Genomic DNA, 57671 nt, shown 5'->3' with positions numbered 1-57671 from the left:
AACTCCGGTAGCGGCCAGCGCAAGCACCAGGACGGGCCAGTGCCACAAATAGAGGGCGTAGGAGTTGTCCCCCAGGGAAACCAGCGGCTTCCAGCTCAGGAGGCGGTCCACACCAAACCGGCTCCCGCTCTGCCCGGCCACAATGATCGCCGCGGCAGCGAGCGTGGGCCACAGCGCCACGAATCCGGGGAACGCCCGGTCCACGGTCAGCAGCAGACCACAGGAGACCATGGCCGCCAGGCCGGCCCAGCCGAGCACCACACGCAGGAGTTTCCCGGGCTTCAGGTGCGGCAGGGCAAGGGCCAGCAGCGAGCCCAGCGCGAACTCCCAGAGCCGCGTCCGGGTGTCGAAGTATGCGTAGGCCTGGTTTGTGGCCGTCTGGTCAATCGAGAACACGAGCGAGGCAATGAGGATGCCGGCGAACGCGGCGGCCACCACGGCCCGATAGCTGGCGTTGAACCGATGCCGGAGGAGCCGCCACACAACAGCGGAAGCGGCGAAGACGAGAGGCCACAGGATAAAGACCTGTCCTTGGATGGACAGGGACCAGAAGTGCTGCAGGGGGCTCGCCGCGGCGTGGTCCTGGGCGTAGTAGTCCACGGCGGTGTCCGCAAGCAGCCAGTTCTGCCGGTACAGCAGCGCCGCCCAGGCCTGGTCCAGGATGACGGGCCAGCGGCCTTGCGGGAGGACCAGCCAGGTGCCTGCCAGGACCCCGAGGATCACCACGACCGCGGCCGGCAGCAGCCGCTTGAAGAGGTGCAGCCAGTGCCGGAGGAGATTGAGGGACGCGCCGGCCTCCACCTTCCGGACGAAGGACAGCGTCAGCAGGAAGGCCGAGATCAGGAGGAAGATATCCACCCCGCCGGACACGCGGCCAAGCCACACATGGTAGGTCACCACCATCAGGACGGCGAGCGCGCGGAGGCCTTGGACTTCGGGACGGAAGGTCGGTTTCCGGGCAGGCTTCCGCTCGCCGGTCTTTGCGTCCAGCGCAGTGCGCGGAGCAGCCTCGGCTGGTGCACTGGACACAGAGGGCCTCTCCAAGCGGGTAAGCAAAGCATCAAGCCTACGGAGCCGCACGGCCGATGGCCAATCAACGGCCGCCTTCGAGCCCCGTCGGAGCGCGCCACAAACTATGCTGGCCAAAGGCCAGCGAAGGGAGACCACGTGATTGTCCAGCTGCGGATCTGTGTGCCCAGTGAACTGTCGGCAGTGACGCTGGACGCTTGCAAGGAGCACACGGGAACCGCCGAGGTAGCGCTCTTTCCAGGAGCATCCGTGTCGCCGCCGGGCGATGTCATCGACGTCCAGGTTGCCCGGGAAGCGGTGGAGGAACTACTTGAGAAACTCCACGTCCTGAAGGCGCAGGAGGTGGGATCCATTGCCATCTCCATGCCGGAACTCGTCCTGTCCCGGCTCGCGGACAAAGCGGAGGCGTCTGCCCCCGGAGACGGCGCAGACGCCTTGATCTGGGACGAGGTCACCCGCCAGACGGGCGAGGACTCCCGGCTCACGTGGAGCTACCTTGCCTTCCTGATACTGGCCACACAGCTCGCCGCCATCGGCATCGTGACGAATTCCACCATTGCCATCGTGGGGGCGATGGCCGTGGGGCCGGAATTCGGCCCCCTGGCGGCGCTGGCAGTGGCCTTGGCCCGGCGCCAGTGGGCACTCGGCCGGCGTGCCGCCCTGGCGCTTGGTGTGGGATTCCCGCTGGCCATGCTGCTGGCGGCCTTGACCACGTGGGTCTCCGCGGCACTGGGCCTCTTCGCGGACAACACCCTGGACACAGGGTCTGCGGTGGAGTTCATTTACCACCCGGGACCTTATTCCCTGATCGTGGCCGTTCTGGCCGGCACGGCGGGCATGCTGTCCCTCATCAGCCGGCGGTCGGCGGCACTCATCGGTGTCTTCATCTCCGTGACCACAGTTCCTGCTGCCGGGTTTGTGGCCGTGGCACTCGTGCTGGGCGAGTTTGAGAAAGCAACGGGGTCGGCCCTGCAGCTGGCGCTCAACCTGATGGGCATCGTGGCGGCGGCAGTTCTGGTGCTGGTCTTCTACCACTTGGTTTCCCGGCGCTTGCCCGAAGCCGCCGCCCGGCGCCTCAGATGGCAGCTGACGCGGACTCGCGGGTGACCGGAACCGGGATCCTGCCGGCCAGGTACCGGGCGTCACGGCTGGCACCCGGAAGGGTTGCCGAAAAGGCCGCGTACATAAACTCCTGGCCCAGGAAGAACAGCCCGGGCGAGTCAAGCGCAACGCCACGCTCCTGCCGGGGCAAAGCGCCGTCGTCGAGCAGTGCCGGATCTATCCAGCCGAAATCATCTTTGAATCCCGTGCACCAGATGACGTTGGCGACCTCAAGCCGGGTCCCGTCCGCCAGGACGGGCAGCCCGTTCTCCACTCCGGCGACCCGCGGCACGCGCCTGACGCCCGCGGCCGCCAAATCCTTGGTCTTCGTCCGGACCAGGGGTTCTGCGTGTGCCTTGAATTTTGGTGCCGCTATGCGCCCGAGGGGATTGCCTAGAGTGAGGACGTTCAACTCAATGAACCGCACCAACGGCAGGAAGTAGCGTGCCGCAGTCCGGCCATGCTTCACCGGGATTTCGCCACCGGGCTTGCCCGCCACGAACGTCGGATGCGTACGGCACACTTCGATGCCGATCTCCGCCCCGGAGTTCCCCAGCCCAACCACCAGGACCGGCCCTTCCTGCAGCTGCTGGGGGTTCCGGTAGTCGCTGGAATGCAGTTGGACGATGGATGGCGCCAATTCGGCCGCAAAGCCTGGCACCTTGGGCGCCTGGCTGCATCCTGTCGCCACGACGGCATTGTGCGCTTCCCAGCGGCGGCCGTTGGCGGCGGCAATATAGCGGTCGCCTTCCCGCCACAGGCGTTCGATGCGGACTCCGTTGATGACTGGCAGGTCAAACTGCGCGGCGTAGCCTTCAAGGTATCCGGCCACTTCATCCTTGGTAGGAAAGGTCAGCGGATCCGCCGGGAACGGCGCGCCCGGGAGTCCGTCGTACTTGGCCGGAGTAAAGACCCGGAGCGAATCCCACCGCTGGCGCCAGGCGTCTCCGGATCGCGGGTTGGCATCAAGGATCAGGATTTTCCGTTGTTGTTCTTTCAGGTAGTAGCCCATGGCAAGGCCTGCCTGGCCGCCGCCGATGATCATCGTGTCCAGCATGCCGGTCACGTCATTGTTGTTCATCACTGCGCTCCTTTTTCACTGAGGTGGATTCCTACGGCTGAACCTTCACGTCGGCCCGCAGCCGGGCCGCCTTCCACTTCGCGTCCTGTCTCCCTGTAGCGCAGCCACCACGCCAACATCAGCGCGGACGCGAGGACGTACGCAAGGTGGAGGACCCAGATGGGTCCGGCAGGGAGGTTGAAGACGTAGACGGAGTGAACGGCGTTGGCAACGTTGGTCAGCAACAGGTTCCCGAGGCTGTACGAAGCCAGCTCCTTCGTCCGGGCCGCCTTGACCAGCATCGGCAGCATTCCGGCGGCGAACAGCACCGTCGAAAGTGTGCCGGCGAGGACTGGAAGGTTCATGCTTTGAGGCTATGGCCGCGCAGCTGGTGGCCGCGTCGGCCGAATCATGCAACTTCAGCCACGGCGCGGCTGGGTATTTCAATGTAGTCAGAGCGGTCCTATGTGGTCCGTCAGCCTGCGAGCCCGTGTTCATAGGCATAGCTGGTGGCGGCTGACCGTGACGACAGGCCCAGTTTCAGGAAGATGTTGCTGACGTGCCGGGCTACGGTCTTTTCGCTCAGGTAGAGCTCGCCGGCGATGGCCCGATTGCCCTTTCCGGTTGCCACCATATGCAGGACTTCAAGCTCGCGGCGGGTGAGGAGACCCACCGTGCCAGGCGTCGCTCTGCTGTCCAACATGCCTTTGTGCAGGAGCGACGCCGCCCAGGTTGCCGCCGGCGCCGCGCCCAGGTCCAGGAGCGCAGCGTGGGCTGCCTCCAGGTACATCAGTGCGGAGGCCTCGTCGCCAAGTGCGCGGCAGGCACTGCCGGACAGCGCCTGGCAGCGCGCCGCCTCGTACGGAACACCGAGTTCCTGCCACAGCCTCCACGCCTCCCGGAGCGGTTTCAGGGCAGCGGAGGGGTCGCCGTCGGCCAGCCGGACCGCGCCGTCCGCCTGGCCGGCAACGGCCCGGATCATGGGCATAGAGAATTCACTGGCCAGGGCTTCCAGCTCCTGAGAACCTTGCCGCGCGGCTTCCAGGTCGGAGGCAGCCAACTCGATCTCCACCAGTGCCGGCAGCATGTTCCGGCGGGTTGCGACGTCTGCCGCGGCAGCTGCCCTACGGATCATCGCTTGTGCCTGTTGCGCATTTCCACGGGCAAGCCAGAGCAGCGCGAGGCCAGGCTGTGGCTCATAGCCTGATCGGGCGGCCTGCCGGTAGGAAGCTTCGGCGTCGTCCAGTTTTCCACTCAGCCGTTCCACCTCTCCCTGCTGGTAGTAGCCTCCATAAAGCGCTTGGGGATCACCCTTTACGGAAAGTCCCTGGGCGGCCGCAGCGGCCATCAGTGCCTCGGCCCAGGCCCCGTGAAGCCTGAAGAGTTCGGCGCGGTGCGACTGGCACTGGCCGCTGAACGACACCATGTCAGGGCGTGCACTGCACCAGCGGTCCAGGGCAGCCGTCCATTCCAGGGCCCTCTCCAGGTCGAAGACCAGGTGGCAGTTGCCGATTACTGCGCAGTAGATAATCCCTGAGGGGATCGGGGAGAGTTCACCTGCCGTGACGGCCACCATGACCTCGTCGAACATCTTGAGTCCCTTGTCAGGGTGACCAAGCATCAGGGTGGCCTGGCCTCTGCCGAGGAGGCCCAGCGCGGACACGTCTTTGTCGTGGAACCGCTGGCCGAATTCGGCAACGCGGGAGAAAGCCTGCAGGGCGCCCGCTGGATTACCGCCGTAAAGCTTGCCCAGGCCCTCCGGGAGAAGCAGGAGGCCCTGCACGGCGCTCGGCTCGGCCAGTTCATCCATGAGCCGCTGGCCGCGGGCAAACCACCCTCCGGCCCTAGCCTGCTCCCCCAGGAACATCAGTTGCATGCCCATCCAGCCCGCGCACCGTGCGGCACCCTCGACGTCGCCCATCACCAGGTACTCCTCGTGGGCACGGGTGAGGGACTCCAGCCCTGTGGCGCTTTCACCGATCAGGATCTCGGCCGTAGCCAGCCGTTCGAGGTCGGCAGCCGGCAACCCGGCGCGCTTATCGGCTTCACGGAAGGTCTGGTAGGCCTCGGTCCAGCGATGTTCCTGGAAGGCTGACCTGCCCTGGTCAATGCCTGTTTCAGCTGACATCTGGTCCCTTCCGGATACCAACCGCCCAACCTGTTGGCCCGCCGCACGCTGGGCGCGGCGGCACTTAAGCGCCACGGTACGCCCGGTGGAGAAGCGGCACAAGCTAGAGACGCAGCAGCGCGCGCAGCGTCTGAATGGTGTCGGCCTCCGCGGCTGTCTTGTCGTCGCGGTAGCGCTTGACGCGTGCGAACCTCAGCGCGATTCCGCCCGGATAGCGCGGGGAACGCTGCACGCCGTCGATCGCGATCTCGACCACCGTGACGGGCTCGACCCAGACGGTGCCCGCCGTGCTCCGCACCTCCAGCTCCTGGAACCTCTCGGTCTGCCAGCGCAGCAGGGCGTCGGTGAGGCCCTTGAATGTCTTGCCCACCATCACGTAGCCGCCGGGTTCGCCGAACTCGCCGGTCGGGTCGAGGGCTCCGAGGTGCAGGTTCGACAGGAGCCCGGTGCGCCGTCCTGACCCCCACTCGCAGGCAAGCACCACCAGGTCGTAAGTGAGTACCGGCTTCACCTTGATCCAGTTGGAGCCACGCCTGCCGGCCGCGTAGGCCGATCCCACCGCCTTCACAACCACGCCCTCATGGCCCGCGGCGAGCGCATCGCGCGACACTCTCTCAGCAACGGCCGCATCTGCCGTGATCTCCCCCGGGATCCGGTGTTCGGGCGCGATGCGCTCCAGCACGCCGAGGCGCGTCAACAAAGGTTCGTCGAGCAGGTCGCGCCCGTCGATGTGCAGCACGTCGAAGAACCACGGATGCAGCACCGTGGCACGCGCCGCATCCGCCCCGAACCGCGACATGGTCTCCTGGAACGGTCGCGGGCCGCCGTCCTCGTCGAGGGCGAGGGTCTCGCCGTCGAGGATCACATCGCGCACCGGCAGTCCGCGCACCACCTCCACCACCTCCGGCAGCCGGTGGGTCACCTCGGCCAGGGTGCGCGTGTAGATGCGAATATCGTCGCCGACGCGATGCACCTGGATGCGCGCGCCGTCGAGCTTGTATTCCACGGACGCCTCCCCCGTGACCTCCAGCGCCGCGGTAGCGCTGGCCGCAGTTGCGGCGAGCATAGGCTGCACGGGGCGGCCGACGACCAGGCCGACGGCGTCAAGCTCGGCTGCGGTGCCCGTGATCGCCAGCAGTGCGGTTTCGCCGAGATCGCCGGAAAGCATCGCCGCGCGGCGTACGGCGTCGACGGGCAGATCGGCGGCGCGGGCAACGGCATCCGTCAGCACCCCCTCGAGCGCACCGGTACGCAATTCACCAAGCAGCACGCCGGCGATGAAGGCTTGCTCGCGCTCGGTGGCTGCCGCCGTGAGCAGCCGGAGGGTCGCGGCGCGCTCCGCGGCCGATCCAGCGCCCGCGGTTCCCAGCAGCCGGTCCAGCGCGGCGTCGAGGTCGGCGACAGTAAGGCTCGGCTCGGCGGCCGGCTCCCCCATGGCCGCCGTCATGCCGCGCCAGCCGATCCCTACCCTGCCCTGCCGCGGCCGGGCGATGAGCAGGCCGACGGCCGCCGCGATATCCGCGGGCTCGAGCCGGCGCAGCAGATCGGCCAGTGCGTCGACCTTCGCGAGCCGTGAGCGGGTTGACGCGACGGTATCCGTGGTTTTCACGAGCTCGTCGAGCAGCATGGCATCAGTCTGCCACGCCCGCCGACGCTGGACAGTGAAGAACGCTGGACAGCACCGGGACGCCGTTCCAGAATGGACGCGTGGGCATCATCGTCGCGAACCTGTTCATCACTCTCGACGGCGTCTACCAGGCGCCCGGCGGTAGCAAGGAGGACACCGAGGGCAGTTTCGCCTTCGGTGGCTGGCAGATGCCGGTGTCCGACGACGAAGCCGACGCGGCCATTGGCGCCGAGATCGCCCTCATCGACGCCCTGCTCCTCGGCCGGAAAACCTACGACATCTTCGCGGCCTACTGGCCGCACCAGTCTGACGACATCGGCGGGACACTCAACCGGGTGCCCAAATTCGTCGTCTCCGGCACCCTGACCGATCCAAGCTGGGCGGGCACCACGGTGCTCCCTGATGCCACGGCCGCGGGACGGCTCCGCGAGGAGTACAACCAGGTGCACATGTTCGGCAGCGGCGTCCTCATCCGTTCACTGCTGGCGGCAGACGTGATCGACCGCCTCCATCTCTGGCTCTATCCGATCACTCTCGGGCAGGGCAAGCGCCTCTTCGACGCCGGGACTATCCCCGCCTCGTTCCGTCTCGCCGAGCCGGCGCGCAGCTTCCCGAAGGGGGCGGTGTCGCTGGTCTACGAGCGTGCGGGCGACGTTGAAACACAGGACATGCCGGGCGCATAGGGCGGGAAAGCTCACCGCGAATGATTTGTGGCACAAAAAACCGGCCCAGCGGAAGCTGGACCGGTTCTTTGTTTGGAGACTTTGCGCGGAGGCTCTAAGCCCTCACCGTCAGGGGACAGCGGGGATTAGTGGCTGTGGCCTGCGTGCTCGTCTTCGTTTGCGGGCTTCTCCACTACGAGGGTCTCGGTGGTGAGAACCAGCGCAGCAATGGATGCCGCGTTGCGCAGGGCTGCACGGGTGACCTTGACCGGGTCGATGACACCGGCGGCGATCAGGTCCTCGTACTCGCCCGTCTTGGCGTTGAAGCCGTTGTTGGTTTCGAGCTCTGCAACCTTGGCGGTGACAACGTAGCCGTCGAAACCGGCGTTCTGGGCGATCCAGCGAAGCGGCTGGACCAGCGCGCGGCGGACGATGCCCACAGCAGCGGCGGCGTCGCCTTCGAGTGCCTTGACTGCAGGGTCCTCGTCGAGGGCCTTCAGTGCGTGGATCAGTGCGGAACCGCCACCGGCCACGATGCCCTCTTCGAGGGCGGCGCGGGTGGAGGACACTGCATCTTCGATGCGGTGCTTCTTTTCCTTCAGCTCAACTTCGGTGGCTGCGCCGACCTTGATGACACCGATGCCGCCGGCCAGCTTGGCCAGGCGCTCCTGGAGCTTTTCGCGGTCCCAGTCGGAGTCGGTGCGGGTCAGCTCGGCGCGCAGCTGGGAAACCCGGGCTGCGACGTCTTCTGCGGAACCGGCGCCGTCAACGATGGTGGTGTTGTCCTTGGTGACCGTGATGCGGCGGGCGGTACCCAGCACCTCAAGGCCAACCGAATCCAGGCTGAGGCCCAGTTCCGCGGAGATGACCTGCGCACCGGTGAGGGTGGCGATGTCCTGCAGCATGGCCTTGCGGCGGTCGCCGAAGCCCGGAGCCTTGACGGCAACAACGTTCAGTGTGCCGCGGATGCGGTTGACGATCAGCGTGGACAGGGCCTCGCCCTCAACGTCTTCGGCAATGATGAAGAGCGGCTTGGAGCTCTGCAGCGCCTTCTCCAGCAGCGGCAGGAAGTCCTGCACGGAGGAGATCTTGCCCTGGTTGATCAGGATAAGGGCGTCTTCGAGGACGGCTTCCTGGCGTTCGGAGTCGGTCACGAAGTACGGGGACAGGTAGCCCTTGTCGAACTGCATGCCTTCGGTGAGGACCAGCTCGGTCTGCGTGGTGGAGGACTCCTCGATGGTGATCACACCATCCTTGCCGACCTTGCCGAATGCCTCGGCGAGGAGCTCGCCGATTTCGTCGCTCTGGGCCGAGATTGCTGCCACGCTGGCAACCTGCGTGCCTTCAACCGGGCGGGCGTTCTCGAGCAGGCGGGCTGCAATGGCTTCTACGGAAACCTCGATGCCACGCTTGATCTGGCCCGGAGCGGCGCCCGCCGCAACGTTGCGCAGGCCTTCCTTAACCAGGGCCTGGGCGAGCACGGTGGCCGTGGTGGTGCCGTCGCCGGCAACATCGTTGGTCTTGGTGGCTACTTCCTTGGCCAGCTGCGCGCCAAGGTTTTCGTACGGGTCATCAAGCTCAATTTCGCGGGCGATGGTGACGCCGTCATTGGTGATGGTGGGTGCCCCCCACTTTTTGTCGAGGACAACGTTGCGGCCGCGGGGGCCGAGCGTCACCTTGACAGTGTTGGCGAGCTTATCGATGCCGGCTTCAAGCGACCGGCGTGCAGCGTCGTTAAACGCAAGCTGCTTTGCCATGGTTTTGTCCTTTCAAAGACAGAACCCCGCACTGTTGTTCAGTCAGGGACGGAACAGCAGTACGGGGATCCAAAGAGTTACTTTACGACGATCGCCAGAACGTCGCGGGCGGACAGCACGAGGTACTCGTTGCCACCGGTCTTGACTTCGGTTCCACCGTACTTGGAGTAGATAACAACGTCGCCAACGGCTACGTCGACAGGGACGCGGTTGCCGTCTTCGAAGCGGCCGGGGCCTACTGCAACAACTTCACCCTCCTGCGGCTTCTCCTGTGCGGAGTCCGGGATAACCAGGCCGGAAGCCGTGGTCTGCTCGGCTTCGAGCGGGCGGACAACAATACGATCCTCAAGAGGCTTAATAGAGACCGACACTCGGACCTCTCCTTCTACGTCAGCGAAATTTGTGGACAGTTGAGCCGCTTCGCCGTGGCTGGCAAACCGTCGTCGCGGTGCCGGCAGCAGCCTGGCTGGCAGCTCGTCATGTGTTAGCACCCTCCTAGGGAGAGTGCTAATGATGACTCTATGTATTGGTTAGCACTCGGTCAAGGCGAGTGCCAGAATTATGTCGCCGGCGAACAGCCTGCTACCGGCCGGTGAGGTCCTCGAGATCGACGTCCTCGTCGCCGTCGTCCCCTTCCTCAACGGTGCCCCGCCGCAGGTACAGCACCACGGCGCCGCCCCCGGCAGCCAGCAGCGAGACCACCAGCAAGATGATGCCGCCTATGCGCGCCCCGGCGTAGAGGCCGCGGATCTCCCCTGCCTCGTCCGTGACGTCCTGGATATTCTTGCCGCCCACGGAGTAGACAGTGGCGTTGAACGTGTCCAGGAAGAAGATGATAATGAGCAGCGCGACGCAGACCACGGCCACTGCGGATCCTGCAATCAGCGCGGGGCGGGCGAACTTCACCAGGTCCGGGTTGCTGGCTTGGGGTAGTCCGGACGGCTGGGTGCCTGCGCTGTCTTCCATGCCTTCAACCCTAGCCGGATCTGGCCGCCGGGCCACCTCCACTAGGCTTGAACCCATGGCTCAAGCACCGCAGGACCAGATCGCCCCACTGCTCACGAGCGAAGGCTGGGAGCTCCTGGCGTCCCTGGGCCCGTACCGCGAGGACAAGTCCTTCGAGCTCAACGCGGCCCTCCGCAAGGCCGGGCACTCCCCCGCACTGGTCTCCGCCGTCCTCACCCAGTCCCGGCTCCGCACCAAGGCCGAGCTGAAGTTCGGCGAGTTCGCCCGGAGCATGCTCTTCACGCAGGCCGGGCTGGAACAGGCCACGCGCCTCACTGTTGCTGCTCGGCATGCCGAGCGCTTTGCGCAGGCCGGCGTCCGCCACGTGGCCGACCTCGGCTGCGGCCTTGCCGCGGACTCCCTGGCACTGGCATCGATGGACATCACGGTCACGGCCGTGGAAATGGACGAAACCACGGCCGCCTGCGCCACGGTCAACCTGATCCCCTTCCCCAACGCCACCGTGGTTCATTCGGACGCCACTACCGTCCCATTGGACGGGGTCGACGGCGTCTGGCTGGATCCTGCCCGACGGGTCACGTCCACGTCCGGCACCAAGAGGATCTGGGATCCTGAGGCGTTTTCGCCGCCGCTGTCCTTTGTGGAATCGCTCGCTGCCACCGGGCGCGCCGTTGGCGTCAAAATGGGACCCGGCATGCCGCACGAGTCAGTTCCCGCCGGCTGCGAGGCGCAGTGGGTCTCGGTAGGCGGCGACGTCACCGAGGTGGCCCTGTGGTTCAACTCCGTGCGCCGGCCCGGAATCCGCCGGGCCGCGCTGCTGCTCGGCCCGCAGGGCGCCGCCGAGCTGACCAGCGCTGAAGACTTCGACGGCGGTCCCGCCGCGCCGGTGGGTCCGGCAGAGGGCTACCTGTATGAGCCCGATGGCGCGGTGATCCGCGCCGGACTGGTGGCCGACGTCGCGCTTCAACTGCGCGGGCACCTGCTGGACGAGCACATCGCCTACATCTGCGCTCCGGAGCTGGTGGACACGCCGTTCGCCCGCGCCTACAAGGTCCTGGAAGTGATGCCGTACAACGTCAAGGCGCTCAAGGCCTGGGTGAAGGAGAACGGCTTCACGGTGCTGGACATCAAAAAGCGCGGCACCTCGGTAACTCCGGAGGAACTGCGCAAGCAGCTGTTCGCCGGAAGCAAGGTGGCCGGGAAAAAGGCCGGACAAAAAACAGCCACCCTGGTCCTGACCCGCATTGGGGAGGACCGGGTGGCCATCTCGGTGGAACCTGTCTAAGGCAGCGAACCGTCCTGAGGCCTGGCCTTACTGGGCGCGCATAAAGTCCTCGGCGGCCTGGACCTGCTCGTCGGTGGGCCGGACACCGGTGTAGAGCACAAACTGCTCGAGCGCCTGGATGGTGGCCACTTCGGCTCCCGTGATCACCTGTTTCCCGGCGGCGCGGGCCGCCTTGATCAGCGGCGTCTCTGCAGGCAGCGCCACGACGTCGAAGACCACCTTGGCTGCCGCGATCGCAGCTTCCGGGAAGGACAGCGAGTCCACTTCCGGGCCGCCTGCCATACCGATAGGCGTGACGTTGATGATCAGGTCCGCCGTGCCGCCGTCGAGCGTTGCCCGCCACTGGAACCCGTACTGCTCAGCGAGCGCCCGGCCGGTGTCTTCGTTCCGGGCGATGACGGTGACATCCGTGAAGCCGGCGTCCCGCAGGGCCGCGACGGTGGCCTTGGCCATGCCGCCGGCACCTTGGACCAGCACCGAGTAGTCCGTGGGCACGGCGTTGCTTGCGAGGAGCTGCTCGATGGCGGTGTAGTCGGTGTTGTAGGCCTTCAGATGCCCGTCAGTGTTCACGATTGTGTTGACCGAATCGATGGCTTTAGCGGAAGGATCCAGCTCATCGACGAGGGCCATCACGTCCTCCTTGTACGGCATGGACACCGCACAGCCGCGGATTCCCAGGCCCCTGACGCCGGCGATCGCCTGGGCCAGGTCGGCGGGGGCGAAGGCCTTGTAGATCCAGTTCAGGTCCAGCTGGTCGTAGAGGTGGTTGTGGAACCGCGTCCCGTTGTTGCTGGGCCGGGCCGACAGCGAAATACACAGGGTCATGTCTTTATTCAGAATGGGCACCTGTCCATTAAACCGCCGCTGACCGATTCGGCGATGTGTTGCGGGCCAAGTTACGGGCAGCCCGTCCCGGCTGGATAGCTTCCGACGGCGGCGGGCAGCTTTCCCGGGGCAGTTGCCTTGCCTGCCAGCACGGCAACGAGGGCGTCAAAAGCGCCAGGCGTGCGGCCGTACAGCGCAATCTTCACCGGGCCAGTGGAATCCTGCAGCGGCCACGGCGCATCCAGTGCCACGGCAATGTCGCCCCCAACCGGCCGACCGGCGTAACCGATGAGGCTGACCAGGGGGCCCGCCCCGGTGCCGAGCCCGGCCTTCGCTGCGGCAGCCTCAAACCGCGCCCGGTCCTGCGCTGATCCGCCGGCAATCCGGATGCTTCCCTCGACGATTGGCGCGCCGCAGTGTCCGGACAGCACCGTGACGGCGGCCGCGGAGACCCGCGCCGAGATGTCGGCGCCGCTGCCGGGGGCTGCGCTGGCGGGGGTCGACCCGGCAGGCGGCGACGTGACGCGGCCGCGCCAGGTCATCATGGTGGCCACGCGGACAGCTGCTTCGTCCAGGCGGGCCGCCGGCAGTGTTCCGGCCGCGACAGCGCTAACGATGGCTGCGTGGGCCTGCCCCACGTCCGTGGGCATCAGGAGCAGGTCCACGCCCGCGGCGAGCGCCGCGGTTGCTGCGGAGCCGCCCGGGTATTGCTGCTGGACTGCGCCCATGTTGAGGGCATCGGTCACCGCCACACCCTTGAAGCCCATGCCGCGCAGCGCAGCATAGGTGGGGCCGGACAACGACGCCGGGACGCCGGGTTCCAAGGCCGGTACGGCGATGTGCCCGGTCATGACCATGGGCATACCGGCGGCGATGGCCGCCCGGAACGGCTTCCAGTCCCGGGCTTCGAGTTCCGCGATGCCCGCGGGCTGCACCGGGAGGTCCTGGTGCGAGTCAACGGTGACGGAGCCGTGGCCGGGGAAGTGCTTGACGGCGGGCAGGACGCCGGCCTCCTGCATGCCCTGGGAAAACGCCACCGCCAGTGCTCCCGCTGCGTCCGGGTTGCCGGACATTGACCGGGCACCGATGGTGGGATCTGCTGGGCCGATGGTCACGTCGGCATCGGGGGCGAAGTCCACGGTGAAGCCCAGCGACGCGATCTCCGCGGCCAGAGCGCGGCCGGCGTCCTTGGCGAGTGGCGCATTGCCGGCAGCCCCGTAGCTCAGGGCCGTTGGCCATTCGGTCAGGGGCGCACCCAGCCGCGCCACAATCCCGCCCTCCTGGTCCACGCCGATGAGACCGGGCCAGGGCCTGCCGTCGGCCTTGGCGGCCTGGGCCAGCCGGGCGTTGACAGCAGTCATGGCAGCCGGATCCGCCTGACCGCGCGCGTCGAGCGGGATGTTGTCGCCCATAATGATGGACCCGGCAAGATGGAGGCGCTCAATGGTGGCGGCCTGGGCTTCGGCGTCCGTGCCGGCGTACACGGGCATCAGCACCTGGCCGGCCTTCTCCTCGACCGACATCGCCGCCACGGCGGCCCCGGCGACATCCTGGTCCCGCTGCTCGGGGCCCCAGCCCAGCGGCAGCAGCCCGGGGTCAGGTGAGGGAGAAGCGGACGGAGGTGCCGTCGTCGGCCGCTCTGATTCCGGGGTTGAGGCGGGCGCAGGGCCGGGGGTCGCCGGGGCGGTGGCGGGAACCGCCGTGCAGGCAGTCAGGGCGGCCACGGCAGCGGCCGCAATAAGGAGGGTGGTTTTGTGAATACTGTCACGGGTCCAAAGGAACAAGGCCATCAAGACGATGCTACCCCTGCATTAGACTTGAATGCGGCGCGTGCCCAGGGATATCTGAACAGTTAGGGGAACGCATGAAGATTGATTTCGCTTCATCGAAGCAATCAACTCTTGGTGTGGAATGGGAGCTGGCCCTGGTGGACGGCCAGACCGGCGAACTGGCATCAGTGGCCAACGAAGTACTCAGCGGCGTGGTTGCCAAGCACCCCGAACTCAACGAAGACGACGAACACCCGCACATCAAGCAGGAACTCCTGCTCAACACCGTGGAGCTGGTCACCGGCATCTGCGAGACTGCCGTCGAAGCCAAGGAAGACCTCAGCCGGTCCCTGGCCGCGGTGCGCGAAATCACCGATCCCATGGGCGTGGAGGTTTTCTGCGCCGGCAGCCACCCGTTCAGCCCGCCGCAGCTGCAGCCCGTGACGGACAAGGCCCGGTATGCCAAGCTGATCGACCGCACCCAGTGGTGGGGCCGGCAGATGGTCATCTACGGCGTGCACGTCCACGTGGGCCTGGACCGGCGCGAAAAGGCACTCCCCGTGCTGGACGGCCTGGTCAATTACTTCCCGCATTTCCAGGCACTCTCGGCGTCGAGCCCGTTCTGGGGCGGCGAGGACACCGGCTACGCATCGCACCGCGCCCTGATGTTCCAGCAGCTGCCGACGGCGGGCCTGCCCTTCCAGTTCCCGTCCTGGGACGAATACGAGTCCTACGTCCAGGACATGTTCACCACCGGTGTGATCGACACCCTCTCCGAGATCCGCTGGGACATCCGGCCCGTTCCCAACCTCGGCACCATCGAAATGCGCATCTGCGACGGCCTGGCCACGCTGGAGGAGGTGGGCGCGATTGCCGCGCTCACCCAGTGCCTGGTGGATGAATTCTCCACCACCCTGGACAACGGCGGCACCATCCCCACCATGCCGCCGTGGCACATCCAGGAGAACAAGTGGCGTGCCGCCCGCTACGGCATGGAGGCCATCATCATCCTCGACGCGGCCGGCAACGAACAGCTGGTCACCGACCACCTCCTGGAGACCCTGAACCGGCTTGAGCCGGTGGCAGCGAAGCTCGGCTGCCCCGACGAACTGGCCGACGTCGAGAAGATCATCCGCCGCGGCGCCGGATACCAGCGGCAGCGCCGCGTCGCCGCAGAGCACGGCGGCGACCTGCAGGCCGTGGTGCTGGACCTGGTCAAGCAGATGCGGAACGGGCCGACGGGCTAACCCCGCCCACGCTCGTTGAGTCCACCGGGATGGACTCAACGAGCGCAGGATAGCGCCGGGTTCGGCGGTTAGCCGACCCTCGCCGTGCCCAACGATGCCGTCTCCCGGGCCTGGGCCTGGAGGGCCTCCTGTTCCTCGGACTTGACCGCCTTCAGCAGGCAGACGATCATCGCGATCTTCCAGACCGGGAAGGCACATGCCGGGATCCACAGCGCGAACAGCCCGTTCCAAGACAGCGGCCCCTCGGTGAAGAGGTAGATGAAGACGCCCGGGAAGAACGAGAGTGCAAGGAAGAAGTTCAGGTAGCCGAACCAGCGCGGGAACACCGGATTGGCCCGCTTGTCGACCATTACCGCCAGACCGATCGAGGCAATGTTCAGCACGAATATCACGGCGACACCAACATAGGTGAGCCAGAACTGGTCACTCATCATCAGCATCAGCTCGGGGTTGCGGTCGGGCCGGTAGGCAGCTGTGGCCAACACTGCCATCGGGTACACCCAGCCGGTGGGTGCGACTACCGCGGTGGTCAGCTGGATCATAGAGAGAATTCCCCAGCCGCCCTCAATGCGCCTGATCTGGAGGCTGGTGATCACCGCGAAGGCATAGAAGAACGGGGCGAAGATGCCCATGATCACCACAGCCCACAAGATGCCCGAACGGTTTGCGGTCAGGAAAGCCGTCACCTCCGCGGCGGTGGCGGTGGGCGAGATCGGTGGAAAAAGCTTGCCGACGACGAAGTAGGCGATGAGGTTGGCAATCAACACGACGACGCCAGCCCAGACCGACATTCGGTGAAGCCTGAACTTGGTTTTCAATTCCATTTCGGTGTCCTTAAATCGGGTGTAAACAAGTGATGGAGCCAGGAGTTTGACTATGGCGCGGGAATTACTGCAGGCGCGAGGTCGAGCACGGCCTGGTAGCTGAACGCAATGGACGATCCAATCGGGGTTCCCGCGCCGGGATAAACGTGGCCCGACATCGCCGCCATGGTGTTGCCCGTGGCGTAGAGGCCCTCGATCGGCTCGCCCTCGAGTGTGAGCACCCGGGCATGTTCATCGGTGATCAGCCCGCCCTTGGTGCCAATGTCCGACAGGCGCACCGTTGCCGCATAGTAGGGGCCAGCACCAATGGGCGGCAGCAGCGGATTGGCCAATCCCTGTTCGGGCGGCACCATGTAGGCCATGACCGGGCCCGCAGGGAAGCCGACGATCTGGGAGCTGAACTGGTCCCAGGCACTCTCGCCCCGTTGGAACTGCTCATCCACACCTGATTGCGCATAGCCGTTGTACCGATCGATCGAGGCCTGCAGGGCCGCGGCCGGAACGTTGATGAGCTCGGCTAGCGCCGCAATGGAATCCGCCTTCACCAGGGCCCCGGACTCGAACCACTCGTCGTCCGGCGCCTTGTCGGGCGAACCACCAATGCTGTATCGGTCCAGGTGGTGCTCGTCGAAGACCCAGCGGACTTCAAGGTGCGAGACATCGGTTTGGGTGTGCCCATGGTAGATCGCGTGGCCCGACTGGTCGTAGGGGGCAGTCTCGTTGACGAAGCGCTCCCCGGCGGCGTTCACCCAGATCCCGCCGCGGGTGCCGGTGTGGAAGATCGGCAGGCCGTCGGGCCGCACCACTCCCGGAACGAACCACGCCTCGTCCATCAGTTCGGTGCCCGCCCCAATGGCGATGCCAGCCTTTAGCGCGTCCCCGGTGTTCTGTGGGGCGCCGTTGGACCATTCCCCCGTGATGTCCGGTGACTGGTGCTCGGCCCGCAGTGCGGCGTCGCGTTCGAATCCGCCGGCGGCCAGGATCACCCCGCGGTTCGCATGGATCGAGACCCGTTCGCCGTCCGCCAGTGCAACCACGCCGACCACCTTGCCGTCCTGATCGGTGATCAGGCTTTCCAGTGCGGTGTTGAGCCGTACTTCGCCGAACCCCGTTGCCAGGAAGGCCTTCAGCGCACGCCCTATGAGCGCGCGGCCGCCGGTGAGCAACGTGCCCTCATCGATGCCCCAGCGTTCGGTGAACAGGGGCTTGCGAATCAGTTCGGCTTCTTCTCCCAGTTCTTCGACGGTGACGGGTGCAGGGAAGATCGTCCGGCCGCTCGGCGAAGCCCCCGGAATCGAGGAATAGTAATCGGGCACGGGCATGAACTCGAACTTCCCGAACCACTCGTTGCGCTCAAGCTCGTCGATCACATCGATTCCCGCCTGGAGGTAGGCGTCCTGCCGGGCCTCTCGGGCGGGGTCGTTCACTGCCGTGCGCAAGTACGTGCGGCCTTCCTCCAGGCTGTTCGTTATCCCTGCCCGCTCGATCGGCGCCGAACCCGGATACCAGATGCCGGCTCCGGAGTAGGCGGTGGTTCCGCCCACCTTCTCGGTCTTCTCAATCACGAGGGTGCGCAACCCGCGTGACGCTGCCAGATAGGCGCCGACCAGGCCGCCTCCCGAACCCACGACGATCACGTCGAAGGTATTTACACCCGCTGTTTCATCTTCATTGATGGACATGCGAATCACTTTCTTCTTAAGGGCTGCAGCCTATCTACAGCCATAGAAAACAGGCGGTGAGAACCACCCAGAGAATGAGGCAATAAGCCTCGAACATAAGACGCATTGGCACCGGGGCCTTGCGCAGTTCCATGAAATCGAGTCCCACGAAGCGGACCTTCACGACGGCGATAGTGAGGATGGCCACCCCCAAGAGATGGACGCCTGTGCTTCCCGCCAGATGGCCTTCGATCCCTAGGACGGGATTGGCGATCGTCAGCACCACAAGCACGATCCACACGATGCCCGCCCGGGATTCGATCAGTGAGAACAGCCTGGTGGTTGGCTTTGCCTTCACCTGTTGTCCACTCATCACGCCACCAGGTACAGCAGCGGGAAGATGAGCATCCAGAGCAGGTCGACCAGATGCCAGAAGCACGCTCCCGATTCGATGACCATCATGCGTTTTTCGGCACCGTCGCCACTCTGCCGTGCCCTGGAAACCATCAGTCCCAGAACGCCGAGCCCGATCAGCACGTGCACCAGGTGCACGCCGGTGAGAACGAAGTACCAGGAGAAGAACGCGTTGAGGTCCAGTCCCGTCGTGCCGGAGGCTATGTGGGTATATTCAAAGGCCTTCAGCACCACAAAGAGCACACCGCAGGCCATGGCGCCGCGGAAGGCGCCGACGGCCACCGAACGCCCCTCGCGGCGCACGGCCCCCAGCCCCAGGACCACCAGCAGCGAGCTGCTCAGCAGGACCAGGGTGTTGGCCACGCCCATGGCCAGGCCCAGCTCCTGGCTGGATTGGGCAAAGAGCTCGGGGGCGCCGGCGCGATGCACCAGGTAGGCGACGAAGAAGATCAAGAAGATCACCATGTCGCCGAAAAAGAAGACCCACACCCCCGATTCGCCGGGGATCTGGCGACCCTCGGCCACCGGCTGGGACACCGTTGTCATCCCCATCCCAGATACCTGTCCTCGAGGCGCATCGAGTGGGGTTCGAAGGCACCGTAGACGCCCCGGAAAAACAGCAACGGGAGCTTTTCCGAGACGACCCGCAGGTCATTCACCTTTCCGATGGCGATCACGTGGTCACCTGCCTCAACGACCTGCTCGAGCGTGCATTCGATCCAGGCGACCACTCCGTCAAGCAGCGGCGCCCCGTTCTCCGAGGGCTGCCAGGCCACGTCCCTAAACCTTTGTGCACCCTTGGCCGCCATGGAGCGGCAGAGGCCGGCCTGGTCCGAGGCCAGGACGTTGGCCACAAAGTGACCGGCCGCCTGGATCTTCGGAAAGGTGTTTGATCCGCGATCGGCCAGGAACGCCACCATCGGCGGGTCCAGCGAGACCGACGTGAACGATCCCACCACCATCGCAATCGGTTCGCCGTCTTCGCCCGGGGCTGTGACCGCCACGACCCCGGTGGGGTAGTTACCAAGCACATTTCGAAAGTGCCGTGCTGGCTCGGCTCCTTCTGGCGTGCTCGGGAAGAGCGCTGTCACCTGGGCCATGTTCTCAGACCGCCCCGCGCAGGTTCTCCGGGAGCTCGAGACCCATCTCCAGCAGCGCCGTCGCGTGGAAGACCTGGCCCGGCACGTGGATGAAGTGCTGCAGGCCCATGTGGGCGTCGCGCCAGAAGCGCTGCAGCGGGTTGTCGCGCCGGCCGGCGTTGCCGCCCGAACGGGCAAAGATCTCATCCACGGCCCGCACTGCCCGCCATGCGCTCTGGATCTGGTTGCGGCGGACCTCGGCGGTCTGCACCGCGCTGACCGGGGTTCCGGCCTCCACATGGGCATAGGCCTTGGTGACCCCGTCGAGTAGATTCGAGCGCGAGGCGGCGATCTCTGCCGCGGCCTCGGAGATGGCGAACATCGAGTACGGATCGCTCTTGATCTGCACACCGCCGGCGTTGGAGCGTTTGCGCTGGTAGGCAAGGTGCAGGCCCAGGGCGCCTTCGGCGATGCCGATCACGGCCGAGGAAATCCCCAGCGGGAAGAGCACGTTGAACGGCAGCCTGTACAGCGTCTCGGTGCGGCCGGTGCGTTCGGCCGCGGCGCCCGATTGCACGTCCTCGTGCACCAAGGTGCGGTAGGTCGGGATGAACGCCCCCTTCACCACCACGTCCTTGCTGCCGGTGCCCTCCAGCCCGATCACGTTCCAGGAATCCTGGATGATCTCGTAGTCCGTGCGCGGCAGGATCACGTGCAGGTACTTGGGTGCTGCTGCCGGGCGGCCGGTTCCGTCGCCGGTGATGGCCCCCAGGAACACCCAGTCGCTGTGGTCGGTGCCGGAGGAGAACTGCCAGCGCCCGTTGAGGATGTAGCCGCCGTCCACGGGGTCCGCGATTCCCTGCGGCGTGTAGGGCGAGGAGACCCAGGTGTCCTGGTTCTCACCCCAGACTTCTTCCCCGACGCGTGGGTCCATCAACGCGATCTCCCACGGGTGCACCCCCACCACGCCGGCAACCCAGCCCGATGCCCCGCAGTGGCTGGCAGCAGCCATGACCGCCTCGCCGAATTCCGCCGGGTGCGCCTCGTCACCGCCGTGTTCCTTCGGCTGAAGAAGGCGCATCAGCCCGGCGGACTTGATGGCCGACACGCTCCTGTCGGAGAGCTTGCCGAGCTTCTCGCTCTCGTCTGCGCCCGCTTCCAGTTCATCGGCAACGGCTTCAACGCGAGCCACCGCATCCTTCACGGCCAAATCACTGAGGGTGCTAGCTCCTGCGTTCATCAGTGCTCCTCCTGCATTGTTGTCCCTGGCCCCCCGGTGGGGCTGTGGTGCGCTCAATACTGCGGCCAGTGAATGGTGGGTGGCGCGCGCCCATCCCACTGAACGGGAACCAAGCCCCGGGACGCCGATCCGCATCTGCTTGAGTCGAGTCACCAAAGAGCACCAATCACTAGGAGAGACACCCATGACGGCCACAGATGTTGGGCAAGAGCAGATCACCTATGAATCCACGCTGCGGGAAGTAGCGACCTCCTCGGGAGTGCTCCGCTACCACGAGGCAGGCAGCGGCCCACCGCTGATCCTGCTGCACGGCTCCGGCGCAGGTGTCAGCGGGTGGCGCAACTTCCGCGGCAACCTGGGCTTCTTCGCCCAGAACTTCAGGACCCTCGCCCTGGAGTTCCCGGGGTTCGGCGTCAGCGATTCCACCGGCGAACACCCGATGCTTTCTGCCCCTGCTTCGGTCATCCGCTTCCTCGACGCCCTTGGCATCGAGCAGGCCGACTTCATCGGCAATTCGCTCGGCGGCCAGGTGGCCACCCGGATAGCCATTGACCACCCCGAGCGGGTCCGCCGGCTGGTGACCATCGGGGGCGTGGGGCGCAACCTGTACTCCCCGATGCCGGGTGAGGGCATCAAGCTGCTGGTTGATTTCACCGAGGACCCCACCCGCGAAAAACTCATTCAGTGGCTCGAGGCGATGGTTTTTGACCCGGCGGTGCTCACCGAGGAACTCATCGACGAGCGCTTCGCCGTGGCCACCGACTCGGACACCCTGGCCAGCGCCCGGATGATGTACGGCCGGCACACCATCGCCCTGATCCTCGCCTCGGTCGAATCCGCCGATGCCCCGGACTGGACGCAGCTGGGCAAGATCAAGGCCCCCACTCTCTTGACCTGGGGCCGCGATGACCGCGTCACGCCGCTGGATTCCTCCATCCTTCCGATGCGCACCATCCCCAAGGCCGAGCTCCACGTCTTCCCGAACTGCGGGCACTGGGTCATGGTCGAGGCCAAGGCGGCCTGGGAATCGGCAGTCATGGCCTTCCTGACCCGGCCGGATCAGGCATGAGCGCCCCGCAGGCGGCGCAGGCCCAGGCCACGACCGTCACGCCCGAGGACCTGGATCAGGCGGTTGCCCGGCTTGAAGAGGCCGAACGCACGCGCGTCTCCGGGGCTCCGGTGCGCGATCTGCTCGGAGCCTCCAACATCAAAGATGCCTACACGGTTCAGCAGCGCATCATCGCCTCGAAGATCTCCGGCGGCGCCACGCACGTCGGGCGGAAGATCGGACTGACATCACTGGCGGTGCAGAAGCAGGTGGGCGTTGATACCCCTGACTTCGGTGTGCTGCTTGATGACATGGCCTATTCGGACGGTGCGTACATCCCGATCGAGCGGCTGATTGCACCCCGGGCCGAGGCCGAGATCGCCTTTGTGCTGGCCCACGACATCACCGATCCGGAGGTTTCACTGGAGGAGGTGGCCGGCGCCGTTGCCTACGCAAGCCCCGCGATCGAGGTGGTGGACAGCCGTGTCGCGAACTGGGACATCCAGATCAGCGACACCGTTGCCGACAACGCCTCCAGCGGCGTCTTTGTGCTGGGGGACGCGAAACTGTCCCTGTCTGACTTCGTGCCGCGAGGGAGCGAAATGCGGATGACCTCCAATGGACGCGAGGTCTCAACCGGCACAGGCGCCGCATGCCTCGGCGATCCGCTCGAGGCCCTGCGCTGGCTGGCCCACACCTCCATCGAATTCGGCGCTCCGCTGCGGGCAGGGGAGGTCATCCTTTCCGGGGCCCTCGGGCCCCTGGCCCCCGTCGAGGCCGGCAAAACACTCACGGCCTTCATCACCGGCCTCGGGGCCGTCACCGTCACCTTCACCCAAGGGGGAACCAAATGAGCATCAAAGTTGCCATCATCGGCTCGGGCAACATCGGCACCGACCTGATGTTCAAGATCATGCGCAGGTCACGCACCCTGGAAATGGGAGCGATGGTGGGCATCGACCCCGCCTCCGACGGCCTGCGTCGGGCCGCCAGCATGGGCGTGCCCATCACCTCCGACGGAGTCCAGGGCCTGATCGAGATGCCCGGATTCGATGAGATCGAGGTCGTCTTTGACGCCACCTCGGCCGGCGGCCACATCGCCAACGCCGCGGCGCTGGCGCCCTTCAACAAGCGCCTGGTTGACCTCACTCCCGCGGCCCTGGGCCCGTTTGTGATCCCTGCGGTGAACCTGGAGGAACACCTGGATGCACCTGACATCAACATGGTCACGTGCGGCGGGCAGGCCACCATCCCGATTGTCGCCGCCGTCTCCCGCGTTGTCCCGGTCCCCTATGCCGAGATCGTTGCCTCGGTCGCCTCGCGCTCGGCCGGTCCCGGGACCCGGGCCAACATCGACGAGTTCACCGAAACCACTGCCCATGCCATCGAGCAGGTCGGCGGCGCGGCACGGGGCAAGGCCATCATCATCCTGAACCCGGCCGATCCACCGCCCATCATGCGCGACACCGTCTATTGCCTGACCGGCGAGGTCGACCACGAGAAGATCCGTGCCTCCATCACCGAGATGGTCGCCGCCGTTTCCCAATACGTGCCCGGCTACCGCCTGAAGCAGGACGTGCAGATCACCCCCGTGGAGCCCGAGACCCTGGCATCGTTGCTCGGCAAGGACGCCGCAGGCATCCGATGGAAAATAACCACCTTCCTTGAGGTTGAAGGTGCAGCCGACTACTTGCCCGCTTACGCCGGCAACCTCGACATCATGACCTCCGCCGCCCTGCGGGTCGGCGAACTGGTCGCCGCCCGCGACATCATTGGAGTCTGAACATGGCCACCACCACACCTGGCGCCGTCCCTAGGCCGCTCTACATACAAGACGTCACCCTTCGTGATGGCATGCACGCCATGCGCCACCGCATCAGCGTCGATTCCCTGGTTGGCATCGTCAAGGCCCTTGACCACGCAGGGGTTTCGGCCATCGAGGTCACCCACGGCGATGGGCTCGCTGGCTCCAGCCTCAACTACGGCATCGGCAGCCACAGCGACTGGGAATGGATCGAGGCCGCCTGCGGCAACATCGAGCGTGCCGTTCCCACCTCCCTGTTACTCCCGGGCCTCGGCACCATCGACGACCTGCGCCAGGCGGCAAGGCTCGGCATCCGCTCGGTGCGCATTGCCACGCACTGCACCGAGGCCGACATCTCGGCCCAGCACATCGCCGCCGCACGCGAACTCGGGCTCGACGTCTCGGGCTTCCTGATGATGTCCCACCTGGCCGAGCCGGCTGACCTGGCCAAGCAGGCCAAGCTCATGGAGTCATATGGCGCGAATTGCGTCTATGTCACCGACTCGGCCGGCGCCCTGACCATGGACGGGGTGCGCGAGCGCATCCGCGCCTACCGCGACGTGCTCGATTCCGGCACCCACGTGGGCATCCACGCCCACCAAAACCTCTCGCTTGCCGTCGCCATCTCGGTGGTGGCCGTGCAGGAGGGTGCCTTCCGGGTTGATGCTTCCCTCGCCGGGCACGGCGCGGGAGCGGGCAACACCCCGATTGAGGCGTTCATTGCCGTGGCGGACAAACTTGGCTGGGAGACCGGATGTTCGGTGTTTGAGCTCCAGGATGCGGCAGATGACCTGGTCCGGCCCCTGCAGGAACGTCCGGTGCAGGTCGACCGGGAGACCCTCACCCTTGGCTATGCAGGGGTGTACTCCAGCTTCCTGCTCCATGCCGAGGACGCGTCCAAGACCTACGGCCCGGACGCCCGGGAGCTGCTGACCATTGCCGGGCAGCGCGCCCTGGTCGGCGGCCAGGAGGACATGCTGGTGGACATCGCCCTGGACCTCGCCAACCGGTAGCCAGGGCCTGGGGCACCACGAACGCCGGCCCGGCACCCCACGAAACAGGGGTGCCGGGCCGGCGTTGTTGTATGCGCTTTTTCTTAGGCCACGGCGTCGTCGGCTGCCATGGCAGCCTCGGCCAGGACCAGGTCGTTGGAGATGGCCTTGGCGGTGCCGATCAGCACCGGCACGATCCGCTCCAAGGGCACGGAGAAGTCGCCAACCACCGAGATGGCAGCAGCCGGCCCCCCGGTGTCACGGATTGCCGTGCCGACGCAGGCAATGCCCGGGAAGGACTCGCCGCGTTCGAAGGCCACGCCGTTGCGCGCCCTGATGGTTGCCAGCTCCCGGTGCAGGCCGGCCACATCGGCGATGTGGTGGCCATGATGCTGTCCGGCGAGCTCGGCGAACTGCTCATGGACAACCTCGGGCGGCAGGTACGCCAGAATCGCCTTGCCGACGGCGGTGCGGTGGGCAGGTGCGCGCCCGCCGACGCGCGAGGGAACCTTGGTCGCGCCGGCGCCGCCGAACTTGTCAAGGTAGTAGATTTCGGAGCCGTCGATGGCAGCCAGATGAACCACGAGCCCGGTCCGGTACGCGAGTTCGTTCAGCCGCGCGTTGGACGCCGAGCGAAGCTCCTCGTAGACGATGTCGCGGGCACCAAGCCTCATGGACTTGTACCCGAGGCTATAGAGGTTGCCGACGTGGGCAATCCACCCCGATTGCGCCAACTGCTCAAGGATGCGGTGGGTCGTCGAGCGGGGCAGGTTGCTGCGTCGTGTCACCTCATCGAGGGAAAGCCGTGCCATCGGAAGCCCGAAGGCATCCATGATGCTGCTGATCCGCTCCACCATTGATGGGGCAAAAGGGTCTTTTAATCCTTTGGCGGCTTCCTTGCCGCCGAGCAAACGTGTCATATTATCCGTCCCAAGACACCATTGTCGGGCACAACTACAAATGGACTTTATCGTTTTGACCACCATAGGGAAATAGCTGGATGCCTCCGACGGCGACCGCTTCGCGGTTCCGTCGGAGGCATCCAGCCGGTGGGCGAAGGTATCACCCGATGGTCAGACCCTCTCCGAGCAGAGAGGTCAGCGAGGCGGAATCCGTGGACGAGTACATCGATCCGTCAGGCCCCATCGGCAGCGGGTCGCCGAACCACGTCGCTCCGTAGTCCATGTTCAGCGGCGTCCACTCGAGTGCCTTCCAGTCGGGATCGAGGATTTGGTAGCCGCCCGCGTACAACTCCACGCGGTGTCCGGAGCCCGGGTCGCGCAGGTAGAGGTACATCGACTGGGCGATGCCGTGCTTGGCCGGGCCGACGTCGAAAACGACGTCGTGGTCCCGCAACACGTCGGCGGCAACAAGGAGGTCGCTGTGGTTCTCGAGGTTGAAGGCTACGTGGTGCAGCTGACCGTTCTTCTCCTCGGGGCTCATCGCGATGGCGAGGTCGTGAACCTGGGGGGTGACGGACAGCCACGAGGCGATGAGCATATCTGCCTCAGGTACGTGCACGTACTCGCGGCGCTTGAAGTCGAGGGTTTCGCGCAGCCACTTCTCAGCGGGAGCCACGTTCTGCGGCGCCGTCTGAACGTTGTAATGGTCAATCCGGCGCACGCCAAGCCCGCGCCGGCGTGAGCTGTTGCTGGGCAGCTTGGAGCGGATCTCCTCGGGCGCCTCGGGGGCGTCGATGTCGTAGTAGAACTCGAAGGGGTGGTCCGAGTACGGGGTCATGAAGCGGATGGCGGTGCCGCGGCCAGCCTGGTGGCCGCGTGGCAGCTCGAGCACCTCGATGTCCTGCTCCTTGAGCTCCTGGGCGTAAAGCTCCACGTCTTCGGGCCGTCCAACCCGGAAGCTGTAGGAATCAACGATCGGCTTCTCGCTGGCGAACAACACCAGCGAGTGGTGCTTCAGCTCCTGGTAGCCGCGCAGGTAGACCGTGTCGCCGACTCGCTGGACTTCCTCCATGCCGAGAAGATCCCGGAAGAAATTTAGCGAAGTCTCAAGATCCGGTGTGCCCAGCGAAATGGCACCGACGTGAGCGATGCGGGGACCTGGGGATGACGCAATAGCCATGTTTGTAGCTCCTTATGCCTGTCGTCGAGCGACGACCCGATGAGGGTTGAGCGGTGGGAACACCCAACCACTTGCCGCGAGTCTAGATTCGCTCGAACTGCCCATTCCGAGCCCATTCCACTCAGCGGGACGGAGCGCACTTGATCGCGGGCCATCGACGGGATCACCAGGATTTTCCGCCCGACGGCGGCGGGAGCGGCACGTCGGAACTCGCAGGCTCTGGTCCTACCGGGGTATCGACAGGCTCAACCACCGGAGGCTAGGGAGTCAGGCGGGGAGTGACACCGCGGTGACAGGCATCGAGGAATCCGGGGCGAAGCGGATGCCACTGGGCCCGATTCCTGCCATCACCAGCTGTGCCCCCAGCGCCGCCACCATGGCGCCGTTGTCCGTGCACAGGTCCAGCGGCGGCACGTGGAGTTTGATTCCGGCGGACGCACAGCGCTGGCCGGTGAGCTCGCGCAGCCGGGAGTTGGCTGCCACTCCCCCGCCCAAGAGAACGTCTTTGATGCCGTGCTCGCGGCAGGCCAGGACGGCCTTGGACGTGATCACATCCACCACTGCTTCCTGGAAAGCTGCGGCGATGTCGGCCACCGGCACGTCTTCGCCGCGGGCCTCGAACTGCTCAACACACCGCGCCACCGCCGTCTTCAGGCCGCTGAAGGACCAGTCGTAGCGGTGTTTTCCAGGCTCCTCGGCAGTACCCATGTACTTGGGCTGGCTGAGGCCGCGCGGGAAACGGATGGCTTTGGCGTTGCCGGTGCGGGCCAGCCTGTCGATAGCCGGGCCGCCCGGGTAGCCGAGGCCCAGGATGCGGGCCACCTTGTCGTAGGCTTCGCCGGCAGCGTCGTCGATAGTGGAGCCGAGGAGCTGGACGTCGCTGGTGATGCTGTTGATCTTCAGGATTTCGGTATGCCCGCCGGAGACCAGCAGGGCGCCCAGGTTCTCCGGGAGACGGCTGCCGTGGCCGAGCCCTGCGGCCAGACTGGCGGGACGGCCGGCCCCGCGGCCGGCGGCAGCACCGCCGTCGGGGTTTCCGTCCAGCAGTCCGACGCCGACATGTGCCACCAGGTGGTTGATGGCATACAGCGGCTTGCCGGTGGCCACGGCCAGGGCCTTAGCCGCGCAGACCCCCACCATCAGGGCGCCCGCAAGCCCGGGCCCGGAGGTGACGGCAAGGGCGTCCACGTCGTCCAGCGACACGTCGGCGTCGGCCAGGGCCTGGCGCAGGGTGGGCACAAAGGCGTCAAGGTGTGCGCGAGAGGCGATTTCGGGGATCACGCCGCCGAAGCGGACGTGCTCGTCCATCGAGGAGGACACCGTGTTGGTGAGCAGCGTGGTGCCGCGGACGATGCCGACGCCGGTTTCGTCGCAGGAGGATTCGATGCCCAGCACCAGGGGCTGCGAGCGGTTCATGGCTGGCCTGCTTCTGTTGTGTGATCCTGGGCTGGTGTGTGACCTGGTGCGGCGTCGGCTGGTGCGCCTTCGGGGGCCAGCTGCAACCGCATGATGAGGGCGTCAACGCCGTCGCGGTAGTACCCGCGGCGGACGTGGATCTGTTCGAAGCCGAAACGTACATACAACTGCTGGGCCCGCGGGTTGTCGGCCCGGACCTCCAGGAGGACGTCTGCCGCCCCGCGGAGACCGGCTTCCGTGATCAGCCTGGTCAGGAGCGTAGAGCCGATGCCCCGGCCTTCGAATTCAGGCACGACGGCGATGGTCTGGACGTCCGCGATGGGCTCGATGCACATCAGCCCGGCGTAGCCCACGATGCTCCCACCGCTTTCCGCCACCAGGTAACGGCGCGTTTCCGGCTGGGACAGTTCGGACAGGAACATGTGCAGCGGCCACGCGTCCGCAGGGAACAGCCGCTGTTCGAGGGCGTCCACAGCGGGCACGTCCTCCAGGGTCATGTCCCGGAACACCACTCCGTCAGCGCTGGTCGGCATGCTCATAGGGCCCGCTTCCGTGGGCCGGGGACCTGGGCATCCGATTCCCGGAGGTATAGGGGTGTGGAGTCGAGCAGCTGCCCGCCGGCTGCCAGCCGGGCCAAGGCGAACTGTCCGAGGTAGAGGGCGTCCGGTTGTTCGTTGCTGAAGCCCGGGTCTGCGCGCAGCACGTCACTGTAGAGTCCGGCGCCGGCGCCGTAGGCCGGGAGGTCCGGAAGGTCGGCCGCGAAGCTGACGTGCGGGCCGTCCTCGAGCTGCGGCAACTGGCCGTCGGCGAGGCTGTACCGCGCCCAGTAGACCTCTTTGCGCCGGGCATCCGTGACCACCAGGAATTCGGCCGCGGCATCGGTGGACTCAGCCACTTCCAGTGCCACGGCGTCCAGGCTCATCAGCCCGTACAGCGGTTTGTCCCAGACGAAGGCGAGCGTCCGGGCGGTTGCGATCCCCGAGCGCAGGCCGGTGAACGGGCCGGGGCCCACGCCTGTCACGATCGCGTCAATGTCCTGGCCGGTGACGCCCGCAGAGGCCAGCAGGTCCTCGATGCCGGGTGCAAGCACTTCGGCATGGCTGCGCGTGTCCTCGGTGGAGAAGCTGGCCACCACGCCTTCGAGTGCGTCGTCCGAGACCAGCGCAGCACTGGCAACGGCGGAGGTGTCGATGGCAAGAATAAGCATCAAGGTGTCCCTTCGAAGGCGCCGCCAAGGACAGGTTTCATGCTCCAGCGGGGACCGAAACCGCGCAGCACGATGGTGCGGGGTTCGTCGTCGTCCTCGGTGTCAAAGTCCAGGATTTCGGTGTGGCCGGGGATTGGTTCCGAGGCCCCCACCGCGTCAAGCCCGATCGCCCGGTGCAGGTCCACTTCCAGCCGGCTCTCGCTCAGGTGCTCCACCCGGCCGCGCCCCCACTCCACCACGGTCACGGACAAGTCCAGCGTGTTTTCCAGGTCAATGTCGTCAATTTCCGACGCCGATCCCAGCCGGTACGCGTCCACGTGCACCAGGTCCGGGCCACCTGGCCGAGGGCCGTCGGGCAGGTTGGGATGGATGCGGACCAGGACAAACGTGGGCGAGATGATTCCCGCGCGCACGCCCAGGCCTTCGCCGAGCCCCTGCGTGAAGGTGGTTTTCCCGGCGCCCAGCTCGCCGGTCAGCACCAACAGATCCCCGGCCTGCAGCTCCGCCCCTAAAGCGGCACCGAGCGCGTGCGTCTCATCCGCCGTCGTGACTCTCAGCGTCTGTTCCCAAGTGGGCATCTCTGCCGTGAGCACGCTCACGGCGTTGCCTGCCCGGCGTCGGGACTGTCGTTGATGAACCGGCGCGGCACCCGCGGGCTGATCCGAGTCACGATCTCGTAGTTGTTGGTGCCGGCGGCGATCGCCCAGTCATCCGCCGTGGGCCCGCCGTCGTCCCCGTTGCCGAACAGCACCGCCTCGGCGCCGAAGAGCTCCGCGCCGGCGGGGCCGATGTTGCCGAGGTCGATGACCATCTGGTCCATGGCGATCCGGCCCACCACGGGGTAGGTCCGGCCAGCCACCCGGACGGGCCCCCCGGTGGCAATGCGGGGCACACCGTCGGCGTAGCCCAGCGGGATCAGCGCCAGGGTGCTGGGGCCGCTGGTGCGGTAGCGCAGGCCGTAGGAGACGCCTTGCCCGTCGGGGACCTGTTTGCATTGGGACACCAGGGTGCGCAGCGTCATCGCGGGCCGGAGGCCCAGTTCGGCGGACGTCTGGCCTTCGAAGGGCGAGAGACCGTAGATGCCCAGACCCACGCGGACCAGGTCAAAGTGTGTATCGGGGCGGGACAGCGTGGCGGGGGTGTTGGCCAGGTGACGGACTTCAGCGTCCACGCCGGCGTCCTCGGCCACAGCCAGCACCTCGCGGAAGGCCGCCAATTGTTCATCGGTTTCCGGCCGTTCGGGTTCATCAGCCACGGACAGGTGGGAGAAGATGCCCACCACGCGCAGGAGGCCCTGGTCCTGGTACTCCATGGCTTCGCCCAGCAGCTGGTCCCAGGCATCGAGCGCTACGCCGTTCCGGCCCAGGCCCGTGTCCACTTTCAGGTGGATCCGCGCGGGACGTTCCTGGTCACGCGCGGCGGCCACAATCCGGTCCAGTTCCCAGCCGGAGCAGCCGATGTCGACGCCGGCAGCCACCGCTGCGGCGAAGTTGCTTTCCGCCGTGTGCAGCCAGGCCAGCAGGGGGGCGTCGATGCCCGCGGCCCGCAGCGCCAGCGCCTCGGAGATATGTGCGACGCCCAGCCAGGATGCGCCGGCTTCGAGGGCGGCCCGGGCCACCGGAACCGCGCCGTGTCCGTACGCGTCGGCCTTCACCACGGCCATGACCTTGGCGGGTGAGGCCGCGTCTGCCAGCCGCCGCACGTTGTGGCGGATGGCGTCCAGGTCGATGACGGCGGACCGCTCGTACAGAGGATCAGGTCCTGAGGCCGCGTTGATGTCACCGGTTGTTACGGGATAAGTCACCCTAGTGATTCTAGTGCGGGCGCTCAGGGCGGGATAATCGCGGCGCCCGGGCGCCTGCCTTGAGGCACCGCCGGCGCCCCGGCATAGGCCTCACGCGTCGGACAGGTGCGCGATGGTGGCGGTGGCGCGGCGCTGCGCGGCCAGCGGGACGTCACTGATAATGTCCGCCAGGAAACCGAAGCGGCGGAGCCACTGGCTGCTCTGGCGTTCGGGCCGGGAGTTGGCCCGCTTCCACCAGTCCGCGATGTCTCCCCAACCGGGCGCCGCCAGGGAACCGCCCACCTCCTGCACGGCCAGGGAGGCGCAAAGGTTGGCGAAGCGGAGCCGGTTTCCCAGCGGCCAGCCGGCCAGGCTGCCCACGATGAAGGCTGCATCAAAGCAGTCGCCGGCTCCGGTGGGATCGTAGGCGGTCACTGGCAGCGACGGCACCCACTCTTCCTCCCCCGTTTCCGAGTCCACGGCCATGGCACCTTGCGCGCCGAGCGTCACCACGGCCACGGGCACGCGGTCCGCCAGCGCGTACAGCGCGGACCACGGATTGTCCTTCCCCGTGAAGGCCATGGCCTCGCGCTGGTTGGGCAGGAAGGCATGGAAATACTGCAGGTTCTCGAGCCTGACCGGTGACCACTTCCCGCTGGGGTCCCAGCCCACGTCCCCGAACAGTTTCACGCCGGCCTGGTGCGCGGCCACGGCCCACGGTTCAATCTCCTCGTCGAGCGCGGCAATGCCGGCAAGCGCCTGCGGCGGCGAACCGATCAGTTCCGACGACGTCACAGGGGCCGGGTGGCCGTGCGTCACCAGGGAACGGTCGTTGTGGACGCTGAGCGAGACCGTAACCGGGGAATGCCACCCCGGGATGCGGCGGGACAGGCTCAGGTCCACGTGTTCCTGCCCGGCCAGGATTTTCCAGTTGTAGTCCCCGTAGCCGTCGTCGCCGAAGGCGGCTGCCAGTCCCGTGCGCAGTCCCAGCCTCGCCGCGGCAATGGCCTGGTTCGCGACGCCGCCGGGGCAGCTGCCCATGCCCTCGCTCCAGATTTCCGTGCCCGGCTCGGGCGCGTGCGGCAATCCGGTGAAGATGATGTCCTGGAAAACCGTGCCGGCCAGCAGCAGGTCGAACCCGCCGTCGGACGGTGCGCGGACGGTTGAGAGCGGATCGAAGCGGCGGTCCGGGATGGCGTCCATGTCCGGCAGACTACGCCCTGCCGCGGCCCCACGGTAGGGGCGCGCCCGGCGGCCCCCTAGACTGCTGACTATGCGGCTTATGATTGCCGGCGGCGGCGGATTCCGTGTGCCGCTTGTCTACCGGGCTCTGGCGTCCGGCGCGTTTGCGGGGCTGGTCAACGAACTGGTGCTGTTCGACGTCGACCCCGCCCGCCTCACCGCCATCAGCGCGGTGCTGCGCGCCATGCCCGAATCCGACGGCGGTGCTCAGGCAGGTGCCCAGCCGCCCGCCGTGCGCACCACCACGTCCCTGCCGGAGGCCCTGGCGGGTACAGACCTGGTGTTCGCGGCCATCCGTCCCGGCGGCACAGCCGGCCGGATCAAGGACGAACGCGTGGCCCAGGACCTTGGCCTGCTCGGCCAGGAGACCACCGGCGCGGGCGGCATCTCCTACGCGCTGCGCACCATCCCCGAGATGCTGCATCTGGCGCGGAAGATGAAGGAGTTCTGCCCGGACGCCTGGCTGATCAACTTCACCAACCCGGCCGGCATGGTCACCGAAGCCCTGCTGCCCGTCCTCGGCCGGAAGGTCATCGGGATCTGCGATTCCGCGGGCGGGCTGGTGCACCGGGCGGCCCGCGCCGCCGGCCTGCCGCTGCCGGACGGAACGCTCGACGGAGTGGGCTACTACGGTCTGAACCATCTGGGCTGGCTCTACCGGCTGGAGGCCGGCGGCCAGGATCTGCTGCCCGCACTGCTGACAGACGCCGCTGCCCTCACTACCTTCGAGGAAGGCCGGCTCTTCCCGCAGCCGTTCCTCAAAAACCTTGGCGCCCTGCCCAACGAATACCTCTATTACTACTACCAGCGGGACAGCGCCGCGGAGGCCATGCGCGCCATGGCCCAGACCCGCGGGGAATCAATCCACCACCAGCAGGCTGAGCTGTATCCGCGGCTCACCTCTGCCGGGGCGGATGCCTTCACACTGTGGGACGCGGCCCGGCGCTCGCGGGAGGAAGGCTACCTCGCCGAGGCGCGGACCCACGGCGAGCAGCGCGACGAGGACGACCTCGCCGGCGGCGGCTACGAACGCGTCGCCCTGGCCGTTATGCGCGCGTTGGCGGGGGCAGGCGACGCCCAGCTCATCCTCAACACGCCCAACACGCTTCCGTCCGATCCTGGCGGAGCGACCGCCCCCGCCAGCACCGCCCCGGAACCGGCCATTCCGGGACTGCCGGCGGACGCCGTCGTCGAGATCCCCTGCACCGTAACGCCCGACGGCGCGGTGCCGCTTCCGCAGTCAGCTCCGGGAGCGGAGCAACTCACCCTCCTCCGGCGCGTCAAAGACGTTGAGCGGCTCACCGTCCGGGCAGCGACGCACGGCGACCGGGCGGCCGCCGTCGACGCTTTCGGCCGGCATCCCCTGGTGGACTCCCCTGCCCTCGGCGCCAAGCTGCTGGCCGGCTACGAGCGCGAGTTCCCTTCGCTGCTGGGGCTTTGGCGCGGCTAGAGCTTCCGGTACATCACGTGCAGGCCCACGTATCCTAGCGTCGGGTGCTTGAACGCCTCGGGAATGGTGGCGAGGATTTCGAAGCCCATTGCCTGCCATGCGGCCACCGCGCGGACATTGCTTTCCACCACGGCGTTGAACTGCATGGCCCGGAAGCCCGCGTCCCGGGCCGCCTCCAGGGAGTAGGCGCACAAAGCCCGTGCCACGCCTTTGCCGCCGTGGCCGCTGTGGACCATGTAGCCGGCGTTGGCCACGTGGCTGCCCGCGCCGCCCTGGTTGGGATGCAGCTCGCCCGTGCCCATCACGCCGCCGTCGGCCGTCACGGCCACAAACGCCTGGCCGGGGGCATCCTTGAACCAGCGGGCCCGGGCGTCGGCCTCAGTTGTGTCCCGGTCCCAGGTGAACGTCTCGCCCGACCGGATGACTGGCTCCAATACGGCCCACATGCCGGGCCAGTCGGCGTCCGTGGCGGGGCGGATCGAATATTCTGCGGAACTGTGCGGTGTTGTGGCTGCATTCACCCGCGCCACGTTAGCAGCCGGCCACGTGCGGGGAGGCCGCCCGGGAGCGGCTGGAGTAGTGTTTTACCGAGTGGGCAACAGCGGGGCCCACGCCGCGCCAGCGGTGGGAGGAGAAGCCATGACATTGATCCGCAGGGTCGCGTTACTCTCCCTCCACACCTCCCCGATGGAGCAGCCAGGCTCCGGCGACGCCGGCGGCATGAACGTCTACATCCGGGAACTGGCCTCCGCGCTCGCCGAGACCGGCGTAGAGGTGGAGATCTTCACGCGCTCCACGTCAGCCAAGCAGGCCGCCGTCGAACATCCGGACCCCGGTGTGTGCGTCCACAACGTGCTGGCCGGGCCGCCGCGGAAGATCCCCAAGGAAGAACTGCCGGGGCTGCTGCACCATATGGTGGCCGAGATCGAGCAGATCCGCCAGCGCCAGCCGCACGGCCGCTACGACGTCATCCATTCGCACTATTGGGTGTCCGGGATCGCCGGCCTGGAGCTCTCGGAGCTCTGGGGTGTGCCGCTGGTCCACACCATGCACACCATGGCAAAAGTCAAAAACCTCCTGCTGGAGTCAGGCGAACAGCCCGAGCCGCGGCGGCGCGAAGAGGGCGAGCACCGGATCGTCGACGGCGCCGCCCGCCTGATCGCCAACACCACCGCCGAAGCCGAAGAGCTGGTGTCCCACTACGATGCCGATTACGACCGGATCGACGTCGCACCGCCGGGCGTGGACCTCAGCACCTTCACTCCCGCCTTCCGCGCGCGTTCCCGGGCCGAACGGGGTGTTTCGCCGGAGACATTCCACCTGGTCTTCGCCGGCCGCATCCAGCGGCTGAAGGGCCCGCAGGTCCTTCTCAAGGCCGCGGCCCTGCTGCGCGCCCGGCGGCCCGAGATCGATCTCCGGCTCACCATCCTGGGTGCCCTCAGCGGAAACAAGGACTTCAACCTCCGGCACCTCATCGCTGAGTCTGGGATGGACGACGTCGTCACGCACCTTCCCCCGGTCAGCGCGGCTGACCTGGCGTCCTGGTTCCGGGCGGCCGACGTTGTGGTGATGCCTTCCTACAGCGAATCGTTCGGGCTGGTGGCCATCGAAGCGCAGGCCTGCGGGACGCCCGTGGTGGGCACCCGGGTGGGCGGGCTGTCCCGCGCCATCTGCCATGGCCGGACCGGGCTGCTGGTGGACGGGCACCATGCCAAGGACTGGGCGGACGCGCTCGAAGCGATGTACGACGATCCGGACACCCGTGCCGATATGGGGCGGGCCGCGGCCATCCGGGCGGAGAACCTGGGGTGGAACCGCACTGCCGCCATCACGCTGGAAACGTACCACGCCGCCGTCGAACAACAGCTGGCCAGCCGGCTGATCCCGGCGGTGCCGGCACCTTAGCGACGGGCAGCCGCCGTCGGCCTTTAGTACCCGGCCCCCAACCAAAGGACAAGGATGTCTGAACGGAATTCCCTCAGTGACCTCGAGATCGCACGGCAGGCCACCATGAGGCCCATCGAGGAGATTGCGGCTGCCGCCGGCATCAACGCCGCCGCGCTGGAACTCTACGGGCGGTACAAGGCGAAGGTAGATCCTTCCCTCCTGGCGGCGCCGGAGCCCGCCGGGAAGGTAGTGCTGGTCTCGGCGATGTCGCCCACGCCCGCCGGTGAGGGGAAGTCCACCACCACGGTGGGTCTGGCCGATTCGCTGGCCCGGGCCGGGCACAAGGTGATGATCGCGCTGCGTGAACCGTCGCTGGGCCCCATCCTGGGGATGAAAGGCGGGGCTACCGGGGGCGGCTACTCCCAGGTGCTGCCGATGGACGAGATCAACCTGCACTTCACCGGTGATTTCCATGCTGTGACGTCTGCGAACAATGCCCTGATGGCGCTCGTGGACAACCACATCTACCAGGGCAACGAGCTGAACATCGACCCCCGGAGGATGACGTTCAAACGGGTCCTGGACATGAATGACAGGTCGCTCCGCGAGGTGATCATCGGCCTCGGCGGGCCCACCCAGGGTGTCCCCCGGCAGGACGGCTTCGACATCACGGTGGCCTCGGAGATCATGGCGGTTTTCTGCCTGGCCACCAGCCTGGCTGACCTCCGCGAGCGCCTGGGCAGGATCACGTTCGGCTACACGTACTCGCGGGATCCGGTCACCGTGGCGGACCTCGGCGTCCAGGGTGCCCTGACCCTGCTCCTGAAGGAAGCCATCAAGCCCAACCTGGTGCAGACCATCGCCGGCACGCCCGCGCTGGTCCACGGCGGGCCGTTCGCCAACATCGCGCACGGCTGCAATTCGCTGATCGCCACCCAGACGGCCCGGCGGCTCGCGGACATCGTGGTCACCGAGGCCGGCTTCGGCGCCGACCTCGGCGCCGAAAAGTACATGGACATCAAGGCACGGATCGCGGACGTGGCGCCGTCCGCCGTTGTGGTTGTGGCCACCGTCCGTGCGCTCAAGATGCACGGCGGCGTGCCCAAGGACCGGCTGACGGAACCCGACCTCGAGGCACTGCAGGCCGGCGTCGCGAATCTCCGGCGGCACCTACACAACGTGGAGAAGTTCGGGGTGGCTCCGGTCGTGGCCATCAACAGGTTTTCGTCCGACACCGAGGAGGAATTGGACTGGCTGCTGGAATGGTGTGCGGCGGAGGGGGTCCAGGCCGCCGTGGCGGACGTCTGGGGCCGGGGCGGCGGCGGAGACGGCGGAGACGAGCTGGCCGCGAAGGTAGCGTCCGCGGTTGCTGCGCCGAACAGCTTCCACCATCTGTATCCCTTGGACCTGCCAGTGGAGGAGAAAATCCGGACCATAGCGCAGGAGATCTACGGCGCCGACGGTGTGGAATTCTCCGTCCCCGCCCTGAAGCGCCTGGCCGAGATCGAAAAGAACGGCTGGTCAGGGCTTCCCGTCTGCATGGCCAAGACCCAGTACTCCTTTACGGATGATGCCTCCCGGCTGGGGGCTCCCAAAGGCTTCACTGTGCACGTCCGCGACCTTATCCCGAAGACCGGCGCGGGTTTCATCGTGGCCCTGACCGGCGCCGTCATGACGATGCCGGGCCTCCCCGCCGCCCCCGCCGCAATGCGCATGGACGTGGACGACGCCGGCAACCCGGTAGGCCTCTCCTGACCTATCCCTAACCAGGCGTCCCGGGTCGCAGCTCAGTCGGTAGAGCTGACTCTGCTGACCAGCAGAACCATCCGATACACATACTCCGGCTCCGCTGACCCGGGTGGAGCGTTCCAATCGCGGCCGATGGAAACATAGACCTGTGTCCGAAAGTCCCTAACCGGCGTGGTCTGGCATCCATAGTTCTGGATGCCGTTTTCGACGGGGCTCTGTTCGTCGACCGAATAGTCGAGGCACTCGGATAACTTCAGAAGATAGCCGGAGTCCGTGATCATCCGAATAACTGATTCAGCCTTCGGAGCATCGTAACGCTCCCAGATCCTTTGGATGCCCGGGCAGCGGACCGCGACGCAATACGCTCCCGGTTCCTTGATGTTCTCCGTCGTCAGCGTCCACCCGTCTGCGACGATGAACTGGTCCGCGGCTGCCCTGACTCGGGGGGCTGCGGCCGCGCTTTTGTTGTAGTCCAGGGCAAGAAACCCGGCAATAGCGGCACCGAGGATGACCAGGACCGACACCACCCCGATGACAAATTTGAGCCACCACTTCATGCTGCTCCCCAATTCAGCGACCAGTCCGGTCTCGGCTCAGTGTAGCGCCGGGAACGCCGGGGGCACCCATGCAAAACGCTCCCCCACCACGCAGGTGAACTGGTCCCCGGAAGTTGGACTGGCCAAATAGGATCCTAAGCTGCAAGGGCCTGGGCACGGTATTGCACCGGGCTTAGGCCCTTGAGCTTTGTTGAGATTCTTTTGGTGTTGTACCAGTGGATGTATTCCTCGATTGCAGCTGCCAGTGCGTCGGTGTTGAGGAATCGGACGCGGTGGAAGAGTTCTTCCTTGAGGTGACCGAAGAAGTTCTCCATGACGGCGTTGTCGTAGCAATTGCCCTTGCGGGACATTGATTGCACCCCGCCGGCGCCCTCGATGAGGGTGCGCCAGGACGCGTGGCGGTACTGGAAACCCTGGTCCGAGTGCACCAGCGGCTGCTGACCGGGCTGCAGGCAGGTCAGGGCCTCACGCAGGGAATCGTTGGTGAGCGCCAGGTTCGGCGACAAGCCCAGAGAGTAAGAAATGATCTGCCGGTCGAAGAGGTCCATGACCGGTGAAAGGTAAAGCTTCCGGTCGCCGACGCTGAACTCCGTCACATCGGTAACCCACTTCTGGTTCGGTGCATCAGCCTCGAACTCCCGGTTCAGCACGTTGGGCGCTACCGCGCCCTGTTCGCCCCGGTAGGAGTTGTAGCGCTTCCTGCGCCGGACCTTGCAGGCCAGTCCGAGTGCCTGCATCAGCTTCAGCACGGTCTTCTTCGCGACCGTCCATCCTTGCTTGACCAGCTCCGTATGGACCCGCCGGTGCCCGTACCGGCCATGGTTCGTCTCGAAGATCTCCGTGACCGCCGCTTTGAGCTTCTCTTGCGGGTCGGGCCCCTGGATCCGGGCCTGGTGATAGAAGAACGTGGATCTGGCCAGCCCGGCGACGTCCAACAGGACACCAAGCGGATAGTCAGCCTTGAGGGAAACGACGGCTTGAACCTTTACCGACGTCCCTGTTCCCTCAAGGCCCGCAGTTTTCCCAGGTACGCCACCTCAGCGCGCAGCCGCTCGTTCTCCCGCCGCAACCGCTCAAGCTCGGGCAGCTCCGCGGGTGGCGGGGAATCGGGTTTCCGCGGTCTGCCTTTGGGCTTTGGCCGCAACCCGTCCTCACCGTCCAGCCGATACGCCCGGACCCACTTCTGCAGCAGCTCACGCGAGGCCAAACCCGCCTCCACTGCCAGAGCCGGGCCGGACTCACCCGCGAGGAACCGCTCCACCAGAGCGCGCTTAAACTCAAACGAGTACGACTTCGCCGGCCTGCTCACCAGCACTCCTTGCCCATGAATCCTCCACCGCCCATACAGGGCCCTAACCGGCACACGAGCCGCATCGAGCGACCGAGCCGCCGACCCATACCCCACACCCTTCTCAAACAACGCTACAGCCGCCTCGCGCTGCGCCTCAGACAATGAACTACGTGCATGCATAAAACTGCTCCCCGGAAGTCGGAACTGAATTTCTCAGTCCAACTTCCGGGGAGCAGTTCAAGGTGAGGGAGCGTCCGCAATACGGGGTGGAGCTTGGTTAGCGCTCCAGGTCGCCGCGGATGAAGGCCTCTACCTTTTCACGGGCGAGGTCGTCGTTGAACTGCTCCGGCGGGGACTTCATGAAATAGCTGGAGGCGGAGAGCAGCGGGCCGCCGATGCCGCGGTCCAGGCCGATCTTGGCGGCACGGATGGCGTCGATGATCACGCCGGCGGAGTTGGGTGAGTCCCAGACTTCGAGCTTGTATTCCAGCGACACGGGGGCATCGCCGAAGTTGCGGCCTTCGAGGCGGACGAAGGCCCATTTGCGGTCGTCGAGCCACTGGACGTAGTCGGACGGGCCGATGTGGACGTTGCGCGGTGCAATGTCGGCTTCAACGTTGGAGGTCACGGCCTGGGTCTTGGAGATCTTCTTGGACTCGAGGCGGTCGCGCTCCAGCATGTTCTTGAAGTCCATGTTGCCGCCGACGTTCAGCTGGTACGTGCGGTCCAGGGTGACGCCGCGGTCTTCGAAGAGCTTGGCCATAACCCGGTGCGTGATGGTGGCACCGATCTGGCTCTTGATGTCGTCGCCCACGATCGGCACGCCGGCGGCGGTGAACTTGTCGGCCCATTCCTTGGTGCCGGCGATGAACACGGGGAGGGCGTTGACGAACGCCACGCCGGCGTCGATGGCAGCCTGCGCGTAGAAGTGCGCTGCATCCTCGGACCCAACCGGGAGGTAGCAGACCATAACGTCGGCCTTGGATTCGCGGAGCGCGGCGACGATGTCAACGGGCTCTTCGGCGGACTGTTCGATGGTCTCGAGGTAGTACTTGCCGAGCCCGTCCAGGGTGTGGCCGCGCTGGACGGTCACGCCGGTGGGGGGCACGTCGGCGATCTTGATGGTGTTGTTCTCGCTGGCCAGGATGGCGTCGGCGAGGTCCACGCCCACCTTCTTGCCGTCAACATCAAAAGCGGCAACAAACTGGACATCGTTGACGTGGTACTTGCCGAACTCCACGTGCATCAGACCCGGGATCGTGGCCTGGGGATCGGCGTCACGGTAATACTGCACGCCCTGGACGAGCGAGGCGGCGCAGTTACCCACACCAACGATGGCAACACGAATCGGATTTGCAGACACGGAGCTCCTTTGAAGACAACTTCAGCCGCCAGGACGGTCAGTACCTGAAAGTACGACGGCGGCACGCTGGCAGTGCGCCATTCGGCGCCTTTTCATCTTACCCAACCAAGCGGGGGCCGGGATTGTTCCCGGCCCCCGTCAGTTGAAGCGTTACGTTGTTACTTCTGCTTCCATAGGTTGATGTCCGACTCGACGGCGAACTCGTCGATGGCATTGACCTCGTCTGCGGTGAAGTCCAGGTTGTTGATGGCGGACAGGGTGTCTTCCAGTTGCCGGACGCTGGAAGCGCCGACGAGTGCGGATGTCACGGAGGAGCCCTTGCCCTGCTCGCGGAGGATCCAGGCGATCGCCATTTGCGCGAGGGTCTGGCCCCGGCCCTCGGCGATCCGGTGGAGCCCGCGGACGCGGTCCAGGTTCTCGGGAGTGATCATGGCTTCGTCCAGGGACTTGTGCTGCGCTGCCCGGGAATCCGCGGGCACGCCGTTGAGGTAGCGGCCCGTGAGCATTCCCTGGGCCAGCGGCGAGAAGGCGATGCAGCCGGCGCCCACCTGCTCCAGGGCCTCGTAGAGGTTGGGGCTGCCGTTCTCGGTCCAGCGGTTCAGCATGGAGTAGCTCGGCTGGTGGATCAGCAGCGGCGTGCCCAGTTCCTTCAGGATCCGCGCCGCCTCGAGAGTCTGGGCCGGGGTGTAGGACGAGATACCCGCGTACAGGGCCTTGCCCGAGCGGACTGCGTGGTCCAGCGCGCCCATGGTCTCTTCCATCGGCGTTTCCGGATCCGGGCGGTGGCTGTAGAAGATGTCCACGTAATCCAGGCCCATGCGCTCCAAGGACTGGTCCAGGCTGGCCAGCAGGTACTTGCCGGAGCCAAAGTTGCCGTACGGGCCCGGCCACATGTCGTAGCCGGCCTTGCTGGAGATGATGAGTTCGTCGCGGTACGGCTTGAAGTCGTCCTTGAAGTGGCGGCCGAAGTTGGTTTCGGCGGCGCCGTAGGGCGGACCGTAGTTGTTTGCGAGGTCGAAGTGGGTGACGCCCAGATCGAAGGCGCGACGCAGGATGGCGCGCTGCACTTCGAAGGGCTTGTCGTCGCCGAAGTTGTGCCACAGGCCAAGGGAAATGGCCGGCAGCTTCAGTCCGCTGCGTCCGACGCGGCGGTAGGGCATGGATTCATAGCGGTCTTCCGCGGCTGAATAAGTCATACATACCATCCTGCCATCTGTGACGCGCGCTACAGACCGCAAGGCCCCGGGTTACGGCCGCGGAGCCGGCAGCGCCGGCGGCGCCGGCGGATCAGGTGGAAATCAGGGCGTTCCTGGCCGTGGTGTACGCAGCCGTCGACAGATAATTCCCGTGAGTCGCAACTTCCTCCATGTAACCGTCGGGCTCAAACTCCTCGGCAATGCAGTCCCGCTGCCCCGGGCCGGTGCAGAAGGAATCGATGGGAAAACCCAGATAGTCGGTGCGGCGCCAGATATTGATCCAGTGATTTCGTGGCGCGCTGGGTTCCGCATTGCCCCAATCCCCGTTGAGCAGGGACGCCAGCGTGTATTTCCCATGCTCAGTCACGTGCACTTGGTTGGCCAGGACGAAATCCCGTGAAACCTGAGTGTTCCACGGATCTGCCCGACGTAAGGCGGGACCTGCCGACGGCGCTGTGCTGACAACGGCTGGTCCCAGCAATTCGGGAAAGAACCGCCCGAAGTAGGACCGGAGCTGGACCCCGTACGTGAGCAGGCGGATCCTAGTGAAGTCCGTTTCCGGCGACGTCGCCTTCAGATGAAACAAAGCAGCGATGGCCAGGACGGCACCGAGGCTATGTGCCGAAACCACAATCTGGGCGTCTTTCCGGTTTGCCGGCTGTAACCATGCGGCCATCCTGTCGCTGAGTTCCGGTACCACCCGTTCGCCATAGCAGGGGGGTGCAAAGGGATGCGCTGCCCGGGGAAGGAAACAGATGATGTCCCAAATGAGCGATAGCGGCCGGTCCTTGGAGGACGCGGCGTTTCCGATGGCGAGCCCCAGCACCAGGACAGCACCTGCCACGACTCCCCAGCCGGCGAGATTCAGGTTCACGAATACGGCAACGTCATCAAACCACGCCTGCAGTGCGGAATCGTTGGGCGTGCGGCCTCGCGCCGCGCTGGCGGCCAGGCTGACTGTCACGGCCAACCACACCAGGAGGACCACGATCCAGACGGCAGGCTCACCGCGCTGCGCCAAGGAGGACCACCTCTGCCTGTCTGCCACCCTTTGTAGGCGCGGCTCAAGCGATTCCGGCGTCTTGCGGGGCCTGAATTCCCCGGGCTCGCCGGGAGGCATCCCGACGCCGGAATCATAGGCGCTCGGGTACGCAATGATGCGGCGTTTGAACAGATGCACCACGGCCCAAAAGGCAACCACTGACACGGCAACCACGATGGCCACCAGCAGGACACCCGCAAACATCCGGTACGCCGTGGGCACAGTGATTTCACCCAGCGCGGTGCTCTCGGTGACAGATCGCCATACCGGATTCTGCGCGAGGACCTGGCCCACAGTTCGCGGACTCCGCAGAAATTCGGCGACGCCCACCACAAGGCTCCCGCTAAGGAACGAGGCAAACATGACCGCCAGGAGCATGAATACCCCGGGCCCAAAGCCGAACCAACCTTCGTGCTCGAAAACGGCAATGCTGCGCCGGCGCATTCTGAGGAGGTCCGCGGCCAGCACCAGCCCCGCCACAACTGGAACGAGAAGAATGAGGTCGTTTCCGGGGATGAGGGACCAGGCCAGCAAGGCTGCCGTGGAAATCGAGATCAGCACGAACGCCCTGCTCGCCCGCACCCCTGAGCGCGTCACGGCAGCCGACAAACTCAGGATGGTCAGCAGCGCGAGGAGTAATAGAGGCGCCACGCGGGTGCCGGCGAAGGCCCGGGTGACTGTGTCGTCCGGCGTCGCCAAGCAGGCGATGCCGAGTGTTACAGCCAGATGCAGCACCACAGCCACCATGACCAAGCCCGCGGCTTGCTTGCGCTTGAGCGCCGTTTCGACCGGTGCACGGACTTCCGATGACCACGACACAACCAAAACGACCACCATGAGCAGCAAAAGGCCGCCTGCCACGAGGAGCGCCATTTCCACCGCACGTTCACCCGTGCGGCGCAGGGGTTCAGAAATACAGCCGGGGTTGAACCACTGGCCTGCACCGGTGCATTCGGGTGACCGCACAGCGGCGACGGAGTCTGCGTTAATCAGCAGCGCTACGAACGAAAAGCACGCCGCGATGTGAAGGACTCCTGTGGACGAAGAAACGAACCTTCGATCCCAGAATCCGGAAGCGGCAAGAATGGGCGGCTTAACGGCGCCAGCTACAGTTTCCTCCGAGCCGCGAGCTTCGGCACGCAGTGTACGCCGTCGGTATTTGGCGTTGGACAAAAGGGAAATTGCGAACAGTAGACCCATGCCCAGCAACGGCACTGACGCCATAACGGTAAGTCGCTGCCCTCGAGTCATGTTCCGAAGCATGTCAGCAGGACCAGGAAGTTGGTTGCAGACCGACACGCCTGGCACACCCTCGAGGCGGCGGAAGCATTGCACCGCCAGCAGGTCGAAGGCCACCGTGCACAGCGCCGCGGTGTAGAACACACTCAGAAGCAAGGCAAACAGTCGCACCGTTCCCGCTCCGTTGCCTGCCGCTAGTTGGCTGCCTCCCTTTGGCCCGTCCTTTTGTAGTCGGCGCGCCCAGTAGGCCGCATTAGCCAGACCGAAGGGCAGCAGCAAAAACCAGGCCAGATTGCTTGCAACGGCACCGATCTTGCCAAAAGTACTGGCGACCGGCGCCGTCCGTGCCAGCTTTCCCCAGCTGTAGGCTTCCACATAAGTTGGCCCCGCAGAGGGAGCCTTTGTCGTAAAGAAACCGCCGAGTTCGTCGCCCTGAACCCTGGTGACGTCGGCGACTTCGCAGCGGAGGAGTTCATGGGGCGGGGTATTGCGGATGCCATGGATCCGGAGTTCAAGCGTGGCAGGAACCTTGGACGCGTTGTTCACCGGGTAACCCATGACGGCCTCCATCGCCCGCACACCACCGAGCCGCCCATCACGGCTGGTCAGTACGCGAATGGTACGCCCAGGTACCACCAGTGTCTACGTTAACTCGAGGCTACTTCTGCCCCAGTAGCCAGCACCGCCCCACTGTGCGCCGAGACCAGGAACGCATCCCCGTCCAGCGAAGAAGTCTGGTCCGTCGACAGCAGCACCGTGCCCCGCACACCGTCCACGCGCACAGGCGACGCCGAGAAGTTCAGCAGTACCTCCACGGACCCGCGCCGGAAACGCAACCAGCCGGCGTCGTCGTCGAACGTTACGTCCGTTTCCGCGAATCCCAGGCCGGCCAGTTCGGGGTAAGCACGCCGCAGCGCGGTCAACGAGCGGTACAGCGACAGGAGGCGCGCGTGGTCACCGTCGGCGGCCTCCGCCCAGTTGAGTTTGGAGCGCCGGAACGTTTCGGGATCCTGCGGATCTGGGACGACGGCGGGATCCCACCCCATGCGCTCGAACTCGCGGATCCTGCCCTCCGCCGTCGCCTTGCCCAGCTCCGGCTCGGGATGCGAAGTGAAAAACTGCCAGGGCGTGGAGGCCCCGAATTCCTCGCCCATAAACAGCATGGGCGTAAACGGCGAGGTCAGCGTCAGCACTGCGGCCACAGCCAGCGGCCCGTACGACAGGGACTGGGACAGCCTGTCCCCGATGGCCCGGTTGCCGATCTGGTCGTGGTTCTGGCTGCACACCACCAGGGCCGCGGGGTGGACCAGCGAGGTGTTGATGGGCCGGCCGTGATGGCGTCCGCGGAAGCTGGAATAGCTGCCGTCGTGCAGAAAACCGTCCTTGAGGACCTTGGCCAGGACGCCGAGCGACGCGAAGTCGCCGTAATACCCAGCGGTCTCGCCGCTGACGCTGACGTGCACCGCGTGGTGGAAGTCGTCGCTCCACTGCCCGGCGAGGCCGTAGCCGTTGGCGTCGCGGGGGTAGATCAGCCGCGGATTGTTCAGGTCCGATTCCGCGATGAGCGTCTTGGGAAGCCCGGTCTCCGCGGAGATCGCATCGCCCAGCGCGCCGAACTCTTCCAGGAGGTGCACGGCCCGCTCGTCGCGCAGCGCGTGGACGGCATCCAGCCGCAGGCCGTCCACGTGATAGTCGCGAAGCCACAGCGCAGCGTTGTCCAGGATGTATTCACGCACGACGTCGGACCCCGGGCCATCGAGGTTGACCGAATCGCCCCACGTGTTGGCGTCGCCCTGCTTGAGGTATGGGCCGAATCTGGACAGGTAGTTGCCGCTGGGTCCCAGGTGGTTGTAAACCACATCCTGGATGACTCCCAGCCCGGCGGCGTGGGCGGCGTCCACAAAACGCTGGTAGGCCGAGGGACCGCCGTAGCCTTCGTGGACCGCGAACCACTGGACGCCGTCGTAGCCCCAGTTGTGGGTTCCGTTGAATCCGTTGACCGGCAACAGCTCGACGAAATCGATGCCGAGGTCCGCGAGGTAGCCGAGCTTGTCCGCGGCTGCATCGAGTGTTCCCGCGGGCGTGAAGGTTCCCACGTGGAGTTCGTAGATGACCGAGCCGCGCAGTTCCTTCCCCTGCCAGCCGGCGTCCTGCCAGGCGTAGGAGGCGGGATCGTAGGTGCGGGACAGCGTGTGGACGCCGTCCGGGAGGCGGCGGGACCGCGGGTCCGGCAGCGGGTGGGCGTCGCCGTCGAGTAGGTAGCCGTAATCCACATCTGCGTCAGCCGGCGCTTCCGGCGCGGACCACCAGCCATCTGCGCCGGGGACTCCCGCCACCTGCTTCATGGGGTATTGGTGCCCGTTGGCGAGCAGCGAGACGGCCGAGGCGTCCGGGGCCCAGACATCGAACCGGCCGGAACCGTGGTGCGTCAGGCTCATGCGTTGTCTCCGATCACGGGCGCGAGAAGCGCCACAGGGAATTGCTGGAGGATGCCGGCCACCGGCACCGGGCCGGGGCCGTGCGTCCGTCCCGTGAGTTCGTCCCGCATGGCGGTGGAAAGTTCGACGGCGGTATCCCGCCACCCGCCGGCGCGTTCCAGTCCGACGGGAAGCCGCGTCGCAAGGGTCAACGCACCGGGCGCGCCGCCAGCGCTGTCCGCCCCGCGGTCGAAGGCCACCAGGTGGTCCGCCGCAGCGTGGGAAGCCAGAACGGGCCGGTAGCCCTCGAAGAGTTCGGGCCGATCCCGGCGGAGGCGCAGCGCCCGGGAGGTCAGCAGCAGTTTCGCGGCCTCGTCCCGGAAGTCCGCCGGACTTGTGCCGGCATCCAGTGCGGCAAGGGCGGTTTCACGGCGCTTGAAGTCAACTCCCCGCCTATTGTCCGGGTCGGCCAGCGAGCGGTCCCGGAATTCGGTGCCCTGGTAGACGTCCGGTACCCCCGGCATGGTCAGCTGGAGCAGCTTCAGGGACAGCGAGTTGGAAGCGGCAAAGTCATCCGTCCTGGCGACGAAGTCCTCGATCGCCGTGGTGACCTTGGCGTCGTCGAACACTGCGTCCACCGCTGCCTTAACCCGTGCTTCGAACTTTTCGTCCGGATCCGTCCAGGTGGTGGAATTGGCTGCTTCCCGGGCCGCCTTCTCCGCATAGGCATGCAGCCGTTCCCGCGACGCCGGCCACGCACCGATGACCGCCTGCCACAGCAGGTTCTCGAACGGGCCGTCGGGCACCGGGGCGAGCCCGCGAAGGGTGTCCAGGGTTGCGGCCCACTCGTCCGGCAGCTCAGCGATCACGGAGATCCGTGCCCGGGTGTCCTCGCTGCGTTTGGTGTCGTGGGTGGTCAATGTGGTCATGGACAGCGGCAGGGACTCCTGGCGCTCGGCCATCCGCCGGTGGAATTCTTCCGGGGCAAGGGAGAAGTGGGACGGGTCCGCTCCCACTTCGGTCAGTGTCCCCAGCCGGGTGTAGCGGTAGAAGGCCGTGTCCTCCACGCCCTTGGCCATCACCATGCCGGACGTCTGCTGGAAACGTCGGCCCAGTTCAGTCTCGGGCTTCAGCAGCAGGGGCAGCAGCACGTCCAGCACATTGGCCAGGTCAGGGCGCTGGCGGGCCGCCGCCGCGCAGGCCTCGCGCAGCACGTCCTCACCCGTGGGAAGGTAGGTGCGGTACACGGGGAAGGCCGCGATGACCTGCGCCAGGGCATCCGCCGCAACGTCCTCGGAAAGACCCGGCGGCGGGCCCGCGGAAGCGGGAACAAGGCGTGCCAGCCGCAGGATCTCGGACCGCAGCATGCCGTCCGCCACGGCACGCTTGGTCCCCAGGATCATGGCCGCATAGTCCGCAGGCTCGCCGGGGCGGAGCTGTGCATCCAACGCGTCCAGTGCAGCCTCGCCGGCCGGATCCACCAGCAGGCGGTCCAGGTCGGCCAGGGCGTCGTAGCCGGTGGTTCCCTCGCAGGCGAATTCCGGCGGCAGCTCCTCCCCCGACTCCAGGATCTTCTCCACCAGGACGTAGGCTCCGCCGCTGAGGTCCTTGAGCCAGCGAAGATACCCGGCAGGGTCCGCCAGGCCGTCCGGGTGGTCCACGCGCAGCCCGTCGACCAGGCCGGCGTCGAACCAGCGCTTGACCTCGGCATGGGCCTGGCCGAAGACCCAGGGGTCCTCCACCCGGATGCCCGCCAGGGTGTTGACCGCGAAGAACCGCCGGTAGTTCAGCTCACTGTCCGCCCGGCGCCAGGAGACGAGTTCGTAATGCTGCCGGTCATGCACAGCCCGCGGAGAGTCGCCGTCGGAGTATGAACCTGCGGCCAACGGAAAGCGGTGGCCGTAATAGCGGAGCTCACCATCGGCAACCTCCAGAAGGCCAAGGTCGTCTTCGCTACCCAGGACGGGGAGCCGGATCCGGCCGGCACCAAAGTCCCAGTCGACGTCGAACGCTTCAGCGTAAGGCGAGCCGCGCCCTTCCTGCAGCAGCGACCACCACCACGGGTTCTGCGCCGGCGAGGCCACGCCCACGTGGTTGGGGACGATGTCCACCAGCACGCCCATGCCCTGCTCCCGCGCGGCCCTCGAAAGGGAAAGCAGCCCTTCCGGGCCACCCCGCTCCGGATCCACCGACGACGGATCCGTCACGTCATAGCCGTGATCGGACCCACGCTCCGCCGTCAGGATCGGAGACAGGTAGACCCAATCCACGCCCAGTGATTTCAGGTACGGAACGGTCGCAGCCGCATCAAAGAGCGTGAAGCTGCTGCGGATCTGGAGCCGGTAGGTGGACGCCGGAGCCTTCACTTGGCGCCGCTCTTCCGGGCCCCGACTTTCGTGGTTTTCCCGGGTTCGGCCACCATGGGCGAGCTCAGGGACTCGGTCTCGCTGGTGGACGTCTGGGTCAGCGCCGCCAGCGACGCGGCCACGGAGTGGTCCGGTTCCACATCAGGAACACTGTGGGCGCGAAGAACCACCAGGGACTTTGCGTCCACAGGCAGGGCCCCGCCGGCCTGGACCGGCTCGGTGTCCGCGTTGTGGCCGGCGGTGTCGATGATGATGTCCCAAGCGGGCGCGTACTCGTCGGCCGGCAGCGTGAACTTGACCATGTCGTCGTGGGCGTTGAAGTAAAGCAGGAAGTTCACGTCCGTGATCCGGCGGCCGCGGGTGTCCTTGCCCCGGATGCCGTCACCGTTGAGGAAAACGCCAAAAGAGCGGCCCAGCCCGCTGTCCCAATCTTCGGGCTGCATGGTGGTTCCGTCCATGTCCAGCCATACGATGTCCGGCAGCCGCTCGCCTTCGCCTCGGCGAACGGGCCTGCCGTCGAAGAATTTGCTGCGGCGGAAGGTGGGGTGCTTGGCGCGGAGCGCGTTGACGGCGGCGGTGAATTCAACGAGGGGCTGGTCGATGTTCTCCCAGTTGATCCAGGTCAGTTCCGAATCCTGGCAGTAGCCGTTGTTGTTGCCCTGCTGCGTGCGGCCCAGTTCGTCACCGTGCGCCAGCATGGGCACACCCTGGGACAGCAGCAGCGACGCGATGAAGTTCCGCTGCTGGCGGGCACGCAGCCCCAGGACAGCAGGATCGTCCGTGGGGCCTTCCGCCCCGCAGTTCCAGGACCGGTTGTGGGATTCGCCGTCGTTGTTGCCCTCGCCGTTGGCCTCGTTATGTTTCTCGTTGTAGGACACCAGGTCAGCCAGCGTGAACCCGTCGTGGGCGGTGACAAAGTTGATCGACGCCACGGGGCGGCGGCCCGAGTGCTCGTAGAGGTCCGAAGAGCCGGTGATGCGGGAGGCGAATTCCCCCAGCGTGGCCGGTTCGCCGCGCCAGAAGTCCCGGACCGTGTCGCGGTACTGGCCGTTCCACTCCGTCCACTGCGGCGGGAAGTTGCCCACCTGGTAGCCGCCGGGACCCACGTCCCAGGGCTCGGCAATCAGTTTGACCTGGGACACCACTGGGTCCTGCTGGATGAGTTCGAAGAAGGTGGAGAGCTTGTCAACGTCGTAGAACTCGCGCGCCAGCGTGGAGGCGAGGTCGAAGCGGAAGCCGTCCACATGCATTTCTGTGACCCAGTACCGCAGCGAGTCCATGAGCAGCTGCAGCGAGTGGGGCTGGCGGACGTTGAGGGAGTTGCCGGTACCCGTGTAATCCATGTAGTGCTTCTCGTCGCCCTCCATCAGCCGGTAGTAGGACGCGTTGTCGATGCCCTTGAAGGACAGGGTGGGGCCCAGATGGTTGCCTTCGGCGGTGTGGTTGTACACCACGTCCAGGATCACTTCGATGCCTGCGCGGTGCAGGGTGCGGACCATCGCCTTGAAGTCCTGGACCTGATGGCCGGAGTCGCCGGTGGAGCTGTAGGTGTTCTGCGGCGCGAAGAAGCCGATGGTGTTGTAGCCCCAGTAGTTGCTCAGGCCCTTGTCCTGCAGGTTTCCCTCATTGACGAACTGGTGCACCGGCATCAGCTCGATCGCGGTGATGCCCAGCTTCTGCAGGTGCGCGATGACGGACGGGTGTGCCACGCCGGCGTAGGTGCCGCGCTGCTCCTCGGGGATCTCCGGGTGGAGCTGGGTCAGTCCTTTGACGTGGGCCTCGTAAATGACCGACTTGTGGTACGGGATGCGCAGGTTGTGGTCGCCGTCCCAGTCGAAGAACGGGTTGATCACCACGCCCATCATCATGTGCGGCGCCGAATCATCATTATTGATGGAGTCCGGCTCGCCCAGGTTGTAGGAGAAGAGCGCCGGGTCCCAGTCCATCTGCCCGTGCACGGCCTTGGCATAGGGGTCCAGGAGCAGTTTGTTGGGGTTGAAGCGGTTGCCGGAGTCCGGATCGTAAGGCCCGTGGACGCGGTAGCCGTATTTCTGGCCGGGCTGGACCTGCGGGATATAGCCGTGCCAGACGTAGCCGTCCACCTCGTCGAGCCTGAACCGGGTTTCCACGCCGTCGTCATCGAAGAGGCACAGCTCGATCTTTTCGGCGCGTTCGCTGAACAAAGCGAAGTTCGTGCCGGTCCCGTCAAAAGTGGCGCCAAGCGGATATGCCGTTCCGGGCCAGATTTCCATTCGTGCTCCTCATCGTTGTTCGACAGCGGGTGCGTGGACACAAAACCGCCCCTGCCGGTACAAAACCTATGCCTACGGTAGCGGGTGGGTGTGACTATTACGTTTCCGGCCCGCCGGTTTACTAAGCAGGCTGACTTTATACCAAACGTCTGGTACAGCGTCCGAAATCCGGCCCGCAGTCAGCGGTCCGCCGCCGGAGGCGGCCGCTCCCGCGAGGCCGTGGAGGCTGGCCCCGAGGGCGGCAATCGCCGCCCAGCGCTCGTCCGGATCGATGCCCGCATCACGGAAGCGTCCGACGTCGGACCCCAGTTGGGCGAGCAGCGCACCGATGATCCCGGCCAGGACGTCGCCGCTTCCGGCAGTGGCGAGCCACGCCGTGCCGTCCGCCTGGCTGTAGAAATCCTGGAAGGGCGACGCGACCAGGGTGGTGGCACCCTTCAGCAGGACGGTGGCCTCGGTGAGCACGGCGGCATGCCGGGCCGCGCCGAGGGTGGAGGACTCGACGGCGGTACGGTCCGGGGCGGGATCAAAGTCCGGGCTGTCCGGGGACGAGGCGAGCCGTTGGAGGAGGACCGCCAGCTCGCCGGCGTGCGGCGTGAGAATCACCTGCGGCGCCAGGACCGCAGGCAGGGCAGGCAGCGCCCCGGCGTCGGCGATCACGGGCAGGCCGGATTCCACGGCGTCACGGGCGCGCCGGAGCTGTTCGGTGTCGCCGGGACCCATGCCCGAACCCACTAGCCACGCCTGGACGTGCGTCTCCGCGACAGAGCCCGTACTGCACACCACTTCCGGGCACGACTGCCGCACCAGGTCGGCCACCTCGGGCGGGCCCAGGTAGCGGACCATGCCCGCGCCGGCCGCCAGGGCACCCCGGCAGGCCAGCACGGCGGCGCCCGGATAGTCGGCGGATCCGGCCACGACGCCCAGGACGCCGCGGGAATACTTGTGCGAGCGCCTTCCGGGCTGCGGCAGGAGCCGGGCCAGGTCCACCGGCTCAAACCTGCGGATCGCCGGCCAGGGCAGTTCGTCTTCGATGCCGATAGGCACCACGTGAATGCGGCCGGCGTGATCGGCGCCCGGGTCCGCCAGGAGCCCCACTTTGGCCGCGGCGAAGGTGACGGTCAGGTCCGCGGACAGGACCGGCGCATGGGCTTCCCCGGTGTCGGCGTCGACGCCGCTGGGAATATCGCAGGCCACCACAATCCCGGGCATCCCGGAAGCCAGCCGGCCCCGCGAAAGGCCGCGCACCAGGCCGGCGGCCGCCCCGCGAAGACCCCCGCGGGCGCCCGTTCCCAGGATTGCGTCAATCACGACGTCGGCACCCGCCACGTGTGCGGCCAATTGGCTGGCGTTGGAGTCGGCGAGGAGGTGTACGCGCCCGCCGGCGCGCTCAAAGGCAGCCAGCGCCTCGGCGTGGGCCGTTCCGGCGGTGAGTATCGCCGTCGTACGCATCCCCCTGGCGGCCAGGAACGAGGCGGCGAAGAGGCCATCACCCCCGTTGTTGCCTTTGCCTGCGAGGACGGCCACGCTGGCGCCGTAAAGCCGCCGGCTGCGTGCCTGAAGCTCGCGGACCACCGCGTTGGCGAGCCCGTGGGAGGCCCGCTGCATCAGAACATCGCCCATCCCGGCAGCTAGGAACGGCTGTTCTGCCGCCCTGATCTGGGTTCCGGTATAGGCGCTGATCATGGTGTCAGGTCCGTCGTTGGGCGGAGCAGTAAGTGGCTCAGCCTTCGGCCAGGACCGTGGCGGTGGCGATGCCGCCGTCGTGGCTCATGGAGACGTGCCAGCGTTTGACGCCCTTGGAATCGGCCACCGCCAGCACAGTTCCTTTGACCTGGATGGTGGGGCCGTGCTGGTCCAGGCCGATCCAGCAGTCCTGCCAGTTCATGCCGGCCGGCGCGCCGAGGACCTTGGCCACGGCCTCCTTGGCAGCGAACCGCGCGGCCAGGGAGCGGGTGTTCAGCTCACGTTCCGCGGGCACGAACAGCCGGTCCCGGAGCCCCGGGGTGCGCTCAAGCTGGCGGCCGAACCGCTCGATGTCTACAACGTCTACGCCAATGCCAACAATCATGGCGCTATTCTACGGGGACGCTCACGGACTACCGTGCACAACCTGCGGCATAGGCCCCCTTGTCCCGGAAGCTAGGTGCCGTAGACTCGCGTGTGCCGAAGGACTGTCGATGCTCGTGTGAGGACGGACGGGAATGGTGCGCCACCGACTGAAGAAGCATGACTGTACTCTTCACACCGCTGATGTTGTCGAGCGCCTGGGACTCCTCGTGCCATGCATCGCGGAGGAGGAAGTCGGACCGGTTCGGCCGGCCGAGTTGGCGGACTGGATCTCCATCGAGGCCGAGGACGAACCCGAGATCGCCAAACACGGCTGGCTGGTGGAACTGGACGACGGGGTCGGTCTGCTCGTTCGCCCCGATCACGACGATCTGGCGGACCTGTTGGGAGAGCAGGTCGGTGTCCGCTCAGTTGTCCAACTCGATCGCGAAGTGTTCGCCGTTGAAGCGCCCCGGTTGTGTGCCGATGGACTGCGCGCAGCCGTTATGCAGGCCGTCGCTGCTGCCAACAGCAGGGCCCATGACCCGCATCCGGCGGGTCAGCGGGGCGCCCCGGCCCCCACGGCTCAGACAACACAGCCGGCGCAGACCGTGGAACCTCCCGAGGACGACGACCTGTGCCGGCTGGTCTCCGGAGACGCCGCCAGTGACGGCCAGAGAGTTCAAATATGGGTCAACCGGAACGGCATCCTCATCCTGCCCGCCGGCACCATCCCGCACGGCCCCCTGGACCACAGCGAGAACCCACACTTTCAGCGCGCCACCGTTACGTCAGCTCGTGCGTCCGAACTTGCAAAGCGCCATGCAGGGAGATGGATTCCCTATTCCTCCCTCAGCGACGTCGGGCTGCTCCGCCCCGGGCTGGTGCGGCGTCGCTGGAGAGCTACCGTCGTCGAGCGAAGTGGCGCTTCTGCCTCGTTGAGCTGGCGAGGTACCCGTCCACACGCCCTGCTATTCGGGGTATACGTCGTCGCCGGGCGCAGCCGCGGACCGGTGGACGGACTGCCATAAGCGGGCGAGCCGGGTAATAAACGGAAGCCCCGAGCCTAAGGCTCGGGGCTTCCGTTTTTCGCGGAGCACCAACCGGCGCCGGGCCGGTCAGTCCGCGGTTACTCTACGGTGACGCTCTTGGCGAGGTTGCGCGGCTGGTCCACGTCGTAGCCCTTGGCCGAGGCGAGGGCCAGGGCGAAGATCTGCAGCGGGACGGTGCTGAGCAGCGGGGCCAGCAGCACGGGGGTTTCCGGGATGTAGAAGACGTGCTCGGCGTACGCCTTGACTGCCTCGTCGCCTTCTTCGGCGATCACAATGGTCTTGGCGCCGCGCGCCCGGACTTCCTGGATGTTCGAGACCACCTTGGCGTGCAGCGAGTCGCGGCCGCGCGGGGACGGGACCACCACGAAGACGGGCTGGCCTTCCTCGATCAGTGCGATCGGGCCGTGCTTGAGTTCGCCGGCGGCGAAGCCTTCGGCGTGGATGTAAGCGAGCTCCTTGAGCTTCAGCGCACCTTCCATGGCCACCGGGAAGCCAACGTGGCGGCCCAGGAACAGCACGGACTTCGCATCCGCCATGGACACACCGAGTTCCTTGATCTGCGCCTCGTTGTCCAGGATCCGCTGGATCTTGGCCGGGATCTTGTTCAGGTCCGCCAGGATGTCCTTGATCTCGCCCTGGAACTTGTTCCCGCGCAGCTGCGCCAGGTACAGGCCCAGCAGGTACGCCGCGGTGATCTGCGCCAGGAACGCCTTCGTGGAAGCCACAGCGATTTCCGGGCCGGCGTGTGTGTACAGCACGGCGTCGGATTCACGCGGGATGGTGGAGCCGTTGGTGTTGCAGATCGAAACCGTCTTGGCGCCCTGTTCCTTGGCGTACCGGACAGCCATCAGGGTATCCATCGTCTCCCCGGACTGGGAGATCGAAACGATCAGGGTGTTCTCGTCCACGATCGGGTCCCGGTACCGGAACTCGTGGGAGAGCTCCACCTCGGTGGCGATCCGGCACCAGTGCTCGATGGCGTACTTGGCCACCTGCCCGGCGTACGCCGACGTCCCGCAGGCCAGCACAATGATCTTGTCGACGTTCTTCAGCAGCTGCGGGTCAATGCGGAGCTCATCCAGGGTCAGCTTGCCGTTGATGTCCGAGCGGCCCAGCAGGGTCTGCAGCACGGCGTCGGGCTGGTCATGGATTTCCTTCTCCATGAAGGACGGGAAACCGCCCTTTTCCGCCGATTCCGGATCCCAGTCAACGTGGTATTCCTTGCCCTCGGCCGGGGCGCCATAGAAATCGGTGATCTCCACCGTGTCCGCGGTGATGGTGACAATCTGGTCCTGGCCCAGCTCCACCGCACGGCGGGTGTAATCGATGAACCCGGACACGTCCGAGCCCAGGAAGTTCTCGCCATCGCCCAGACCCACCACCAAAGGTGAGTTACGGCGGGCAGCAACCACAACGTCGGGCTGGTCCGCGTGCACGGCAAGCAGCGTGAAAGCACCCTCAAGGCGCTGGCAGGCGAGCTGCATCGCCTTGCTCAGGCCGCCGTCGGACGCCACACCACCGAGCTTGTTGCGGAAGATATCGCCCAGCAGCACGGCGGCGACCTCGGTGTCCGTCTCGGACTCGAACGCGTAACCCTTGGCCACCAGCTCCAGCTTCAGCTCGGCAAAGTTTTCGATGATGCCGTTGTGGATCAGGGCCAGCTTGCCGCCGTCGGACAGGTGCGGGTGCGCGTTCTGGTCCGTGGGCCCGCCATGCGTGGCCCAGCGGGTGTGCCCGATACCGGTGAACGTCTCCGGCAACGGGTGCGCCTCCAACTCGGCGAGGAGGTTGCTCAGCTTGCCGGACTTCTTCCGGGACTCGATGGACCCCTCGGAGACCACCGCCACCCCTGCGGAGTCGTAACCCCGGTACTCCAGACGGCGCAAACCCTCAAGGACTACATCCAACGCACTGTGACCGGCATTCACACGGCCAGCAGAATGGCCCACATATCCAACGATTCCACACATGGGCTCCAGCTTATCGGCAGCGGCGTTGAGATCTAAACTTAGGGTGCTCCATTTCGCTCTGGGCCGCGCGAGGGGCAGAATCTCTAAAGTGACTTTGCAACGCAATGAAGCGAACGGTGAGGGTGTCTCCCCGTTCGTTGAGCTGGACCGCCAGACTTGGTCCCGGCTCGCCGCCCAGATGGAGCAGCCCCTTAACGAAGAGGACATTGTCCGTCTGCGTGGCCTCGGCGATCCCCTGGACATGAAGGAGATCCGCGAGGTCTACCTGCCCCTGTCCCGGCTCCTGCACCTTTACGTGGAGGCCGCGGGCCAGCTTCACTCGGCCACCACCACGTTCCTGGGTGAGCAGACCCAGCGCACACCGTTTGTCATCGGCGTGGCCGGCTCGGTGGCCGTGGGCAAGTCCACCATCGCCCGCGTGCTCCGGGAGATGCTGCGGCGCTGGCCCGGCACACCCAACGTTGAGCTGATCACCACCGACGGCTTCCTCTATCCCCTGGCCGAGCTCAAGCGCCGCCAGCTGCTGGAACGCAAAGGCTTTCCCGAATCCTACGACCGCCGCGCGCTGCTGCGCTTCGTGAGCGAGGTCAAGGGCGGTGCCGAGGAAGTCCGCGCGCCCTGGTACTCCCACGTTACCTACGACATCGTTCCGGAGAAGGAGGTGGTGGTCCGCCGCCCGGACGTGCTGATTGTGGAGGGCCTGAACGTGCTGGCCCCGGCCCGCCCGCGCCACGACGGCAAGCAGGGCCTGGCTGTGAGTGATTTCTTCGACTTCTCCATCTATGTGGACGCCAAGACCTCCTACATCGAGGAGTGGTACGTGGAGCGGTTCCGCAGGCTCCAGAGCACCGCGTTCGCGCAGCCGGAGTCCTACTTCCACCGCTATGCCACACTCTCCCCCACCGAGGCAGAGAGCACGGCCCGGGACATCTGGAAGCGCATCAACGAGCCCAACCTGGAGGAAAACGTCCTCCCCACCCGTGGCCGCGCCCAGCTGGTGCTGACCAAGGACGCGGACCACTCCATCCGCCGCATGCTTCTGCGGAAGGTTTAACACACATGTGCCACGACTGCGTGGCAGGCGGCCCCTCGGGGGCCAGCCGCCGCTCCTTCGCCCGCTTCCTCGCCGCCGGAGCCGGGCTGACAGTCCTGGCAGCTTGCACGCCGGAGGCACCCGCCGCGGTGACGCCGTCGTCCTCCTCCCCCGCCCCAGCCGTGACTTCCGCATCCCCCACGGCCGTCGCGGTCCCTTCAGTGGAAAGCACGACGGCGGCAGCTGAGCCGCCGCCGCAGGCTCCCGTACCGCCGTCGGCAGCGCTGCCCCGTCAGTTCTCGCTGACGGATCCGGCCAGCCCGTGGCTGGTGGTCAACAAACACCGTCCGCTGGCGCCAGCGGACTACGTTCCGGCGGATCTGGTCCAGCCCAACGTCACACTGGCCGTTTCGGGCGAGGCGGCACTGCTGAACAGCACGACGGCGGCTGCCGCGGAAGCAATGTTCGCCGCGGCCGCGCAGGACGGCGTCATCATGACGCTCGCCAGCG

General features: G+C 66.3%; 51 protein-coding genes (2 of these 51 cut by a window edge). 14 read left to right on the top strand and 37 right to left on the bottom strand.

All coding sequences use genetic code 11. The features are described 5' to 3' along the window. On the bottom strand, positions 1-990 hold the 5' portion of the coding sequence (locus tag AU252_RS17420; RefSeq protein ID WP_058933027.1) for an acyltransferase family protein. Its footprint begins 1053 nt before the window's first position; the window shows 990 of its 2043 coding nt (coding positions 1-990); its start codon is at positions 988-990; the stop codon falls past the left edge of the window. 177 nt (positions 991-1167) lie between these two features. On the opposite strand from AU252_RS17420, the gene AU252_RS17415 reads away from it, so the two are divergent. Then, positions 1168-2136: a DUF389 domain-containing protein gene (locus AU252_RS17415; protein ID WP_058931798.1), complete on the top strand. Its 969-nt coding sequence runs from the start codon at positions 1168-1170 to the stop codon at positions 2134-2136. Here the strand turns inward: AU252_RS17415 and AU252_RS17410 are convergent. From AU252_RS17410 to AU252_RS17395, 4 genes are all read right to left on the bottom strand, one after another. Next, entirely contained in the window at positions 2105-3211 is a 1107-nt protein-coding gene (locus AU252_RS17410; RefSeq protein WP_058931797.1) for a flavin-containing monooxygenase, read from the bottom strand. The two genes, AU252_RS17415 and AU252_RS17410, sit on opposite strands and share 32 nt — an antisense overlap. Next, a complete protein-coding gene (locus AU252_RS17405; protein ID WP_058931796.1) occupies positions 3211-3555 on the bottom strand; it encodes a hypothetical protein in 345 nt (114 codons plus the stop codon). Before AU252_RS17405 ends, AU252_RS17410 begins: the two co-directional genes overlap by 1 nt. A 110-nt stretch (positions 3556-3665) precedes the next feature. Further along, entirely contained in the window at positions 3666-5318 is a 1653-nt protein-coding gene (locus AU252_RS17400; protein WP_058931795.1) for a response regulator transcription factor, read from the bottom strand. 103 nt (positions 5319-5421) lie between these two features. Further along, positions 5422-6945: an ATP-dependent DNA ligase gene (locus AU252_RS17395; protein WP_058931794.1), complete on the bottom strand. Its 1524-nt coding sequence runs from the start codon at positions 6943-6945 to the stop codon at positions 5422-5424. 80 nt (positions 6946-7025) lie between these two features. Here AU252_RS17395 and AU252_RS17390 point away from each other — a divergent pair, with 80 nt between their 5' ends. Further along, a complete protein-coding gene (locus AU252_RS17390; RefSeq protein WP_058931793.1) occupies positions 7026-7628 on the top strand; it encodes a dihydrofolate reductase family protein in 603 nt (200 codons plus the stop codon). Between the two features lie 125 nt (positions 7629-7753). Here the strand turns inward: AU252_RS17390 and groL are convergent, their stop codons facing one another. The 3 genes from groL to AU252_RS17375 form a co-directional block, all read right to left on the bottom strand. After that, a complete protein-coding gene (gene groL / locus AU252_RS17385; protein ID WP_058931792.1) occupies positions 7754-9364 on the bottom strand; it encodes a chaperonin GroEL in 1611 nt (536 codons plus the stop codon). Between the two features lie 77 nt (positions 9365-9441). Continuing rightward, complete coding sequence (gene groES / locus AU252_RS17380) at positions 9442-9735, bottom strand: co-chaperone GroES (protein WP_056344177.1); 294 nt, start codon at positions 9733-9735, stop codon at positions 9442-9444. Positions 9736-9946: 211 nt separating this feature from the next. Next, positions 9947-10330 carry a hypothetical protein gene (locus tag AU252_RS17375; protein WP_058931791.1) on the bottom strand — a complete coding sequence of 128 codons (384 nt, stop codon included), beginning with the start codon at positions 10328-10330 and terminating at the stop codon, positions 9947-9949. 55 nt (positions 10331-10385) lie between these two features. Between AU252_RS17375 and AU252_RS17370 the strand changes: the two genes are divergently transcribed. Continuing rightward, positions 10386-11615, top strand: coding sequence for a class I SAM-dependent methyltransferase (locus tag AU252_RS17370; protein ID WP_058931790.1), 1230 nt, complete (start codon positions 10386-10388; stop codon positions 11613-11615). Between the two features lie 27 nt (positions 11616-11642). Here the strand turns inward: AU252_RS17370 and AU252_RS17365 are convergent, their stop codons facing one another. Then, positions 11643-12461, bottom strand: coding sequence for a shikimate 5-dehydrogenase (locus tag AU252_RS17365; protein ID WP_276203721.1), 819 nt, complete (start codon positions 12459-12461; stop codon positions 11643-11645). A 50-nt stretch (positions 12462-12511) separates the two neighbouring features. Then, positions 12512-13963 (bottom strand): glycoside hydrolase family 3 protein, encoded by a 1452-nt coding sequence (locus AU252_RS17360; RefSeq protein ID WP_058933026.1) that lies wholly within the window; start codon positions 13961-13963, stop codon positions 12512-12514. Positions 13964-14304: 341 nt separating this feature from the next. On the opposite strand from AU252_RS17360, the gene AU252_RS17355 reads away from it, so the two are divergent. Further along, positions 14305-15456, top strand: coding sequence for a glutamate--cysteine ligase (locus AU252_RS17355; RefSeq protein WP_058931788.1), 1152 nt, complete (start codon positions 14305-14307; stop codon positions 15454-15456). 68 nt (positions 15457-15524) lie between these two features. Here the strand turns inward: AU252_RS17355 and AU252_RS17350 are convergent, their stop codons facing one another. From AU252_RS17350 to AU252_RS17325, 6 genes are all read right to left on the bottom strand, one after another. Next, on the bottom strand, positions 15525-16280 hold the full coding sequence (locus AU252_RS17350; protein WP_058931787.1) for a hypothetical protein: 756 nt from the start codon (positions 16278-16280) through the stop codon (positions 15525-15527). A 50-nt stretch (positions 16281-16330) separates the two neighbouring features. Then, on the bottom strand, positions 16331-17962 hold the full coding sequence (locus AU252_RS17345; RefSeq protein WP_058931786.1) for an FAD-dependent oxidoreductase: 1632 nt from the start codon (positions 17960-17962) through the stop codon (positions 16331-16333). A 34-nt stretch (positions 17963-17996) separates the two neighbouring features. Continuing rightward, on the bottom strand, positions 17997-18299 hold the full coding sequence (locus AU252_RS17340; RefSeq protein WP_240484217.1) for a cytochrome C oxidase subunit IV family protein: 303 nt from the start codon (positions 18297-18299) through the stop codon (positions 17997-17999). Between the two features lie 14 nt (positions 18300-18313). Beyond that, a complete protein-coding gene (locus AU252_RS17335; RefSeq protein ID WP_205630590.1) occupies positions 18314-18907 on the bottom strand; it encodes a cytochrome c oxidase subunit 3 in 594 nt (197 codons plus the stop codon). Next, positions 18898-19386 carry a flavin reductase family protein gene (locus AU252_RS17330; RefSeq protein WP_205630589.1) on the bottom strand — a complete coding sequence of 163 codons (489 nt, stop codon included), beginning with the start codon at positions 19384-19386 and terminating at the stop codon, positions 18898-18900. Before AU252_RS17330 ends, AU252_RS17335 begins: the two co-directional genes overlap by 10 nt. Before the next feature lie 73 nt (positions 19387-19459). After that, positions 19460-20674 carry an acyl-CoA dehydrogenase family protein gene (locus tag AU252_RS17325; protein WP_058931783.1) on the bottom strand — a complete coding sequence of 405 codons (1215 nt, stop codon included), beginning with the start codon at positions 20672-20674 and terminating at the stop codon, positions 19460-19462. Between the two features lie 184 nt (positions 20675-20858). Here AU252_RS17325 and AU252_RS17320 point away from each other — a divergent pair, with 184 nt between their 5' ends. From AU252_RS17320 to dmpG, 4 genes are read left to right on the top strand one after another with little or no spacing between them, the layout of a single operon-like run. Continuing rightward, positions 20859-21743, top strand: coding sequence for an alpha/beta fold hydrolase (locus AU252_RS17320; protein ID WP_058931782.1), 885 nt, complete (start codon positions 20859-20861; stop codon positions 21741-21743). Then, positions 21740-22576 (top strand): 2-keto-4-pentenoate hydratase, encoded by an 837-nt coding sequence (locus tag AU252_RS17315; RefSeq protein ID WP_058931781.1) that lies wholly within the window; start codon positions 21740-21742, stop codon positions 22574-22576. Before AU252_RS17320 ends, AU252_RS17315 begins: the two co-directional genes overlap by 4 nt. After that, complete coding sequence (locus tag AU252_RS17310; RefSeq protein WP_058931780.1) at positions 22573-23505, top strand: acetaldehyde dehydrogenase (acetylating); 933 nt, start codon at positions 22573-22575, stop codon at positions 23503-23505. Before AU252_RS17315 ends, AU252_RS17310 begins: the two co-directional genes overlap by 4 nt. A gap of 2 nt (positions 23506-23507) precedes the next feature. Next, entirely contained in the window at positions 23508-24539 is a 1032-nt protein-coding gene (dmpG, locus tag AU252_RS17305) for a 4-hydroxy-2-oxovalerate aldolase (RefSeq protein ID WP_058931779.1), read from the top strand. A gap of 83 nt (positions 24540-24622) precedes the next feature. On the opposite strand, the gene AU252_RS17300 is transcribed toward dmpG, so the two are convergent. The 8 genes from AU252_RS17300 to AU252_RS17265 form a co-directional block, all read right to left on the bottom strand. After that, entirely contained in the window at positions 24623-25438 is an 816-nt protein-coding gene (locus AU252_RS17300; RefSeq protein ID WP_058931778.1) for an IclR family transcriptional regulator, read from the bottom strand. Between the two features lie 142 nt (positions 25439-25580). Beyond that, a complete protein-coding gene (locus tag AU252_RS17295; protein ID WP_058931777.1) occupies positions 25581-26600 on the bottom strand; it encodes a VOC family protein in 1020 nt (339 codons plus the stop codon). Between the two features lie 267 nt (positions 26601-26867). After that, a complete protein-coding gene (gene tsaD / locus AU252_RS17290; protein ID WP_058931776.1) occupies positions 26868-28016 on the bottom strand; it encodes a tRNA (adenosine(37)-N6)-threonylcarbamoyltransferase complex transferase subunit TsaD in 1149 nt (382 codons plus the stop codon). After that, positions 28013-28555, bottom strand: a complete 543-nt coding sequence (gene rimI, locus AU252_RS17285; protein ID WP_058931775.1) for a ribosomal protein S18-alanine N-acetyltransferase — start codon at positions 28553-28555, stop codon at positions 28013-28015. The genes tsaD and rimI overlap by 4 nt, the downstream gene beginning before the upstream one ends. Next, on the bottom strand, positions 28552-29223 hold the full coding sequence (gene tsaB, locus AU252_RS17280) for a tRNA (adenosine(37)-N6)-threonylcarbamoyltransferase complex dimerization subunit type 1 TsaB (protein ID WP_058931774.1): 672 nt from the start codon (positions 29221-29223) through the stop codon (positions 28552-28554). The genes rimI and tsaB overlap by 4 nt, the downstream gene beginning before the upstream one ends. Beyond that, positions 29223-29801 (bottom strand): tRNA (adenosine(37)-N6)-threonylcarbamoyltransferase complex ATPase subunit type 1 TsaE, encoded by a 579-nt coding sequence (tsaE, locus tag AU252_RS17275; protein ID WP_058933024.1) that lies wholly within the window; start codon positions 29799-29801, stop codon positions 29223-29225. The genes tsaB and tsaE overlap by 1 nt, the downstream gene beginning before the upstream one ends. A gap of 17 nt (positions 29802-29818) precedes the next feature. Then, a complete protein-coding gene (alr, locus tag AU252_RS17270) occupies positions 29819-31027 on the bottom strand; it encodes an alanine racemase (protein ID WP_058931773.1) in 1209 nt (402 codons plus the stop codon). 90 nt (positions 31028-31117) lie between these two features. Then, positions 31118-32209: a carbohydrate kinase family protein gene (locus AU252_RS17265; RefSeq protein ID WP_058931772.1), complete on the bottom strand. Its 1092-nt coding sequence runs from the start codon at positions 32207-32209 to the stop codon at positions 31118-31120. 70 nt (positions 32210-32279) lie between these two features. Here AU252_RS17265 and AU252_RS17260 point away from each other — a divergent pair, with 70 nt between their 5' ends. Next, entirely contained in the window at positions 32280-33698 is a 1419-nt protein-coding gene (locus AU252_RS17260) for a 6-phospho-beta-glucosidase (RefSeq protein ID WP_058931771.1), read from the top strand. Here the strand turns inward: AU252_RS17260 and AU252_RS17255 are convergent. Beyond that, positions 33695-34219 carry a GNAT family N-acetyltransferase gene (locus AU252_RS17255; protein WP_058931770.1) on the bottom strand — a complete coding sequence of 175 codons (525 nt, stop codon included), beginning with the start codon at positions 34217-34219 and terminating at the stop codon, positions 33695-33697. The genes AU252_RS17260 and AU252_RS17255 overlap by 4 nt on opposite strands. Positions 34220-34337: 118 nt before the next feature. Between AU252_RS17255 and mshA the strand changes: the two genes are divergently transcribed. Then, the gene (gene mshA / locus AU252_RS17250; protein ID WP_058931769.1) at positions 34338-35603 is read left to right on the top strand and encodes a D-inositol-3-phosphate glycosyltransferase; all 1266 of its coding nucleotides are present in this window, start codon (positions 34338-34340) and stop codon (positions 35601-35603) included. Between the two features lie 54 nt (positions 35604-35657). Next, positions 35658-37340 (top strand): formate--tetrahydrofolate ligase, encoded by a 1683-nt coding sequence (locus AU252_RS17245; protein ID WP_058931768.1) that lies wholly within the window; start codon positions 35658-35660, stop codon positions 37338-37340. A gap of 32 nt (positions 37341-37372) precedes the next feature. Here AU252_RS17245 and AU252_RS17240 read toward each other — a convergent pair whose 3' ends face one another. From AU252_RS17240 to AU252_RS17190, 11 genes are all read right to left on the bottom strand, one after another. Then, positions 37373-37891 carry a hypothetical protein gene (locus AU252_RS17240; RefSeq protein WP_058931767.1) on the bottom strand — a complete coding sequence of 173 codons (519 nt, stop codon included), beginning with the start codon at positions 37889-37891 and terminating at the stop codon, positions 37373-37375. Positions 37892-38025: 134 nt separating this feature from the next. Further along, positions 38026-38826 (bottom strand): IS3 family transposase, encoded by an 801-nt coding sequence (locus AU252_RS23655; protein ID WP_430929451.1) that lies wholly within the window; start codon positions 38824-38826, stop codon positions 38026-38028. A 50-nt stretch (positions 38827-38876) separates the two neighbouring features. After that, entirely contained in the window at positions 38877-39200 is a 324-nt protein-coding gene (locus AU252_RS25045; protein WP_430929446.1) for a helix-turn-helix domain-containing protein, read from the bottom strand. A gap of 259 nt (positions 39201-39459) precedes the next feature. Continuing rightward, entirely contained in the window at positions 39460-40545 is a 1086-nt protein-coding gene (locus AU252_RS17225; RefSeq protein ID WP_056344223.1) for an inositol-3-phosphate synthase, read from the bottom strand. 158 nt (positions 40546-40703) lie between these two features. After that, entirely contained in the window at positions 40704-41741 is a 1038-nt protein-coding gene (gene mgrA, locus AU252_RS17220) for an L-glyceraldehyde 3-phosphate reductase (RefSeq protein WP_058931765.1), read from the bottom strand. Positions 41742-41832: 91 nt separating this feature from the next. Further along, a complete protein-coding gene (locus AU252_RS17215; RefSeq protein ID WP_058931764.1) occupies positions 41833-44580 on the bottom strand; it encodes a hypothetical protein in 2748 nt (915 codons plus the stop codon). 89 nt (positions 44581-44669) lie between these two features. Then, the gene (gene treZ, locus AU252_RS17210; RefSeq protein WP_058931763.1) at positions 44670-46460 is read right to left on the bottom strand and encodes a malto-oligosyltrehalose trehalohydrolase; all 1791 of its coding nucleotides are present in this window, start codon (positions 46458-46460) and stop codon (positions 44670-44672) included. After that, entirely contained in the window at positions 46457-48805 is a 2349-nt protein-coding gene (treY, locus tag AU252_RS17205) for a malto-oligosyltrehalose synthase (protein ID WP_058931762.1), read from the bottom strand. Before treY ends, treZ begins: the two co-directional genes overlap by 4 nt. Next, on the bottom strand, positions 48802-51057 hold the full coding sequence (gene glgX / locus AU252_RS17200) for a glycogen debranching protein GlgX (RefSeq protein ID WP_058931761.1): 2256 nt from the start codon (positions 51055-51057) through the stop codon (positions 48802-48804). The genes treY and glgX overlap by 4 nt, the downstream gene beginning before the upstream one ends. A 72-nt stretch (positions 51058-51129) precedes the next feature. Next, positions 51130-52743, bottom strand: coding sequence for an NAD(P)H-hydrate epimerase (locus AU252_RS17195; RefSeq protein WP_058931760.1), 1614 nt, complete (start codon positions 52741-52743; stop codon positions 51130-51132). Positions 52744-52780: 37 nt separating this feature from the next. Further along, on the bottom strand, positions 52781-53128 hold the full coding sequence (locus AU252_RS17190) for a holo-ACP synthase (RefSeq protein WP_058931759.1): 348 nt from the start codon (positions 53126-53128) through the stop codon (positions 52781-52783). A 133-nt stretch (positions 53129-53261) separates the two neighbouring features. Here AU252_RS17190 and AU252_RS17185 point away from each other — a divergent pair, with 133 nt between their 5' ends. After that, entirely contained in the window at positions 53262-54137 is an 876-nt protein-coding gene (locus tag AU252_RS17185; protein WP_058931758.1) for a hypothetical protein, read from the top strand. Between the two features lie 98 nt (positions 54138-54235). On the opposite strand, the gene glmS is transcribed toward AU252_RS17185, so the two are convergent. Beyond that, the gene (gene glmS / locus AU252_RS17180; protein ID WP_058931757.1) at positions 54236-56128 is read right to left on the bottom strand and encodes a glutamine--fructose-6-phosphate transaminase (isomerizing); all 1893 of its coding nucleotides are present in this window, start codon (positions 56126-56128) and stop codon (positions 54236-54238) included. A gap of 88 nt (positions 56129-56216) precedes the next feature. Here glmS and coaA point away from each other — a divergent pair, with 88 nt between their 5' ends. Beyond that, the gene (gene coaA, locus AU252_RS17175; RefSeq protein WP_058931756.1) at positions 56217-57182 is read left to right on the top strand and encodes a type I pantothenate kinase; all 966 of its coding nucleotides are present in this window, start codon (positions 56217-56219) and stop codon (positions 57180-57182) included. A 5-nt stretch (positions 57183-57187) separates the two neighbouring features. Beyond that, positions 57188-57671, top strand: partial view of a M15 family metallopeptidase gene (locus AU252_RS17170; protein WP_058931755.1) — the 5' portion only. Its footprint extends 386 nt past the window's final position; 484 of the gene's 870 nt are visible here — the first part of the coding sequence; its start codon is at positions 57188-57190; its stop codon lies off the right edge, out of view.

The sequence above is a fragment of the Pseudarthrobacter sulfonivorans genome (assembly GCF_001484605.1).
Taxonomy (GTDB): Bacteria; Actinomycetota; Actinomycetes; order Actinomycetales; family Micrococcaceae; genus Arthrobacter; species Arthrobacter sulfonivorans_A.
This window is presented reverse-complemented; position numbering and strand designations above follow the sequence as displayed.

What these genes read in the sequence shown, in the direction of transcription:
- AU252_RS17370 (WP_058931790.1), top strand. Translation starts at nt 10,386, where the DNA reads ATGGCTCAAGCACCGCAGGACCAGATCGCCCCACTGCTCACGAGCGAA.
- AU252_RS17325 (WP_058931783.1), bottom strand. Translation starts at nt 20,674, where the DNA reads ATGAACGCAGGAGCTAGCACCCTCAGTGATTTGGCCGTGAAGGATGCG.
- dmpG (WP_058931779.1), top strand. Translation starts at nt 23,508, where the DNA reads ATGGCCACCACCACACCTGGCGCCGTCCCTAGGCCGCTCTACATACAA.
- AU252_RS17185 (WP_058931758.1), top strand. Translation starts at nt 53,262, where the DNA reads ATGGTGCGCCACCGACTGAAGAAGCATGACTGTACTCTTCACACCGCT.
- AU252_RS17300 (WP_058931778.1), bottom strand. Translation starts at nt 25,438, where the DNA reads ATGACACGTTTGCTCGGCGGCAAGGAAGCCGCCAAAGGATTAAAAGAC.
- AU252_RS17335 (WP_205630590.1), bottom strand. Translation starts at nt 18,907, where the DNA reads ATGGGGATGACAACGGTGTCCCAGCCGGTGGCCGAGGGTCGCCAGATC.
- AU252_RS17320 (WP_058931782.1), top strand. Translation starts at nt 20,859, where the DNA reads ATGACGGCCACAGATGTTGGGCAAGAGCAGATCACCTATGAATCCACG.
- AU252_RS17375 (WP_058931791.1), bottom strand. Translation starts at nt 10,330, where the DNA reads ATGGAAGACAGCGCAGGCACCCAGCCGTCCGGACTACCCCAAGCCAGC.
- glgX (WP_058931761.1), bottom strand. Translation starts at nt 51,057, where the DNA reads ATGGAAATCTGGCCCGGAACGGCATATCCGCTTGGCGCCACTTTTGAC.
- AU252_RS17215 (WP_058931764.1), bottom strand. Translation starts at nt 44,580, where the DNA reads ATGGGTTACCCGGTGAACAACGCGTCCAAGGTTCCTGCCACGCTTGAA.
- AU252_RS17295 (WP_058931777.1), bottom strand. Translation starts at nt 26,600, where the DNA reads ATGGCTATTGCGTCATCCCCAGGTCCCCGCATCGCTCACGTCGGTGCC.
- AU252_RS17260 (WP_058931771.1), top strand. Translation starts at nt 32,280, where the DNA reads ATGCGGCTTATGATTGCCGGCGGCGGCGGATTCCGTGTGCCGCTTGTC.
- rimI (WP_058931775.1), bottom strand. Translation starts at nt 28,555, where the DNA reads ATGAGCATGCCGACCAGCGCTGACGGAGTGGTGTTCCGGGACATGACC.
- AU252_RS17315 (WP_058931781.1), top strand. Translation starts at nt 21,740, where the DNA reads ATGAGCGCCCCGCAGGCGGCGCAGGCCCAGGCCACGACCGTCACGCCC.
- treZ (WP_058931763.1), bottom strand. Translation starts at nt 46,460, where the DNA reads ATGAGCCTGACGCACCACGGTTCCGGCCGGTTCGATGTCTGGGCCCCG.
- glmS (WP_058931757.1), bottom strand. Translation starts at nt 56,128, where the DNA reads ATGTGTGGAATCGTTGGATATGTGGGCCATTCTGCTGGCCGTGTGAAT.
- tsaE (WP_058933024.1), bottom strand. Translation starts at nt 29,801, where the DNA reads ATGCCCACTTGGGAACAGACGCTGAGAGTCACGACGGCGGATGAGACG.
- AU252_RS17240 (WP_058931767.1), bottom strand. Translation starts at nt 37,891, where the DNA reads ATGAAGTGGTGGCTCAAATTTGTCATCGGGGTGGTGTCGGTCCTGGTC.
- tsaB (WP_058931774.1), bottom strand. Translation starts at nt 29,223, where the DNA reads ATGCTTATTCTTGCCATCGACACCTCCGCCGTTGCCAGTGCTGCGCTG.
- AU252_RS17310 (WP_058931780.1), top strand. Translation starts at nt 22,573, where the DNA reads ATGAGCATCAAAGTTGCCATCATCGGCTCGGGCAACATCGGCACCGAC.
- AU252_RS17345 (WP_058931786.1), bottom strand. Translation starts at nt 17,962, where the DNA reads ATGTCCATCAATGAAGATGAAACAGCGGGTGTAAATACCTTCGACGTG.
- AU252_RS17410 (WP_058931797.1), bottom strand. Translation starts at nt 3,211, where the DNA reads ATGAACAACAATGACGTGACCGGCATGCTGGACACGATGATCATCGGC.
- AU252_RS17395 (WP_058931794.1), bottom strand. Translation starts at nt 6,945, where the DNA reads ATGCTGCTCGACGAGCTCGTGAAAACCACGGATACCGTCGCGTCAACC.
- mgrA (WP_058931765.1), bottom strand. Translation starts at nt 41,741, where the DNA reads ATGACTTATTCAGCCGCGGAAGACCGCTATGAATCCATGCCCTACCGC.
- groL (WP_058931792.1), bottom strand. Translation starts at nt 9,364, where the DNA reads ATGGCAAAGCAGCTTGCGTTTAACGACGCTGCACGCCGGTCGCTTGAA.
- AU252_RS17190 (WP_058931759.1), bottom strand. Translation starts at nt 53,128, where the DNA reads ATGATTGTTGGCATTGGCGTAGACGTTGTAGACATCGAGCGGTTCGGC.
- tsaD (WP_058931776.1), bottom strand. Translation starts at nt 28,016, where the DNA reads ATGAACCGCTCGCAGCCCCTGGTGCTGGGCATCGAATCCTCCTGCGAC.
- AU252_RS17400 (WP_058931795.1), bottom strand. Translation starts at nt 5,318, where the DNA reads ATGTCAGCTGAAACAGGCATTGACCAGGGCAGGTCAGCCTTCCAGGAA.
- mshA (WP_058931769.1), top strand. Translation starts at nt 34,338, where the DNA reads ATGACATTGATCCGCAGGGTCGCGTTACTCTCCCTCCACACCTCCCCG.
- AU252_RS17265 (WP_058931772.1), bottom strand. Translation starts at nt 32,209, where the DNA reads ATGGACGCCATCCCGGACCGCCGCTTCGATCCGCTCTCAACCGTCCGC.
- AU252_RS17350 (WP_058931787.1), bottom strand. Translation starts at nt 16,280, where the DNA reads ATGGAATTGAAAACCAAGTTCAGGCTTCACCGAATGTCGGTCTGGGCT.
- AU252_RS17360 (WP_058933026.1), bottom strand. Translation starts at nt 13,963, where the DNA reads ATGTCGGTCGAGGAGAAGGCCGGCCAGGTGCTGATGCCCGTGTACGCC.
- AU252_RS17355 (WP_058931788.1), top strand. Translation starts at nt 14,305, where the DNA reads ATGAAGATTGATTTCGCTTCATCGAAGCAATCAACTCTTGGTGTGGAA.
- AU252_RS17195 (WP_058931760.1), bottom strand. Translation starts at nt 52,743, where the DNA reads ATGATCAGCGCCTATACCGGAACCCAGATCAGGGCGGCAGAACAGCCG.
- AU252_RS17405 (WP_058931796.1), bottom strand. Translation starts at nt 3,555, where the DNA reads ATGAACCTTCCAGTCCTCGCCGGCACACTTTCGACGGTGCTGTTCGCC.
- AU252_RS17245 (WP_058931768.1), top strand. Translation starts at nt 35,658, where the DNA reads ATGTCTGAACGGAATTCCCTCAGTGACCTCGAGATCGCACGGCAGGCC.